A 57,671-nucleotide genomic window follows, 5' to 3' on the forward strand; every position below is an offset into this window, starting at 1 on the left:
GGCATCGTCGGCGCGCTACTCGGCGGCTTCCTGGCCTCGGCGCTCTTCCACATCCACCCGATGGACGGGTTCTTCGACCTCTCGACGTGGGTGACCTCGGTCGTCGGCGCGATCGTGGTCCTGGTGATCTACCGGATGGCCACCGGGCGCCGGCACGCCTGACCCGGTCGGGTCCGGACGGGTGATGCGGTCCAGCCACTCCTGCAGCAGGGCGCGTTCGTTCACGGTCAGCACCGTGGCCCGGGACAGCACCGCGCCCAGTGCGACCGCGGCGGTGACCGGGCCGGCCTCGCCCGGTCCGAGCGGGGCGTCGGTGGTGATCGCCGCGATCACCGCTTCCCGTCCGGCGGAGATCAGCGCGGGGTGGCGCTGCTCCGGTGTGCGGGAGAGCAGTTCCAGTGCAACGCCGCGCCCGCCGGCGTGCACCAGTTGGACGGCCAGCTCCTGGTCGACGCGCAGACGGCCGGCAGCGGCGATCTGCTGGACGGCGTCGGCCAGGATCCTGGCGGCGATCTCGGCCGCCTCGACCTGCACCCCGGGGCGCGGCTCGCCGTAGATCAGGGAGTAGAGGGCGGGGTTGTCCAGGGCGAAGGAGATGTTCATCTCCCAGCCGGCGCGCAGGTAGTCCACCGGGTCGCCGTCGGACTCCAGGGCGAGCTTGTCCGGGATGTGCGCGGCGAAGCCCTGCGCGGCCACGGCGTCCAGCAGGCCCTGCTTGTCCCCGAACAGGCGGTAGATCGTCGGGGCCTGCACATGGGCCGCGGCGCCGACCGCCCGGGTGGAGACCGCCTCGCGGCCCTGCTCGTTGAGGAGCGCCAGGGCGGCGGCGATGATGCGTTCGCGACTGTCCGCCGCGGAGGATCGATCTCTGGACATGGCTCAACGCTAACCTGCTGTTCATAACATCGCTAACCGCCGGGGGGTGTGGCAGGCCACACCCCAGCTGGATGGCGGACCGCAGTGACCGGGCGGGCAGCGGTGCGACAGGGTCGTCCGCATGGGAACAAGCTCACGATCCACTACCGCGTCCGCGCTGCTCGCAGCCCTCGCCGCGGCCCTCGTCGCCGCCTTCGTCCTCGTCCCCGGCCCGCTGGCGGCGAACCTGTCGGGCGGCGGTTTCGGCGATCAGCACCACCTCATCGACCGCCTCTCCGAGTCGTTCGTCGGCTACTGGAACTCCGGCGGCCGGGACTTCACGCCGGACCTGGGCCGGATGGTCGGCTACTGGCGCCACTTCCACGAGGTCAAGGCGGTGGCCGCCGCGCTGCTGCTGGCCGCGCTGATCGCGCTCGGCGTCCGGCTCTGGCAGGCGTTCCTGCGAGCCGGACAGACCCTCGGGGCCGGACGCAGGGCGGCTCTCGCGTCCGCCGGGGTCGTCGTCCTGGCGCTGGCGCTGGTCTCCCTGGCGGCGGTCATGGCCAATGTCCAGGGGGCGATAGCGCCCTTCTCCTCCCTGCTGTCGATGCTGCCGATGCACACGTCCCACGGGGCACTCGCCGACACGCTCGACCAGGTCAGGCAGCGCCTGGCCGACTACCCGCACGGCGGTGGCCAGGCCCCGGCCGCGGTCGAGGTGATGGTCGGCGACTTCGGCCGCTACCACGCGGTGATAGCCGTGGCCGCCCCGCTCGTGGCGGTCGCGCTGGCCGGGTGGAGCGTGCTGTCGTGGCGGAGGTTCGCCCGAACGGAGGCGTCGGACCGGCGGGCCAGACGCCTGTTCCGCTCCTTCGGCCTGCTCGCGGCCCTGCTTGCGTTGGGCGCCGTGGTGGTCGCCGTGGCGAACATCGGCACCACGGCCGATCCCGCGCCGGCGCTGCTGGCCTTCTTCCAGGGCGGCTGGTGAGGGGCCGTCGGATGAGGGTCCGTCAGCCGTTGAGGTAGGCGAGGACGGCGAGCACCCGGCGGTGCTGGGATTCGTCCGGCGGTAGGCCGAGCTTGGCGAAGACATTGCCGATGTGCTTCTCCACCGCGCTGTTGGAGAGCACCAGCCGCCGGGCGATGGCCGCGTTGGAGTGGCCCTCGGCCATCAGCCCCAGCAACTGCCGTTCCCGCGCGGTCAGCGCGTCCAGCGGATCGTCACGGCGCTGTCCGGCCAGCAACTGGGCGACGACCTGCGGGTCCAGCACCGTCGCGCCGCGGGCGACCCGGCCCAGGGCGTCCAGGAACTCCTCGACCCTGGCGACCCGGTCCTTCAGCAGGTAGCCGACCGCGCCGGAGCCGTCCGCGAGCAGGTCGGCGGCATAGGAGACCTCCACGTACTGGCTCAGCACCAGCACCGGGGCGCCGGGCAGTCGGCCGCGGGCGGTGATCGCCGCCCGCAGGCCCTCGTCGGTGTGCGTGGGCGGCATCCGGACATCGACCACCGACACGTCAGGGCGGTGCGCGAGCACCGCCTCGACCAGGGCGGGGCCGTCACCGACCGCCGCCAGCACCTGGTGGCCGTCCTCGCTGAGCAGTCGCACCAGTCCCTCGCGCAGCAGCACCGAGTCGTCGGCGACGACGATCCGCAGCGGCTCCCGGGGCGCGGGCGCGGAGGCTGCGCGGGGGGCCGATCCGTCCGAGGTCAGCGACATGGCAGCTCCGCGGTGACGGTGGTCGGGCCGTCCTCGGGACTGTCGACCCGCAGCAGGCCGCCCACCGCCCGCACCCGGTCGGCCAGGCCCTGCAGCCCGTGCCCCTTGGCCAGGGACGCGCCGCCCACCCCGTCGTCGGTCACCCAGACCCGCAGGGTTCCCCCGGCGTGGCGCAGGCCGACCGTGCAGCGGCGGGCGTGGCTGTGCTTGGCCACGTTCGTCAGCGCCTCGGCCACCACGAAGTACCCGGCGGTCTCGACCGCCGGGTCCAGCCGGCCGCCGAGGGGGTCGGCGTCGAGGGCGGCGGGGACGACGCAGCGCGCGGCCAGGGCGGCGAGCGCCTCGCGCAGTCCCCGGTCGGCCAGCAGCGGCGGGGCGATGCCCCGGGACAGGGCCCGGAGCTCGTCCAGCGCCTCCTGGGTCCGGACCACCGCCTCGGCGAGGGCGGCCCGGACGAGTTCCGGCCTGGTGTCGAAGTGGTGCTGGGCGCGGCCCAGTTCCATCGCCAGCCGGACCAACTGCTGTTGCGGCCCGTCGTGCAGATCGCGTTCGAGCCGGCGCAGCGCGGCGGCCTCGGCCGTCACCGCCGCGACGGCCTGCGCCCGGGCGGTGTCGCGCTCCTGTTCAAGCCCGCTGATCCTGCGGTGCAACGCGGACATGTTGGACAGCAGCACCTGCCCGAGACCGGCCTGGGCAGCCACGCACACCCGGGTCACCAGCGGCAGGGTGGCCAGCAGCAGCACGGCGACGGTGAGCGCGAAGGCGAGCCGCCCGGGCGGCGAGGTCAGCCCCAGGCTCAGGGCGACCTGGGACTGGCCGCTGCCCACGTGCAGGGTCATCGGCCGCAGCGCCCCGGGCGGGATCCGGCTGTTGCGCAGCGGGTAGGTGGCGGTGCCGACCGCGATGAACCACCACAGCCCCGTCAGCAGCGAGGTGACCAGCACGACGGGGAGCACCACAACCGCGTGCGCCAGGTCCAGCCACAGCCCCGGGTCGGCCGCGTCGGCCGTCTCCTTGGACCTCGGCCGCTGGCCCGGGCCCTGCGTCCCGCCGGGCCGGGGCCGTACCGTGCCGATCCGCCACCACTCCAGGTCACCGGGCCACCGCGCCAGCGCGAGAGCCCTGGCCGCGACGGACGACCCGGCCGGCAGCAGCGACGCGGCCGTTCCCAGGCACAGGCCGCCGGCCACCAGGAGCAGGCCGAGCAGGGCGGTGAGCGGCGCGGTGAGCAGGTACAGCGACTCCAGCAGCGTGCGGCGCGCGACGCGGACGGCGGCCCCGGCCCGGGTTGAGGCCGGGGCCGGGGCCGGGGAAGGCCCCTGGCGGTGCGCGCTGAGGGTCACCGGTCCTTGAACTCCTCGATGGCGTCCCGGACCGCCTGCCCCATCGCGTCGCTGCCGGCGTGCCCGGAGTCCTCGATGATGTGCAGCCGCACGTCCGGCCAGCCCTTCGCCAGCTCCCACGCCGTCTGCACCGGGCTGCCCATGTCGTGCCGGCCGTGCACCAGCACCGTCGGGATCCCGGCCAGGGTGTGGGCGTTGCGCAGGATCTGGTCCTCCTCCAGCCACGCGCCGTTGCTGAAGTAGTGGGCGCAGATCCGGACGAACGCGATCTGTGCGTCGACCTCGCGGTCGCTGTACATGCCCGGCACGCCGTTGGGCTCGTCCGAGACGACCGCGTCCTCCCAGGCGAGCCAGTCGGCGGCGGCCTTCTCCCGGACCGCCCGGTCGGGGTTCTCCATCAGCCGCGCATACGCCGCGAGCAGGTCGCCGTCGCGTTCGTCCGCGGGGACGCCGTCGCGGAACCGGTCCCACGCCTCGGGGTAGAACCGCCCGGCACCCCGGTAGAGCCACTCGGTCTCGGCGCGGCGGGTCGTGGTCACGGCCGGGATGACCATCTCGGTGACCCGCTCGGGGTGCTGCTGCGCATAGGCCAGGACCAGCGTCGAGCCCCAGGAGGCGCCGTTCAGCAGCCAGCGCTCGATGCCCAGGTGCTCGCGCAACTGCTCCATGTCGTCGATCAGGTGCTGCGTGGTGTTCAGGCTCATGTCCGCGGCCGGATCGCTGGCGTGCGGGGTGCTGCGCCCGCAGTTGCGCTGGTCGAAGCGGATGACCCGGTAGCGCTCGGGATCCCAGGCCCTGGTCGGCCGTTCCGTGGCACCCGACCCCGGGCCGCCGTGGACGTTCAGGGCAGGTTTGCCTTCGGGGTTGCCGAGCTGTTCGTAGTAGACGCGGTTGCCGTCGCCGGTATCGAGGAATCCACTGTCGTAGGGGCCGGTCGGTGGGTAGAGGTCAACCATAGTCGTGGATCCTACGGGAGCGTTGGTGCCCGGTACCGGGGCGGTTAGGCGGCGGCGCGTTCACTGACCGGTCGGCGGCGGAGGCCCGGCTGCTGGAGGGCCGGCGGCAGGTACGCCTGGTCCAGCGTGCCGACGTCGCTGCCCGGCGGGACGATCGCGTCGATCCGGTCGAGCAGGTCGTCGGAGAGCGTCACGTCGAGACCGGCCAGCAGGTCGTCCAGTTGGCTCATGGTCCGTGCCCCGACGATCGCGCTGGTCACGCCGGGGTGGGCGATGGTGAACGCCAGGGCGAGGTGTGTCAGCGGCAGGGCGGCCTCCCCGGCGAGCGTGATGAACTGCTCGACGGCGTCGAGCCGGCGCTCGTCGTTGAGGTGCTGGAAGAAGCCCGCGCGGCTCAGTTCGTTCGGCCGGCCCTTGCGGACCCGTCCGGTCAGCAGCCCCTGCCCGAGCGGGCCCCAGACCAGCGTGCCCAGCCCGTGGCGCTGGGCGACCGGCAGCACCTCGCGTTCGATGCCCCGGCTGAGCAGCGAGTACGGCGGCTGCTCGGTGCGGAACCGCTCCAGACCGCGCCGCTCGGAGACCCACTGGGCCTCGACGATGTCGGAGGCCGGCAGCGAGGACGTCCCGATCGCCCGGACCTTTCCGCTGCGGACCAGGTCGGAGAGCGCGGAGAGGGTCTCCTCGATGTCCGTGCCGGGGTCCGGCCGGTGGACCTGGTAGAGGTCGATGTGGTCGGTCTGCAGCCGGCGCAGCGAGTTCTCGACCGCGGTCACGATCCAGCGCCGCGAGCCGCCCTGCTGATTCGGGTCCTCGCCCGTCGGGCGGCCCACCTTGGTGGCGAGGACGACATCGTCCCGCCGCCCCTTGAGCGCCCTGCCGACGACCTCCTCGGAGTCCCCGTAGGCGTCGGCGGTGTCGATCAGGTTGATGCCCGCGTCCAGCGCCCGGTGGATGATGCGGGCCGAGTCGTCGGGATCGGGATTGCCGACGGAGGTGGCGAACATCAGTGCGCCGAGCGCATAGGGGCTGACCTTGATGCCGGTCCTGCCGAGGGTGCGGTACTGCATGGGACACCTGCTTCCGGGTCTCTTCTGCTTCCGGGTTTCTTCGCTGCTGCCTCCAGCCTGCGGCGGTGCGGGCCGGGGCGGGAGAGACGTCCTGGTCCTGGAACGGGCTGTCCCTGGCTGGGCGGCGGCGTCCGGGGCATGGTGGAGGGGTGGACAGAACCGAGATGGCCGACTTCCTGCGCCACTGCCGCGCCCGGCTCGCCCCCGCCGACGTGGGGCTGTCGCAGGGCGCGCGGCGCCGCACGCCGGGGCTGCGGCGCGAGGAGGTGGCGCAGCTGGCAGGCATGTCCACCGACCACTACACCCGGCTGGAGCAGGCCAGGGGCTCCCGCCCGTCCCGCCAGATGCTCGCCGCCGTCGCCCGCGCGCTGCGGCTGACCGGCGACGAACGGGACCACCTGTTCCACCTGGCCGGGGAGGAACCGCCGCGCAACCGGCCGACCACCACGCACGTCCGCCCCGGCCTGCTGCTGGTCCTCGACCGGCTGACCGACACCCCCGCCCAGGTGGTCAGCGACAGCGGCGACATCCTCGCCCAGAACCCGATGGCCAAGGCGCTGCACGGGGACGCGTCCGCCCGTCCCGAGGCGGAGCACAACATCGTCTGGCGCTACTTCACCGACCCCGCCGCGCGGGAACTCTTCCCGGCCGAGGACCGCGAGCACGCCGCCCGGGTGGCGGTGGCGGACCTGCGCGCCGCCGCCGCCCGCCACCCCGACGACGCCCGGCTGGCCGGGCTGGTACGGCGGCTCCGGGCCCGCAGCGAGGAGTTCTCGACGCTGTGGGACACCCACGAGGTCGCCGTACGCCGCGCCGCCACCAAGCGCTTCTGCCACCCGGTCGTCGGCCTGCTGGAACTGGACTGCGAGGTCCTGCTGAGCCCCGAGCACGACCAGCGCCTGGTCGTCCACACCGCGCGCCCCGGCAGCGAGTCCCACGAGCGCCTGGAACTCCTCCGCGTGGTCGGCCTCCAGAACCTGACCCACGGCTGAGCAGCCGTCACCAGGCTGCGCCCGACCCGCGGGCGGGTCAGGGGCCGGCGGCCTCCGGCGACAGCAGGTCGGGGAGTTCGTCCATCCAGGCGAGGACGGCGCGTTCGTAGTGGGTGCCGAAGGTGAGGGTGGCGCGCTGGTAGCGGTCCAGGCCGGGGGTTGCGGCGGTGGCCTGGTACTCGGCGAGGCGGCGTCGGTGCTCCTCGCGGTGCGCTGCCACGTAGCTGAGCAGGCGTTCGGTGTCGAGGTGCTCGCCGAAGGCCAGGGTCAGCAGGAGCGGGTAGCGGATCTGCTCGGTGCCGGGCGGTTCGGCGAGCCAGGCCGCGAAGGCCTCGCGGCCGGCTTCGGTGAGCCGGTAGGGGCGACGGGAACGCGCACCCGTGGCGCCGACGTCCACCAGGCCGCGTTCGGCGAGGGCGGCGAGCTCCCGGTAGACCTGACTGCGGGTCAGGCTCCAGAAGTCGCCGATGAACACCTCGGCCGTGCCCATCAGTTCATAACCGCTGGCCGGCCCGGCGTGCAGGAAGCCGAGCAGTGAGGCCGCGGTCGGATTGAGCTCGACGGGCATGGCTTGTTCCCCTTGACAGTCCACAGTGGACGATGGCCTGATAGTCCACAGTGGACGGTGCCATCCGCAACCGACGGTCCACTGTGGCATATCAGGGGGAGGGGCCGACCATGCACACCTGGGTACTCGTCGTCCATGTCGTCGCCGGCAGCTCGGGACTGCTGCTGGGTCCGGTGGCGATGCTCGCGCGCAAGGGCCCGGGGCTGCATCCCCGGGTCGGCCGGGCCTATCAGGGGGCCACCGCCGCGCTGTGCCTCAGCGCCTTCGGGCTGGTGGCGTACAAGCCCGCGCTGTGGTGGCTGGGCGTCATCGGCACTGCCACCTGGGGCGCCGCGCTGGGCGGTTGGTGGGTACGGCGGCGGGGCTTCGACGGCTGGTTGGCCTGGCACATCGGGCTGATGTGCGGCTCGTACGTCTCCTTCGTCACCGCCTTCCTGGTCGTCAACCTGGGCTTCGGCTCCGTGCTCGCCTGGATCCTGCCCACGCTGGTCGGCACCCCGCTGATCGGCCGCACCATCGCCGGGGCGGTACGCCGCCCGGCGGTGCGGGCCGACGCGGCGTCAGAGGCCGAGGTGGCGGCGGGGGTGGGTACGGGGGCGTAGGGCGACCGCTCGGTGCCGTATCCCTGCCTCCGGCGTCCGGTTAGGGTGCCGGCATGCCTGCGATCGTGGTCGAAACCCCGGAGCCTGTGCTGATGGAGCCCAAGGGGCCGGTGATCACCGCGATCGCCTGCACCGTCGGCGCGGTGCTGACACTGGCCGGGGTGGTCGGCGCCGGGTTCTGCGTGGTGCGCGCGGTGACCGGTGCGGGCGGGACCCGGGGCGGGTGGGTGTGGGTGGCCGTCGGGCTGGCCCTGGTCCTGCTGATCGTCGCCTGGACCGGGTTCTCCACGATCGTCAACGCCCGCGACGAGCGGGCGGCCACGCTGCAACTGGAGGCCGTCGGCGTCGATACGACCGCCCTGGTCCTGTCCGTGGCCTCGGCCCGGGCCTCCGCCGACGACCACCCCCAGGTCCGGCTGCTGCTGCGGGTCACCGGACCGGGCTTCGAGACCTTCGAGTCCAGCCATGAGGTGTCCGCCTTCGAGTTCGGCCGCTCCGCGCAGGGCACGCGACTGCCGGTCCGCGTCAACCCGAACACCCGCGCGTTCGTGCTGCGCCGGGCCCCCGCGCCGTAGCACCGGCCGACCTGCCGACACCGTCAGGAAAAGGGCGGTGGGTCTTACGTTTCCCGACGCTGCCGGGGGACGATGGGCGGCATGGACGAGGAGGTTGTCGCGCAGGCCCGGCAGTGCATGGCGGAGCTCGGTGCCGAGGGTGTGGTCGCCGTCGCGCTGGGCTGGGTGGACAACGCCGGGATCGGCCGGGTCAAGGCCGTTCCGCTGCGGCGGCTGGCCGAGGCGGTGCAGGACGGTGTGGGCATGTCGCCGGTGTTCGACGTGTTCCTGGTCGACGACTCCACCACCACCAGCCGCCTGCTCGGCGGCCCCGGCGGCGACCTGCGGCTGTTCCCCGACCTGGAGCGCGCCGTGCCGCTGGCCGCCCAGCCGGGCTGGGCCTGGGCCCCGGCCGACCGCTACCGGCAGGACGGCACGCCGCACCCCGCCTGCCAGCGGCAGTTCGCCCGGCGGATGGTGGACGCGGCCGAGGCGGGCGGGCTGACGTTCCGGGCGGCGTACGAGGTCGAGTGGGTGGTGCAGCGGCCGGACGGCAGCAGCCCCACCGACGGCCCGGCCTACGGCCTGCACCGCCTCACCGACCTCTCCGACTACCTGCGTGACGTCCTCCTGGCCCTGGAGGCACAGCAGTTGACGGTGCAGCAGATCCATCCGGAGTACGCCGTCGGGCAGTTCGAGGTGTCCATCGCCGCCGAGGACCCGGTGGGCGCGGCCGACAGCACGGTCCTGGTCCGGCAGACCGTCCGCGGGGTCTCGGACCAGCACGGGCTGCGTGCCTCCTTCGCCCCGTCCGTCGAGGCCGGCAGCGTGGGCAACGGCGCCCATCTGCACCTCAGTCCCTGGCGCGGCGGGGTCAACCTGCTGGCGGGCGGCGACGGCCGCCATGGGCTCGGCCGGGAGGGCGAGGCCTTCCTGGCCGGTGTGCTGCGCGAGCTCCCAGCCCTGCTGGTCCTGGGGGCGCCCGGGGTGGCCAGCTATCTGCGGCTGGTGCCCTCGCACTGGGCCGGCGCCTACCACTGCTGGGGCCTGGAGAACCGCGAGGCGGCCCTGCGGCTGATCGCGGGCCCGAACCGGGCCGCCAATGTCGAGGTCAAGTGCTTCGACGGGGCGGCGAACCCCTACCTCGCGATCGGCGGCGTCATCGCCGCAGGACTCGCCGGGATCGACGAGGGGTTGACTCTGCCCGAGGAGGTCGAGGGCGACCCCGCGTTCGCGGCGGCGCCGCCGCCACGGCTTCCGGAGTCCCTTACTGACGCCCTATCAGCTTATACACAGTCAGATCTACTCCGTGACCGGCTCGGTGAGACGCTGTTCGAGGCGATCAGAGCGGTGCGTCAGGCCGAGGTCGAACTCTTCGCGGGGAAGAGCCCGCAGGAGATCACCGCCGCCACCCGCTGGCGCTACTGAACGGCGGGGGAGTCACGGATGCGGTTGATCGACCACCATTGCCACAGCGTGGTCCGCGACGACCTCACGGATGCGGGCTTCGCCTCGCTGCTCACCGAGTCCGACCGGGCGCCGGTCCCTGGCAGCAGCCCGTGGGACAGCGCGCTCGGCCTCGCCGTCCGCCGCTGGTGTCCGCCGGTCCTCGGCCTGGACCCGTACGTCCCGGCCGCTGAATACCTGGCCCGGCGACGGGAGTTGGGTCCGGCGGAGGCCACCCGGCGACTGCTGCGTGCTGCCGGACTCGACGCCTGCTTCGTCGACACCGGCCTGGAGACGGCGGGCGGCGCGACCGGCGGCGCGGCGCTGCTCTCGCTGGACGAGCTGGCCGAGGCGGCCGGGGCCGAGGTCCGCGAGGTGGTCCGGCTGGAGTACGTGGCCGAACGGGCCTCCGTCGGCAGCGGGGCGGACCGCTGGGCCGACGACGTCCTGGCGGCGCTGACCGGGGCGGTTCGGGCGCGCGGCGCCGTCGCCGTCAAGTCCGTCCTGGCCTACCGGCACGGCCTGGACATCGACCCCGCCCGGCCGGGCCCGGCCGAGGTGGCGCGGGCCGCGGGGGAGTACCTGGCCGGGCCCGCAACCCGGCTCGAGCACCCGGTGCTGCTGCGCCACCTGCTCTGGACGGCGGTCGACCTCGGCCTGCCGATCCAGCTCCACACCGGCTTCGGCGACCCGGACCTGACGCTGCACCGGGCGAACCCCTCGCTGCTGACGGAGTTCATCCGCGCCGCCGAGCCGTTCGGCGTCCCGCTGGTGCTGCTGCACTGCTGGCCGTACCACCGCGAGGCGGCGTGGCTGGCGCAGGCCTTCCCCCAGGTCTACTGCGACGTCGGGCTGACCCTCTCCTACACCGGCCAGGGGGCCCGGAGGGTGCTCGCCGAGACGCTGGAACTGGCCCCGTTCGGCAAGGTGCTGTTCTCCACGGACGCCTACGGCCTGCCCGAGCTCTACACGGTGGGCGCCGCCGCCTTCCGTGACGCGGTCGGCGCCTGGGCCGCGGACCTGCGCGCCACCGGCTGCCCGGCGGCGGAGACGGACCGGATCGCCGCGCTGCCGGCCGCGGACAACGCCGCCCGTCTCTACGCCCGCCCGGCGCCGCCCGGGGGCGTCTGAGGGCCTCTTCCGCGTGCGGGAGTCGCACGGGACACTCGTAGCGCGTCCGACGGGGCGTTTACCACGGCGGAAGGACCTGGCATGTCCGATTCCACCCTCACCACAGCCACTGACCGGCCGCAGGAGCGGGGACTGCGGCCGACCCTGAATGTTTGGCAAGCCGTGGGCCTGTCCACGGCGCTGATGGCGCCGAGCATGGCGGTCAACATCAACCCGCAGGCCGCGGTACCCAGTGTCGGCCGGGCGGTGCCGCTGACCTTCCTGATCGCCGCTGTCGGCGTGCTGTTAGTGGCGTACGTCTTCGTCCGGCTCTGCCAGTACTACCAGCACGCCGGATCGGTGTACGCCTTCGTCGGGGCCACCCTCGGCCCACGGGCCGGCGTCGTCGCGGGCTGGGGCCTGGTCGGCACCTACCTGTTCTACGGGGTCACCACCTCCTCGGTGGTCGGCATCTTCGGGATGTCCTTCCTGGAGCGCACCGGGCTCTGGTCGCACCCGCCCACCGACGCGCCGTTCATCCTGACCGGCGTGGTGCTGCTGCTCGCCTGTTGGCTCACCGTCGCCTCGGTCCGGCGCGGCACCAATGTGCTGCTCACCGTGGAGGGCGCGACCGCCGCGCTGATCCTGGCGGTGACCGCGGTGGTGCTGGTCCGGCTGCTGGTGGGCAACGCCCCGGCCGGGCACCGCTTCACCATGTCGGTGTTCTCCGTGCCGCCGGGCACCGCGCCCTCCGCGCTGTTCCTCGGCGTGGTCTTCGGCTTCCTGTCCTTCGCGGGCTTCGAGGCGGCGTCCACCCTCGGCGAGGAGTCGGTCAACCCCAAGCGGGACATCCCGCGCGCGGTCCTCGGCACCACCCTGTTCGGCGGCGCGTTCTTCGTGGTGGTCACCGCGGTGGAGATGATGGGCTTCGGCACCGGCAAGGCGGGTGTGGGCGCCTTCGGCTCCTCGTCCTCGCTGATCGGGGACCTGGGCGCCGGCTACATCGGCTCCTGGGTCGGCGACACGGTCACCCTGGGCGCCACCGTCAGCGCCTTCGGCTGCTGCCTGGCCTGCACCGTGGGCTCCGCGCGGCTGCTGTTCGCGATGAGCAGGGACGGCTTCGGCGAACGCGGCCTTGGCCGGGTCTCCCGGCTGGGCACCCCGGCCCGGGCGGCGGTGCTGGTCAGCACGGCCATGGCGGTCGTCCTCGGGCTCTGCATCGTGGCCTTCTCCGCCGTGCCCGAGGACACCTTCGTCTGGGGCGGCACCATCGGCACGCTGATCCTGCTGGTCGCGTACGCGCTGACCACCATTGGGGCGATCCGGCTGATCTTCGTCCAGCGGCGGATGCCTGTGCCGATGTGGCAGATCGTCATCCCGCTGGCCGCGCTGGCGCTGCTCGGCTACACCCTGTACCGCAATGTGGTGCCCTACCCGCCGTCGGGGCCCGGGCACTGGTTCCCGGTCGTCGCGGGCGGCTGGCTGCTGGCCGCGGTGGTCGCGGTGCTGGCCCTGCCGCGCACGGCGCGCCGGCTGGGCGAGCGGCTCAGCGAGATCGCCCCGGCCGAGGGACCGGGCAGGACACCGGAGCAGGCTAGGGGCTGACGCCCCAGGTGATGCGGTAGCTGCATTCCCCCGAGCAGGTCAGCACGCTGGTCGCGTCGTCGTTGACGTAGGAGTAGGCGAACGGCTCGGCCTTCTTGAAGACGGCGGCCGAGTCGATCGGCCAGGTCGAGGGGATGCAGGCGGAGCGGGCCGCGTAGGCGCCGGTGCAGCAGGACTGGTCGGTGCCGAGAACCAGGCAGGCGCTCAGGCAGGCGACCACCGTGCCGCCCACCACCCGCTGCATCGCCTTGGGGCAGCTCTTGTTGGCGTCATGGGTGCAGCCGGCCTTCGAGCAGCCGTCGGCGCTGATCGGGTCGGGGCCGCTGCCGCCGGAGTTGTTGATCCACATCGGCAGGTTGTTGCCCTCGACCAGGCTGACGTCGTAGAAGTCCATGCCGTTCCAGGCGTTGAGGTTGAACTCGGCCAGCGTGGAAGGGAACTGGCCCCAGGTCCGGCCGCACTGGAAGTGGCCGGCGCAGTCGCCGCTGGTGCAGTGCCCGTTGCCCGCGGCGTTGAAGGTGCAGCCGGTGCGGGCCCACACCCGCACGTCCCAGTGGTCGGGAATGGCGAAGCTGAGGCTGGCCCCGGGGGCGAGCTTCCAGCCGGTGGCCTCGACCGGGTGGGTCGGGTCCGCCGCGATCGCGGGCCAGATGGTCTGGCTCAGCCGGTTGACCAGGGTCAGCATCCGCTTGCCCTTGCCCGCGACGGGCTTGGCCGCGGCGGACGCCTTGGTGGCCGGGGGCGTGGTCGGACGGCTCGCGGAGGCGCTGGGCGTGGCGGTGGCGCTCCCGCTCGCTGTGGCGCGCGCACTGCCGCTCGCGGTGGCGCTGCCCGGTGCCGCGGCGGCTGACCCCGGGCCGGAGGCCACGCTGGTGACGGTCCGTTCCGCCACCGTGGCCCCCTCGCCGCCGCCGCCCTCCTGCGCACGCACCAGCAGGACGGTGGCGATCACGGCGAGGCAGGCGAGCACCGCCACCAGGGTGCCCCGGCCGCGTGCGTTCCGGCCGGCGTGCTTCGAAGTCCGCATCGCGGTATCTCCCGGTCCAACGCTCCCGGCCGGACAGCCGACAGCTCCATGCACAGGAGACGGGCTCCGAGCAGCCGCATCACAGAAATTGCGGGGGAGTGACCGAAGTCCCGACCAGGTCGCCGGTCAGGGGAGGAGTTCGACGTAGCCGTTGGTGCCGTGTACGCGGATGCGTTGGCCGTCGGGGATCAGGCGGGTGGCGTGTTCCACGCCCACGACGGCCGGTAGGCCGTACTCGCGGGCGATGACCGCGCCGTGGGTCATCAGGCCGCCGACCTCGGTCACCAGGCCGGTGATTCCGACGAACAGGGGCGACCAGCTGGGGTCCGTGTGGACCGTGACCAGGATGTCGCCCGCCTCGAGATCGGCCTTCGCCATGTCGAGGATGACGCGGGCCCTGCCCTCGACGGTCCCGGCGGAGACCGGCAGGCCGACCAGGGCACCGACCGGCGCGTCGTCGCGCCGGTACGCCCCGGAGAGGGCCTCGCCGTCCGAGGTGAGCACCCGGGGCGGGGTGAGCGCCTGGTAGGACCGGAACGCCTCCTTGCGCTGCTGGATCAACTCGCGGTCCACCCGCCCTGTGCGCACGACGTCGTGGAACTCCTGGAAGGTGAGGAAGAAGACGTCCTCCCGCTCGTCGACCACGTTCGCCCGCACCAGGCGTTCGGCCTCCTCCAGCAGCGCCTGCTTGTAGACGAAGTAGCGGCTGACGATGCCGTACTTCGGGTACTCGCGGTAGCCGATGAAGGTGCGGACCCGGTCGATCATCCGCTTGGCCTCGTCGGCCTTGCGCTCCCCGTCCGGCAGGGCCCGCAGGCGTGCCAGCACCTCCTGCTCCTTCTGCTGCGCCTGCTGCCGCCCGTGCGCGAAGCGACGCTCGGCCGCGCCCGGCTCGAAGATCCGGACGTTGTCGAGGATCAGCGGCACCAGCGTGGCGGGGCGCTCGCGCCAGCGCGGCCTGGTGATGTCGATCTCGCCGACGCAGCGCATGCCGTACCGGTCGAGGTAGGCCTCGATCGCGTCGCGTGCCTCCGCCCCGCCCGTGAGCTTCGCCAGCCCGTCCAGGAAGGCCACGTCCTCGAGGTCCTCGGCGTCATCGACGCGCTGCAGGAACGCGACCAGTTCCGGGTGCGGGCGGACCACGTCCGCGACGTCGAGCAGGGCCAGCCCCATCTCGGAGGTGACGTTGCCGGGGGCGGACAGGGTGAGCGTGTCGGCGGCGTTCTTCTCGCCCAGCCACTCCTGCAGCGTGTCGTTGAGCCACCAGGTGGCTTCCATCCCGGCCATGATCACCTGGATGTTCAGCGGTTCACCGAGCACCCGCTTGTGCTCCTCGAAGGCCTCCAGCAGGAAGTCGAACAGCGCCGGTCCGGTCTTCGTCCGGATGTCGCGGCGCAGGGCGGCGACGGACGCCCGGCTGCGCTCGATCAGCCCGGTGACGATGGCCGGATCGGTCTCGATCGGCGCGGGCGCGCCGCTGGCCGGTGGCCCGCCCGGAGCCGCAGCCGGTGCCGGGTCCGGGAGGGACGGGACGAAGTCGCCGCGGTCGAGGACGGTCTCCAGCGCGTCCCTGATCAGCGGATCACCCTTCCCCATCAGCTCCAGGAGGGCGGCCCGGCTCGCGGGCGGCCCCAGCCGGGCCGTGATGTCGACGAACAGCCTGCCGCCGGCCTCGTGCATCGGCACCATGGCCGTCAGCTGCCACATGGAGTAGCCCAGCGGCTTCATGGGATCGGTCATCATCTGCTGATGACCGACCGAGACATAGACGTGATTGCCCTGGTCATCGGCTCGGGGGAGGGGGAACAACGTGGTGATCGGCCGGCTCTGGACGATCTGGAAGCCGTCCTCGGCCAGGCACCATTCGATGTCCTGCGGGCGGCCGAAGTGCGCCTCGATCCGCCGTCCGAGCTGCACCAGCCGCAGCACCTGAGGATCCGTCAGCGCCGGCTGCTCCTGCCGCTGCGGATCGATGGCCACTTCCTGCGTCCCGCCGCCCGGCAGGCCCTGGACGGCACGTTGCTTGGCGGCGATCGTCCTGGCGACGACCTCGCCGTCGCGCACCGCGAAGACGTCCGGGTTGACCAGGCCGGAGACCATGGCCTCGCCGAGGCCGAAGCCGGCGTCCACGGTGGAGACCCTGCGGTTGCCGCTGACGGGGTCGGCGGTGAACAGGATCCCGGCCGCCTGCGGGAAGACCATCTGCTGCACGACCACGGCCATGTGGACCGTGCGGTGGTCGATGCCGTTCCGCTGACGGTAGGTCACGGCCCGCTCGGTGAACAGCGAGGCCCAGCAGCGCCTGACGTCCCGAAGGATCGCCGCCGGGCCCACGACGTTCAGGTAGGTGTCCTGCTGACCGGCGAAGGAGGCCGTCGGCAGGTCCTCCGCCGTGGCGCTGGACCGGACGGCACAGGCGGTCTGCTCGCCGCCGAACCGGGCCAGCGCGCGGGTGATCGCCGCCGCGAGGTCGTCCGGGACGGCGATCCCCTCGATGGTGCGGCGGATCTCCGCGCTGAGCGTGCTGATCGCCTCCCGGTCGTCCGGGGCCAGCCGGGACAGCTCATCGAGCCGATCGTCGATCGACGGCGCCTGCGCCATGACTCGGCGGAAGGCGTCCGTGGTCACGCAGAAGCCGACCGGCACGCGGACGCCGTCGATCCGCGACAGCGCGCCCAGCTGCGCGCCCTTGCCGCCGACGAGGGCGATCTGCGTCCCGTCCACCTCGTGAAGGTCCCACACATACGGTTCGATCATGGTGATACCTCCCAGGCAGCCGTGCTCCGTCGCCCTGTACCGGCCGATCGAATCACAGCCGCGGTCCCGGACGCGCGCACGCCGTGCCCTCATTTCCGCAGGTAGTGGCCTTGGGCGACGATTCTGCGGCATACCGGGGGCCTTGCCGCAAGCCCCCCGGTGCGCTATAAGTTGAGAGTGGCAAGGAGAGTGTTCTCCTTGCCTTTGCCATATCCTCCGCCGCGGACAACGTACGATCAGCTGATGTCAGACATTACGCAGATCACGCCCGGATGGCTCGGCTCCGAGGAACTGGAGCTGGCGCGCGCCCGGATGCCGATCCTGTACGTCGAGGCCGTGCCGGTGCGGGTCGACGACAGCGGGGAAGTGACCCATGTCGGACTCCTGCTGCGGATCGGCTCGGACGGGGCGGTCAGCCGGGCCCTGGTCTCGGGCCGGGTGCTGCACCACGAGCGGGTCCGGGACGCGCTGCTGCGGCACCTGGAGAAGGACCTCGGCCCGGTGGCCCTGCCCCGGGTCCCGGCGTCCCTGCAGCCCTTCACCGTGGCGGAGTACTTCCCGACGCAGGGGGTCACCCCGTTCCACGACCCGCGTCAGCACGCGGTGTCGCTGGCCTACATCGTCCCGGTGAGCGGTGACTGCCGGCCGCGCCAGGACGCGCTCGACCTGGTCTGGTTCAGCCCGGAGGAAGCCTCGTCCGCGCTGGTCCAGCAGGACATGCCGGGCGGCCAGGGGGTCCTGCTCAGGCAGGCCCTGGCCCACGCCGGCTGTCTCACCTGATCCGACGTCACCGCAGGCCGGGAGTGATGTCCATGTGCACGCGGTAGTCGACGATCAGGCCGTTGCGCTGCTCGATGACGGTGACGAAGGGCATGGACAGGGTGCTGCCGTCCGGCTTCTCGACCTGGATGGTGAACCGGCAGAACAGCTGTGCGCCGACCTTGGCGACCTGGTCCACCTGGTGGTGCACGGGCCACACCAGGTGGACCGCGGACGCGGTGGCCCGGGCGATGGCCGAGCGCCCGGTGATCGGTTCCTGGTTGGCGAACCGGTACACCGCCGTCTCGGCGAAGTAGGAGGCGAACCGTTCCGCGTCCCCGGCGTCGGCCGCGGCGCACATCGCGTGCACCATCGCCTCGTCGGGGTCGCGGGACGGCGCGGTCATGCGTCGGCCCTGGGGGCGAGCGAGAGGCCGTGACGCTTCATCACCTCGACGATCTTCGCCATGTCCCGCGGGCCGGGCGGCAGCTGGCTCAGCTCCCGGTAGTACCGCTCCAGGCCGGGCGGGGAGACCACGGCGATGATCCGGGCCTCCTGGTCGGACCGGTTGTAGAACACATGGGGCACCTTGCGCGGCAGGAGCATCGAGGCCCCGGGAGTGAGCGTGCGGGCGACGCCGTCGAGCTCGACCACGATCTCGCCCGCGCTGCAGGTGAACAGTTCGTCCTGGAACTCGTGGATGTGCGTGGGCGGCCCGCCGAGCCCGGCCGGCACGATGTACTCGAAGAGCGAGTAGGCGCCGTCGGTGTCCTCGCCGGTCAGCCGGAGCATGATGCCCAGGCCGATGGCCCCGAGGTTCTCGCCGCAACCGGGGAGCTTCAGCACGGGGTCCGGCGAGTCCTGCGGGTCCTCCGTGCTGTGGGCGTGGGTGGTCTCAGTGGTGTCCATCATTGCCTCCTTGGTGGCGCGACCGCTCGGGTCGCGGGGTCGCCTCACGGGGCCGCCGCGGGCTCCTGGCCTGCGGCGAGGTCGAGGGCGATGTCGATGAGCATGTCCTCCTGGCCGCCGACCAGGCCGCGTTCGCCGGCGCGCAGGAGCAGGGTACGAGCGTCCGTGCCGTACTGCCGGGCCGCGGCCTCCGCGTGGCGCAGGAAGCTGGAGTAGACGCCCGCGTAGCCGAGGGTCAGCGTCTCGCGGTCCACCCGGACCGGCCGGTCCTGCAGCGGGCGGACCAGGTCGTCGGCCGCGTCCTGGAGCGCGGACAGGTGACAGCCGTGCCCCCAGCCGTCGAGGGTGGCGGCGGCGATGAACGCCTCGACGGGGCAGTTGCCGGCCCCGGCGCCGTGGCCGGCCAACGAGGCGTCGATCCGGACGGCGCCCTCCTCGGCGGCGGTCAGCGAGTTGGCCACCGACAGCGAGAGGTTCTCGTGGGCGTGGATGCCGATCTGGGTGGCGGGATCGAGCACCTCGCGATAGGCGCGCACCCGGTCGCGGACCCCACGCATCGTCAGATGGCCGCCGGAGTCGGTGACATAGACGCAGTGCGCGCCGTAGGACTCCATCAGTCGGGCCTGCTGGGCGAGTTCGGCGGCGGGGGCCAGATGGCTCATCATCAGGAATCCGGAGACGTCCATACCGAGTTCGCGCGCGGTGGCGATGTGCTGGGCGGCGATGTCGGCCTCGGTGCAGTGTGTCGCCACCCGCACGGACCGCACGCCGAGGGCGTAGGCGTTCCGCAGCTCCTTGACCGTGCCGACACCCGGCAGCAGCAGGGTGGTCAGCCGGGCGCGGGTGACCACGGCCGCGACGGCCTCGATCCACTCCGGGTCGGTGTTGCTGCCGGGCCCGTAGGTCAGGCTGGTACCGGCCAGGCCGTCGCCGTGGGCGACTTCGATCGCGTCGACACCGGCGGCGTCCAGCGCCGCGGCGATCCGGGCGGCCTGCTCCGGGGAGATGTGATGCCGGGTGGCGTGCATACCGTCGCGGAGGGTGACGTCCTGGATGTACAGCCGCCGGTTCACCGTGCCTCCGTTCATCGCGCTGCCGTTCATCGTGCCTCCAGGGCGCGGGCCGCGAGCTGCTCGCCGACGCGCAGGGCCGCGCTGGTCATGATGTCGAGGTTGCCCGCGTAGGACGGCAGGTAGTGGCCGGCCCCCTCGACCTCCAGCAGCACGGTGACCTGGTGGGTGACCGCGCGGTCGCCGACCAGGGTGTGCGGGTGGTCGGCGACCGGGGTGATCTGGACCTGCCGCTTCAGCCGGTAGCCGGGCACATAGCCGGCGACCTGCGCGACCATCCGTTCCACCGAGGCCGCGATGTCCGCGCGCCGCCGCGGGCTCGCCGCGTCGACCAGGCAGAACACCGTGTCCCGCATGATCAGTGCGGGTTCGGCGGGATTGAGGATGATCACGGCTTTGCCTCTGGCCGCGCCGCCGACCGACTCGATCGCCCGCGCGGTGGTCTCGGTGAACTCGTCGATATTGGCGCGGGTGCCGGGGCCTGCGGATTTCGACGCGATGGAGGCGACGATCTCGGCGTACTGCACCGGCGCGACCTCGGCGACGGCGGCGACCACGGGAATGGTGGCCTGGCCGCCGCAGGTGACCATGTTCAGGTTGGGCGCGTCGAGGTGGAGGTCGAGGTTGACGGCCGGCACGACATACGGGCCGAGGGCCGCGGGGGTGAGGTCGATCAGCCTGGTGCCGTAGCCGGCCAGGCGGCCGGCGTTGGCCCGGTGCGCCTTCGCGGAGGTGGCGTCGAAGACGATCTCGATGTCCTCGAAACCGGGCAGCACGATCAGCCCCTCGACCCCGGCGGCGGTGGTCGCCACACCGAGCCGTTCGGCCCGGGCCAGGCCGTCGGAGGCGGGGTCGATGCCGACCATGGCGGCGATCTCCAGCTGGTCGCTGTGCCGCAGCATTTTGATCATCAGATCGGTGCCGATATTGCCGGAGCCGATCACCGCGGCCCTCACCCGGCCCGGTCCGGACGTCCTGCTCGACGAGGTGTTCACGCTTCGCCCCCGGTGAAGCGGGCGCTGACCGTGCCGACCCCGCTGATCTCGGCGTGGAAGTGGTCGCCGGGGCCGACCGGGACCATCGGGCCCAGGGCACCGGACAGCACGATGTCCCCGGCCCGCAGCGGGCTGCCGTGGTCGCGTGCGGTGCCGGCGAGCCAGGCGAGGGCGTTGAGCGGGTCGCCCATGCAGGCGGCGCCGCTGCCCTCGGAGACCAGTTCCCACCCCCGGCGCAGGGTCATCCGGCAGAGCGGCAGATCGAGCGCGCGGTCGAGGCGCCGGCGTTCGGCGCCGAGGGTGAACAGGCCGCTGGAGGCGTTGTCGGCGACGGTGTCGGTGATGCCGATGTCCCAGTCGGTGATGCGGCTGTCCACGATCTCCAGGGCCGGGGCGATGTGGGCGGTGGCCGCGGCGGCCTCGGCCGGGCCGATCGTGGAGCCGGTCAGATCCCGCCCCAGGATGAACGCGATCTCGGCCTCGATCTTCGGCTGGAGCGTGCGGGTGATGTCGACGGCGACACCGGGCGGACAGTCCATGCTGTCCAGCAGGACGCCGAAGTCGGGTTGGTCGACGCCCAGTTGGGCCTGGACCGCGGGGTTCGTCAGCCCGACCTTGCGTCCCACGACCCGGGCGCCGGCGGCGACCTGACGGGCGGTCCACGCGGACTGCACGGCATAGGCGGCGTCCACGTCCCCCGGGGGCAGCAGCGTGCGCACGGGTGCGCAGGGACGGTGCTCGGCGCGGGCGGCGGTCAGGCGGGTCAGGGCCAGCATCGCGCCGACCGGGAGGGGTGTCGTCCTGGTCTCCATGGTCAGTGCACCTCGAAGGTGGTGCCGATGCCCATGCCGGTGATCCATTCGGGTACCGGCTCATAGCTGGTCCAGACGAGCGGGCGGTCCACGGCCGCCATCCCGGCGAGCCAGGTGCGGATCTCGTGGCCGCCGCTGCCGGCGTGCTCCTCCAGCCCCTTGTCGCCCAGGGCGGTGATCGCGTCGAGGTCCAGGGCGCCGAGCCGTTCCAGGAACCAGTGGTCCCAGTCGCTGTTGACCCGGGCGTCCGGGTGGCCGCCCATGGCCAGCACCCGGGGTTCGCGGGCGGCGGCGAAGGCGCGGGTGTCCTTGCGCCCGTGGATGACCGAGGCACGCCGGTCCGGGGCGACGGTCGCGTCGCGGGGGTCGTTGGAGGGCAGCCAGTGCGACAGGCCGCCGCTGGCGACGAGCAGGACCCGTCCGGAGAAGGCGGCGCCGCGGATCGCCGCGCCGAGGGCCCGTCCCAGGTCCACGCAGCGCCGAAGGCTCGGCAGCGGCGGGGCCGCGGTGTTGACGACGATCGGCACGAGCGGGATGCCGGTCCCGGCGCCCACCATCTCGTAGCTCTGCACCACACCGTGGTCGACGGTGAGCGCGTAGGAGAGCGACAGGTCGAAGCCCGCCTCGGCGAGCCCGTCCCGGATCGCCCAGGCCAGCGCCGCCGCGACCGGCAGCGGGCCGGAGCGGCTGGCGAAGTCGCCGAAGCCCTCGGCCTGTTCGACGCCCAGCACGAACGGGGGCATCGCGTCGTAGAAGTTGGCGTGGAAGTGGTCGGGGCCGAGGACGACCAGCGCGTCCGGAGCCAGCCGGGCGACGGCCTCGGCCACCCGGGCGGCGTCGGCGAGGAAACGGCCGCCGGGCTGGGCGGGGCCGGTCGGCGGCAGCATCGTCGCGAACGGGGAGTGGGACATGCCGACCAGGCCGATGATCTCGCTCATGGCGCCTCCCCGTCCTCTGCCGTGTCGTCCTCGCCGAGCAGGAAGGCGCGGTGCACGCGCAGGAACTCCTCGGGCTTCTCCCACTGCGGCCAGTGGCCCGCGTCCGTGATCACGTGCAGTCGCGCGGAGGGCAGCCAGTCCCGCAGCAGTTCGGCCTCGTCGAGGCCGCCGGTGGGGTCGTGGTCGGTCCACAGCAGCAGGGTCGGCGCGGTGATCCTGCCGACCCAGGACGGGTCCCAGGCGAAGTCCTTGCGGATCTCGGGGTCCTGCAGCACCAGGGTGTTGGTGATGGCCTGCAGGAACCCGGGGCGGCTGTAGACCGCGCGGCGCAGGTTCACCAGCTCGTCGGTGACCATCTCGGTGTGGTGGAACAGGAATGCGACGCGCCGCCGCACCGTCGCATCGTCGGGGTTCCGGACGGCGGCCAGCGTGCTCTCGCGCAGCCGCAGCATCACCTCGGGCTTGTTGGCGATGTTCCCGGGGGTGTTGAGCACCAGTCGGCGCACCCGGTCGGGGTGGTGGGCGGCGGTCCAGGCGGCGACCCAGCCGCCGAGCGATTCGCCGGAGAGGTGGGCGGCCCCGATACCGAGGGCGTCCAGCAGGCCCAGCAGGTGGTCGGAGAGCACATCGACGGTGTACGGGCGGTCCGGCAGGTCGGACCAGCCGTGGCCGACCATGTCGTAGGCGGTGACCCGGAAGTGCTCGGCCAGCCCGGCGAGGTCGCGGGCGTAGGCCTCCAGGTGGCCGCCGGTGCCGTGCAGCAGGACCAGGTCGGGGCCCGAACGGCCGGCCCGCAGCACCCGGGTGCGCACCCCGGCGACGTCGAGGTGGCGCAGTTCGTGGTCGGTGTCGGCGAGTTCGCCCCAGATGCCGATGTGTGCGGGCAGGTCGTTCATGTCCGGTCCTCCTCGAATGCCGCGCGGGCCTCGCGGACGGTGACCTGGCCCGCGCTCTGCCGCCGGCCGAGGCCCAGCAGGCCGAGCAGCCGGGAGTTCTCGATGGTCAGGAACTCGACCGGGGCGTCGGCGCTGTCGTTGTAGTGCCGGTGCCAGGTCCACGGCGGGGTGTAGACGAAGTCGCCGGTGGACCAACTGGCGCTCTCGTCCTCGATCTCGCTGTGGCCCCGGCCGGAGATGACGTAGTGGACCGTCTCGTGGTGGTGCCGGTGCAGGTCGGAGCTCTGGCCCGGCGGGATGGACTGCCGGAAGATCTCGAAGGTGGCGGTCGGCAGCAGCCCGGCGATGGACAGGTCCGTCGGGTTGGGCACCTGTCCGGCCGGGAGCGGTGCGAGTTCGTCGGCGTGCACCACCAGCGGCCGTGCGGTGCCCGGCCGGACCGTGTCGCTGAGCGAGCCGAGGAAGCCGGCCATGCTGAAATCGGGTCCCTGAGGGGCAGTCATCAGACCGTCTCCGTTCTTCCGCCGTCGACCGTGAGCACGGTTCCGTTGACATAACTGGCTTCCGCGGAGGCCAGGAAGGCCACCGCCGCGCCGATCTCCTGCGGAGCCGCGGCCCGTCCGGCCGGGATGCCGGCGGCGTCCTCGGCGTCGACCTCACCGACGCCGGTTCCGGTGCTGCGGGCGCGGGCCTCCAGGATCTGCCGGCGCCGCTCGGTCGCGGTGGCTCCCGGCGCCACACAGTTGACGGTCACACCCTGCCCGGCGAACTCGCGGGCCAGCAGTTTCGCTGCGGCGGTCGCTGCCGAGCGCAGCACCACGGAGAGGGCGAGGTCGGGCTGCGGCTGGCGGACGGCGGTGGAGGTGATGAACACCACCCGCCCGAAGCCGCGCGCGGCCATCCGCGGCAGAGCGGCCCGGGCCAGCGCCAACGGGCCGAGCAGCAGCAGGTCGAGCCCGTCGTGCCACTGCTTGTCGTCGACCTCCAGGACGCGTCCGGGCAGCGGGCCCGCGGCGTTGAGCACCAGGATGTCGAGGCTTCCGTGCCGGGCCTCGACCCCGTCGACCGCGGCCGCCGCGGCGGCGGGCTCGCCCATGTCGCCGACCAGCGCCTCTACCGTGCCGCCGAAGCCTGTCGAACCGAGGTCCGCCCCGGCGGAACCCGTCCGCAGTCGGGCCGCCGCGCCGGCCAGGGCGTCCTGGCGGCGCCCGGTGATGACGACCCGGTGCCCGGCCCGCAGCAGCCGCTCGGCGCTCGCGTATCCGATGCCGGAACCGCCGCCGCCGACCAGGGCGGTGCGGGTGGGGGAGCTGGTGGGATTGATGGCGGTCTCCTGATCTCCGGATTCGCGGTGTGCTGGGCAGGTGCGTCGGACAGGCGGGCCGGGCTCCGGGACGGTGTGCTGGATACCGGTACCGAGGGGGTTTAGTCTGACCCCATGAATCGCCGGAGCCAACGATGAGTCCCGCTCAGTGGGACACGACCTCGGATCAGGCCGGCGGCCTGGAACGGGCGGCGGCGATCCTCGGCGCCTTCGACCCGGCACACCGCGAACTGACCCTCGCCGCCCTGGTCGCGCGGTGCGGGCTGCCGCGCTCGACCACCCACCGCACCGCCGAGCGGATGATCCGGGTGGGCTGGCTGGACAAGCCGAAGGACCGCTACCGGATCGGCAACCGGCTGTTCGAGATCTCCAGCCTGGCCCCCATCCGGCACGAACTGCGCGAGGCGGTGCTGCCGTTCCTGCAGGACCTGCACACCGCGGCGAAGACAACCGTCCAACTCGGCGTGCTGGACGGGGCGCAGATCCTGGTGGTGGAGAAGATCACCGGGCACCGACCGATGCCGATGCTCTCGCAGCCCGGCGGCACCATCCCCGCGTACTGCTCGGCGCTGGGCCGGGCCATCCTCGCCTACAGCGACACCGGGACGATCGACGCGGTCCTGGACGGGCCCCTGGCGCCCAGGACGCCACGCACGCTGACCAGCAAGGTGGCGATCGTGCGGGAGCTGACCGCGATCCCGCCGCGCGGCTGGGCGATCGACCGCGAGGAGGGCAACATCGGGGTGAGCTGCGTCGCGGCCCCGATCTTCGGCCCGCTCGGCGAGATCGCGGCGGCGCTGTCGGTCACCGGGCCCAGCCAGCTGGTCCGGGCCGACCGGATCGGGCCGGCCGTGCGGCTGGCCGCTGCCGCCGCCTCCCGGGCCTACACCACCCGGCGCTGAGGCCGGCGCCGGCCGGCTGTCCCAGTGAGCGGGACGGTTGATTGCCCTTCCCCGGCCCGGCCGCCGAGACTGTCGGCACCGACCCGCCGACCACCCGCCGGCGCGGCAAGGCGAAGGAGACAATGGTGACTCTGAGCGACGGCTGTACGGTGCCCTCGTCTGCTGCCGGGGCGACTGCTTCGAAGGGCCGCAGCCGTCGGCCGGAGCCGGGGAGGCAGCGGTGAAGATCGCGATCATCGGCGCCGGCGTCGCCGGTCTGACCAGCGCGAAGGTGCTCACCCAGGCCGGCCACCAGGTACGGGTCTACGACAAGGCACCCGATGTCGGCGGTGTCTGGAGCCGCACCCGCCGCTATCCCGGCGTCACCACGCAGAGCCCGAAGGCGCAGTACTCCCTCTCGGACTTCCCGATGCCCGCGCACTACCCCGAATGGCCCGACGGCGCGCAGATCCAGGCGTACTTCGCCGCCTACGCCGAGCACTTCGGCCTGGACCGGGTGCTGCGCCTGGGCACCGAGGTGACCGCCGCCCGCCCGGACGGGTCCGGGGGATGGCTGGTCGAGTCCCGGCCGACCGGCACGGACGCGGGCACGGGCACGAGCACCGGCACGGGCACGGCGGAGGCGGAGACCTTCGACCGCCTGGTGGTGGCCAACGGGATCTTCTGCGAACCCGCCGTCCCGGCGTATCCGGGCCTGGACGAGTTCACCGCCGCCGGGGGCCGGCTCTGCGCCGGGACGGAGTTCCACGAGGTCGAGGACGCACGCGACCGCCGGGTCCTGGTCGTCGGCTACGGCAAGTCGGCCTGCGACGTGGCCGTCGCCATCGGCCAGGTCGCCGCGAGCACCGATGTGATTGCCCGTCAGATGCTGTGGAAGGTCCCCCGTAAGATCAACGGGATCGTCAACTTCAAGCTGCTGCTGCTCACCCGGTTGGGCGAGGCCCTGTTCCGCTATCTGCGGCCGGGCGGGGTGGAGAGGTTCCTGCACGGGCCCGGCAAGGGGCTGCGCGGCAAGATGATCAACTCGATCGGCACGGTGTCGATCCGGCAGTTCGGCCTCGACAAGCTCGGCCTGGTGCCCGAGGGACAGATGGAGGACATCGTCCGCGGCGCCATCGGGCTGGCCACCGAGGGCTTCTTCGAGGGCGTCGCCGACGGCACCCTCACCGTGCACCGCGACCGCACCGTCGTCCGCCTGTTCGCCGCGGACGGTCGGCCGTCCGCGGAGCTGAGCGACGGCAGCACCCTGCCTGCCGACCTGGTCGTCTGCGCCACCGGCTTCACCCAGGAGGTGCCGTTCCTGCCGGAGGAAGTGCGCGAGCGGGTGACGGACGAGCGCGGCAACTACCTGCTGTACCGGCAGATCCGCCCGGTCGACGTGCCCGGCCTGTACTTCAACGGCTACAACTCCTCCTTCTTCAGCCCGTTGAACGCCGAGATGGCGGCCGTCTGGATCGCGGGCGACCTGGGCGGACTGGTCCCGCTGCCCGCGCCGGAGGCCATGCGGGAGGCGGTGGTGGAACAACTGGCCTTCATGGACGAGGCCCTGGACCGGCACCACAGCCGCGGCGCGAAGATCATCCCGTACTCGCTGCACAACGCCGACGAAGTGCTCGGCGACCTGGGCCTGAACATCAGCACCCCGGTCCGCGCCTGGCACTGGCTCGGCCCGGTCAACCCGGCGGCCTACCGGCGGGTCACCCCCGAACTGCTCAAGCGCCTCCGCGCGCAGCAGGCAGCAGTGCCGCCGAAGCCGGACCACGCGCCGCTCACGCCCACCCGGGCGGCCCGGTAGTAGGGGCTGACCTGGCTCAACCCCGGCCCCGGCTCAATCCCGGCCCCGGCGCAGGCGGTGGACGAGCGCGGGGGTGAGCAGCAGCAGGGTCGCGGTCTCGGCCAGGATGCTGATCAGTGACTGCGGGGAGGGCTCCAGGCCGCGTTCGGTGAAGCCGAAGACACCGACGGTGCGGGAGGCGGCGAATCCGGCCAGGGCCCCGGCCGCCGCGCCCGCGGCGGCGAACCGCATCAGCGCGGGGGCGCCGAGCAGCAGCAGGGCGGCGAGTGCGAACGACGCGGCGGCCTGGAGCAGGAACAGCACGCCCACGATGTGAATGAAGTGGTAGCCGGTGACATAGAGCTGGGCGTGGATGTATCCGCTGACGGCCAGGGTGGCAGCGACGGCCGCGCGCAGCGCCAGGTCGATCGGGGTCCTGCGGTTCATACCAGCCTCTGGTCGGTCAGGGCCAGGGCGGCGGTGCCCTGGCGGTAGGTGACGGTGCGGATGCCGAGGGCGGACTTGAGCCGCCCTGCGGGCAGGGTCTGCGGGGTGGGCGCGGGGCCGTGGCCGGGGGCGGGGAGCGGGTAGGCGGTGGTGGTGGCCGAGTGGAAGGTGATGTTGCCCTCGGTCTTGCTGAACAGCTGGTGCACATGGCCGTTGAGGCAGGTGACCGAGCTGAAGCGCTTGAACAGGGCCAGCACCTGGAGCGCGTCGTCGGTGCTCCAGCCCCACTGCGGGTACATGGCGAACAGGGGGATGTGGCTGAAGAGCACGATCGGGGTGTCGGAGTTCAGGCCGGCGACGTCGTTGCGGACGAAGTCGATCTGGTCCTGGCCCAGGTGGCCGAGCTTCTCCAGGCTCAGGGTGTTGACCAGGGCGATGAAGTGCACGCCGTGGGTGTCGAAGGAGTACCAGCCGTCGCCGGTGGTGCCGGCGCCGAACCGCTGCCGGTAGGCCTTCCCGGCGTCGCCGACCGAGTCGTGCTCGCCCGGGACGGTGAACACCCGTCCGGCCCGTACCCCGCCGAGCATCTGCTGGACCTGGTCGAACTGGGCCGGGGTGGACAGGTGGGTCAGGTCGCCGGTGTGCATGACGAAGTCCGGGCGGAACCCCAGGGTGTTGATCTGGTCCAGGGCCTCGGAGAAGGAGCCGGTCACATCGGTGTTGGCGGGGCCCTGGAAGCCGATGTGGCTGTCGGAGACCTGCACGAACCGCAGAGCGTTGGCGTCGGCCGTGGCGGACGCGGCGGCGGCGCCGTCCCGGTCGTGGGCGATGTGGCTGACCACCTCGCCCCCGGCCACGGTCAGGACCACGGCGGAGCCGAACCAACCGGCGTGCCGCAGCAGTTGACGCCGGCTCATCCCGTGCTCCGAGGCGGCTTCCGACTGGGTGGTCTCGGGCAGGGGGCTTTCGTCGCGGGAGTCGCTCACTTGGTCACCGTCACGGTCGCGGTCATGAAGGGGTGGATGGTGCACAGGTACGCGTAGGTGCCCGGGGTGGTGAACCGGTAGGAGTAGCTCTGGCCGGTGGCCAGCGCCGGGGAGTTCAGCGGCCCGCCGGAACCCTGGCTGGTGACGGTGTGGGCGTCGCCGTCCTGGTTGGTCCAGGTGACGGTGGTGCCCGCCTTGACGACCAGTGCGGCGGGGGCGAAGGCGAAGCCCTTGATGGCCACGGTGTCGCCGTTCACCGGCACGGCCGCAGCGGCGGAGCCGCCGGGTGCGGACGCGCCCATGCTCATGCCCGGCATGGCCGAGCCGGTCGCCAGCGGGCCGGTGGCGGTGGAGCCGGGAGTCCCGGCCAGCGACTGCCCGGCGCCCGGGGAGAGCGCGGTGCTCGCCGCCGCGGGGTGGGAGGGGCTGCCGCAGGCCGCCAGCAGCACGCTCGTACTCAGCGCCGCCAGGCCCAGCGAGGCGAGGCGGAGCAGGTGCGGTCGTCGTTGGTGCGCACGCAGGTTCATGGGTCTCGTTTCTGACGGTCCGAGCGGGACGGCACCGGAGCTGGGCCCGGTGCGTCTCACGCAACTCACCAAGGGATAGGCCGGCGGTTACACGGCCCGCACGGTCGGGGCAGCGGTGTAACCCGGAGTGCTATCTCCCTCTGACTGGACCGGGCCTGCGCGCTGGGCAGACATGGGGCAGAAAGGGGCGCTCTACGATGAACCATGACCGAGTGGGTGCGGGCGCGGAGGCCCGCGCCAGGGAGGCGTGCGGTGTCCGCTGCCCTTCCCGATGAGAACCCGGGCCGCGCGTCGGACGCACCGGGGGCGTCGGAGCGGTCGCGCGACCGCAAGCCCCCGACCGTCCTGCCGACGGCCGCCTACGCGGACTGGGACGCGATCTACGCCGACAACGTCGGGCGGATCTACCGGCTGATGTTCGCCAAGGTCGGCAACCGCCCCGACGCGGAGGACCTGACCTCCCAGGTCTTCCTGGACGCGATGGGGCCGTTGCGGGCGACCGCGAGCATCGGGGAGGTCCGCTCCTACCTCCTGGCGACCGCCCGCACCGTCCTCGCCCGGCACTGGCGCAACACCCTGGGCCACCAGGTCACCGAGATCGACGTGGACCAGGTCGACCTGGAGGAGCCACCCGGGCCCGCGCACAGCCAGGACCCGGGCCGGACCCCGCGACGGGTCGGTGCGATCCTGTCCGGGCTGTCCGAACGGCACCGCATGATCCTCACGCTGCGGTTCCTGCGCGGCTACTCCCTCAAGGAGACAGCCGCCGAACTCGGGGTGACCCTCGCCAACGCCAAAGTGATCCAGCACCGCGCCCTGCGCAAAGCGGCAGGACTCGACCAGGAAGGGGAAGCGTCATGAAGCGCCCGATCGACCGCTATGTGGACAGCCTGCTGCGCCGACGCCGCCCCAGGCCCTTCGCTCCCACCGAGGAGGACCTGGCCGTGGCCCGCACCGCCATCGCCCTGGCGGCAGCCGGACCCGAGGCCCAGCACCCGCGTGAGGCCTTCGTCGAGGACCTGCGCCGACGCCTCGCCGCCCGGTCGGCCGAGGAGGCCCGGTCGGCCGAGGAGATTGGGGCCGCCGCCCCGCCGTCCCGCCCGCGCTCCGTGACGACCCGTTGGACCATGGGGCGCCGCCGGTTCCTCGCCGCCACCGCGGTGACCGCCTCGGCCGCCGCCGGCGCCGCCGGTTACGCGCTGAGCCAGCAGGCACCGGCCGTCCCGGCCGAGGCCGAACTCACCCCGACCCGAGGTGCCTGGCAGGCCGTGGCCGCCGTCGGCGATCTGCCCGAGGGAGCGGTGCTGCCGTTCGACCTCGGCACGGTCACCGGGTTCGTGCGGCGGGTGTCGGGACGGGTGCAGGCGGTGTCGGGCATCTGCACCCACCAGGGGTGCCGGCTGCAGCTGACCGCGCCTCAGGACCGGCTGGCCTGCCCCTGCCACGGGGCGACCTTCGCGCTGAACGGAGAACCCCTCACCCATCCGCACAGCAGCCACGCACTGGCGGCCCTGCCGCGGCTGCCCGTGCGCGTCCAGGCGGACAGCGTCCAGATCTATGCCCCCGTCCGCGCCGCGGAGGGCGACGCCGAGGGTGACGAGGGCGCCTGAGGTCGGTCCGGCCGCGGAGCGGTAAGCAAGGGGGACCGGGGTAGTGGCCCGGCGACGGACCGCCAACCACTCCTAGGGAATCGCCATGTTCTCCTCGCTCTCGCGTCGTCGGCTCAAGCGCAGCGCCCGCAGTGTCTTCGGCTGGGAGCGGTTGCGCCCGGAGCAGCTGAAGGCGATGGAGGCGGTCATGCGCCGCCGCGACACCCTGGTGGTCATGCCCACCGGCGCCGGAAAGTCGGCGGTCTACCAGGTGCCGGGGCTGCTGCTGAACGGTCCCACGGTGGTGGTGTCGCCGCTGATCGCGCTGCAACGCGATCAGGTGCAGGGCTTGTTGCGCCGCAAGGACGCCGGGGCCGCGGCGGTGAACTCCACCCAGAGCGTCGGGCAGAACGAGGCGGTGTGGGACCGGATCCGGGCCGGCGACATCGACTTCCTCTTCCTGGCCCCTGAGCAGCTGGCCAAGGACGAGGTGGTGGAGCAGCTCGCCGCCGCCCGCCCCGCGCTGTTCGTGGTGGACGAGGCCCAGTGCGTGTCCTCCTGGGGGCACGACTTCCGCCCCGACTACCTGCGGCTGTCCGGGGTGATCGAACGGGTGGGACGGCCGCCGGTCCTGGCGCTCACGGCCAGCGCGTCGGCGCCGGTCCGGGCCGACATCGTGGAGCAGTTGGGCATGCGGGAGGTCGTGCAGATCGTCACCGGCTTCGACCGGCCCAACATCCACCTGGAGGTGGTGCCGTTCCGGGACGACGCGGCCAAGCGCCGGGCGGTGCTGGAACGGGCCGCGGCCGAGGCGAAGCCGGGTCTGCTGTATGCGGCCACCCGGCGTGAGGCCGAGCAGTACGCGCGGGAACTGGCCGAGCTGGGGCTGGACGCGGCGGCCTACCACGCCGGACTTGCGGTGGCGGAACGGGCCGAGGTCCACGACCGGTTCCTGCAGGGCGAGTTGGACGTGGTCGTGGCGACGTCCGCGTTCGGAATGGGCGTCGACAAACCCGATGTGCGGTTTGTGCTGCACGCCTCGGTGCCCGGCTCGTTGGACGCCTACTACCAGGAGATCGGCCGGGCCGGGCGGGACGGGCAGCCGGCCCGGGCGATTCTGGCCTACCGGCCGCAGGACCTGGGCCTGCAGCGCTTCTTCGCCGCCGGACGCCCCGACCCGGACACCATCGTCCAGGTGGCCGAGGCCCTCGGCGCCCACGACGCCCCCGTCTCCGCGAGCGAACTGCGCGAGGAGGCCGGGCTCACCGCGAGCCGGCTGACGGCCGTCGTCAACCTGCTCGAACAGGTCGACGCCGTGCGCACCACCGAGGACGGCGAACTCCAGGCGGTGGGCGACACCAGCTCGGCGGACGCCGCCGAACAGGCGGTCCGGCTCGGCGACGCCCACCAGCAGCTGGAGCGCTCCCGGGTGGACATGATGCGCGGCTACGCGGAGACCACCGGCTGCCGACGCCGGTTCCTGCTCGGCTACTTCGGCCAGGCCCAGCCGCAGGCCTGCGGGGCCTGCGACCGGTGTGACGCGGTCGAGTTCGCCGACGTCCCCGGTGGCGGCCACGACCGTGGCCTGCTCGACGGCACCGGGACCAGCACCGGGACCGGCACCGGGACCGGCGCTGCCGCGCGGTCCGCCGCGGGGAAGGCTCCGGAGCACCCCTTCGCCCCCGGCGTGCGGGTGCGCCACCAGCACTGGGGCGAAGGGGCCGTGATGAGCGAGGAGGACGGCCGGCTCACGATCCTGTTCGAGACCGTCGGCTACCGGACCCTCTCACTCGCCGTGGTCCGGGCGAACGACCTGCTCGTCCCGGCGTCGGCGCCCTGAGAGCAAGTCCTATACCGCGGGCAGTGGTTGAACGGTCAGGTGGTAGTCCTGCCGGATCCGGGCGTCCTGGTCCAGCAGCAGGAAGACCCGGGCCGCCCAGGCCACGTCGCCGACCTGCGGGCCCTTGGCGTGGATCAGCTGGATGGTGAGGATGACGACGTCGTCATGGACGCTGACCCGGTCGTCGTTGCTGACACGGTAGTCGCCGGAGGCGACGAACAGCCCGTGCGCCTCCGCGACGCGGTCCACCAGGCCGGTGCGGCCTCGGAACTGGGTGCCTTCGACGAACTCGACGCCGTCCGCGGCCCACAGCTCGGCGACGGCCTGCTCGCGGGCGGTGGCGTCCGACTCGTTCCAGACGGCGGTGTAGCGCTGCACGATCCGGCGCACGTCGGTGGTGACGGTCTGCGGCATGCTGGGTCAACTCCCTTGTCCTGTCGTGGTGATGGTTCGACCGGGATCCGGCCGTGGGTACCAGGCTCCGGGCAGCCCCGGCGGGAGGGTCAAGGGGGACCGGGCCGCTGGACTCTCCCCCCGGGGGAGGGACGAGAATCGCGGGGTGACGAGCTACCTGTCGATCGGCGTCTTCTCCCGGGCCACCCATATGTCCGTGAAGACCCTGCGCCACTACCACGAGATCGCCTTGCTGGAACCGGCCGAGGTCGACCCCGGGACCGGGTACCGGCGCTACTCGGCCGAGCAGATCCCCACAGCACAGGTGGTGCGCCGCTTCCGGGATCTGGGGATGCCGCTGGAGGAGATCAGGAGCGTCCTGGCCGCCGGGAACATCGAGGACCGAACCCGGCGCATCAGCGCGCACCTCAGCCGACTGGAAGCGGAACTGGGCCGCACCCGGCGCGCGGTTGCGGAACTTCGGGACCTGCTGACACCGCCCGCGTCCGGAGCAGCGGCCGGGATCCAGCTGCGCGGCATCCCCGCGGTGCAGGCCGCGGCGGTCAGCGCGACCGTGGGTGTGGAGGAGGTGGGAGCCTGGTTCCAGGGCGCGCTGGGCGAGTTGTTCGCGACGGTGGCGAGCCAGGGCCTGCGCGAGACCGGCGTCGCCGGAGGCGTGTACGCGGACGAGTTGTTCACCCTGCACCGGGGGCGGGCCACCGTCTTCCTGCCCTGCGACGGCCCCGTCCGGGCGGTCGGCCGGGTCGAGCCGCTGCTCGTCCCGGCGGCGGAGGTCGCCGTGATCGAGCACTGCGGACCGCCCTCCCAGGTCGACCGCGCCTACGGGGCGCTGGCCGCCCACGTCTCCCGCCACGCCCTCGCCGTCGACGGTCCGATGCGGGAGTACTACCTGGTCAACCAGCGGCAGACGCCGGACAGCACGCAGTGGCGAACCGAGGTCTGCTGGCCGGTCTTCCGCACGGCTGCCGCTGGCGCTGGTGCCGCCGCTGCCGGCTAGGGACGTGCGTCGGTCCAGTCGGTCTCGAAGTACCTGACGTGTTCGTCTTCTCCGGTCGGCCGCATGCCGACTGCCAGCATGACGTGCTGGGAGGCGATGTTGTCGTGGTCGGCGTCGCCTTTCACGCTGGTGACGCCACGTTCCCGCGCGAACAGCAGCAGCCCGCGGAGGGCCTCGGACGCGTATCCCTTGCCCTGCGCCGACGGGACGAGGCCGTAGCCGATCGTGACGCTGCCGTTCTCGTCCGCGGGTCCGTGGAAGCTCAGGCTGCCGATGACCTGACCGTCCTCGCGGCGATAGATCTCGTAGTGGCCGAACGGCCGGGGATCACCGGTGCTCGCGCAGGTGCCCAGGAAGCGCCTGGCAGCGGACAGGTCCCCGTCGGTGGGGTATCCGGGCGCCCACCGGTCACCGCCGTCGGTTGCGCCCGCCACCATGTCCTCGGCCTCGCCGACCGTCATCGGACGAAGCACCAGCCGCGCTGTCTCAAGATCACCCATAGCAGGCAGGACTATCACGCAGGACGACCGAACCGCACATGGATTAGCCGACCGGCCGGTACCCGCCTCGTCTCCGCGGGGTATCCGCAGGGCAACCGCAGGAATCGATCACGGCCCGGAGCCGTCGGCGACACTCGGGTTGGTCGTGTCGAAGTAGACCGCGTCCGAGCTCGGATCGAGGTAGAACGTGCCGGGGTCACCGCGCCGAGCCCGAGCACCGTCCGGCGTCCGAGCCCCGCCATGCCGCCAACAAGCCCTCCCCTGGGCTCTCGCACTGGGCTGATGGCAGCGGTCGGGCTCACCGAGCCCATCTAGGCGGGCAGATCGGCCTCGGCCAGGTCGCGGAGTGCGGTGTAGGCGTTCTGGATGAAGGTGTCGTTGCAGGCCGGCGTGGTGTTGGCGAGGGCGGCGAGGCCGGTACGGGTCTGTGGGCAGAAACCGATGAAGGCGGTGAAGCCGCGAGTGCCGCCGGAGTGGAAGAAGAGGTCCCGTCCGGGGGCGGTGCGGAGGCTCCAGACCAGGCAGGTCCGGTCTCCGGTGCGGGGTAGCACCAGACGCGGGCGCTGGACGTCGGCCAGCGCCTCCGCGAGCGGCACGCTGCCGCCGGCGACGGCGGTGGGGTCGAGGAGGGCCAGCAAGTAGCGCAGCAGGTCGCCCGCGGTGGAGCGCAGCGCTCCCGCGCCGGGCAGTGCCGGGATGGACCACGGCGGCCGGGCCCGACCGTGCCAGTATCCGGTGGCCTGCGCGCGGCCCGGGTCGCAGGTGGTGCCGGTCAGCGCGAGCGGTTCCAGGACGCGGGCCGTGAGCAGTTCGGCGTACTCGGCCCCCGCGGCCCCGGCCAGCAGGCGGCCCAGCAGGCCCACCCCGAGGTTGGAGTAGTGCACCCGGCTCCCGGGGCGGGCCCGGACCGTGGTGGACGCCAGGGAGTCGAGCAACTGCCGCTCGCCGTAGGCCCCGTAGGGGTTGCTGGACCAGGACCGTACGGCGGTGCGCAGCATGCCGCGCGGCAGCCGGGGGAGTCCTGAGGTGTGCGTGGCCAGGTGCAGCAGGGTGATCGGTTCACCGCTGCGGTGCACGGGCGCGGTGCCGGGCGGGAGGTGGCGGGCGATCGGGTCGTTCAGACCGACCTCGCCCCGGGCCACGGCCTCGGCCAGGAGCAGCGCGGTGAAGGTCTTGGTGACGGAGCCGACCTCGAACCGGGTGTCCGGGTCCACCGGCCGTCCGCCGGTGCGGTCGGTGCTGCCCTCGCACAGCAGCGCCTGCTCACCGCCGCGCACCCCCGCGAGCGCCACGGCGGTGGCGCCCGGGGCGTTGCCCAGCAGCGGGGCGAGGCGGTCGGTGAGGTCGCCGGGGTGGGGGGCCGCGCCGCGGTGGGAGGTCACGCCGCAGTGGGAGGTCATGCTGCGGACCAGCTGCCGCCCAGGGCGCGGGAGAGGGTGAGCGTGCTGGCGACGACGGCGACGACCGCGGTGTGCTCATGGTCCTTGAAGGCCTGCCGGGGGTCCTCCGTCACCGGCTCCGCGTCCCTGGGCAGCAGCCCGCTGGGGTGCTGGACCTGGGCGAGCCGGTCCCAGATCCGCGGGTCGCAGACCGGTTCGGGCAGGCAGGCGTCGACGATCAGCAGTTCGCCCAGCAGGTCCCACTGCGCGACCTCCTGCCAGACGTCCGCCCACACCGGCAGCCAGGTCTGCAGGTAGGCGGCCAGCGGTTCGGGCAGGCCGTCGGGACGGGCGGCCCAGTCGGTCAGGTGGAACACGGTGTGGGTCATGTTGTAGCCGGTCATCCAGTCGATCATCCAGGGCTCGGGGGACGCCCCGAGCCAGGTGTCGGCGGCCAGCGCGGCCCAGTCCCCGGTGTGGCCGGAGCCGATGACCCGATGGGCGTTGGCGACACCCAGACGCCGGTTGGGCATCATCTCGACCGCGCGGGTCGAGACCAGGCCGCCCAGGTGCTCGGCGATCCGGTCCAGCCCGGGATGCCGGTGGCCACCCCTGACGAAGTGGGCGTAGGTCTCCACCGGGTCGGTGACCATGGGGTGGCGCAGCTGCCGCTCGAACAGGAAGTCCCCGTGGCGCAGCTGCGCCCAGGCCTGGTCCAGCAGGTCCCGTGACGTCCGCAGTTCGGCCGGGCCGCCGACGCCTTCGCGCAGGACCAGGGAGGTGGCCAGGGCCGTCTCCCCCAGGGGCTTGTAGGCGTTGTCGGGGTCGGCGAAGTCCACGGTGGTGTCGGGCAGCGCGCCGAAGTGCGCGCTGTCCCGCAGCCAGGACAGCGCCTGCGTCCCGATCCGCTGCGCGGTGCCCAGGACGGCGCCGTTCACAGCCCCGCCCCCTGAGCCAGCCGCTCGCCGATCCGCAGGTCGAGGGCGGTGCGGGCGCTGGGACCGCCGAACAGCCGGATGTGCCGCAGCACGGGGGCCAGCTCGACTGGCGAAGCCGTCCCGCGGGAGTGGCCCAGGGCGAGCCAGCGCGCGGTCCGGGCCGCGGTGCGGTAGTCGCGGCGCAGCATCGAGCGCACGGTGGCACGGGCCAGGGCCCGGGCATGGCGCTGTGCGGCCTCGTGCACGGGGCTCTCCAGCCCCGGCAGGGCCAGCGGCGAGACTTGTGCCATCCACCCGGACCATTCCTGCCAGTGGAAGTCGTCCTCGGGGACCGGGTGTCGCTCCGGCATCGGCGCGGCAGCATCGGACACGAGTACGGACGCGGATGCGCAGCGGGCCAGGAACTCGGCCGCTGCCCAGTCGCGCCAGGCCACGGCGGACGCGGGCGAGGCGGGCGAGGCGGGCGACGCGGCGGCCGGCTCGTCGGCCCCGGCGTCGGCCCCGGCCCCGGCGTCGCGGTCGCGGTCGGCCCGGCCGGGCTCGGGCGGGGGGAAGAGCTGGAATGCCTGGGCCAGGGCCACGGCTTCCTCCAGTTCGGCGCGCAGCGGGGCCCCGGCCAGCTGGTACGGGGCGAAGAGGTCCGCGCCGATCACGCGGGCCGCTGCCAGGTCGGGTTTCGAGGCTCCCAGCGGGTCGGGCCGCGGCGCGTCCGTGCCCTCGACCGCATCCAGCACGGCGAGGGCACGGACCGCCATCCGCTCGGCGGCCTGGGAAATCTCTTCCTCAGGGGTGGCGTCGTAGACGGACATCGGCGATTCAGACTCCGATCCCGACGGGCGCGGTCAGTGCCACGCGGTCGGTCACCGGCCCTTCGGCGGCTTCGGCGACAGCAGCAGGCCCAGCAGCAGCAGGCCCCCGCCGATGTCCTCCGGCGCGTAGAGCGGGGCGTCGCTGACCGGCGCCTCCGTCTCCACCATCAGCGCCGTCATCGCGCTGTGCTCCGCCGGGGTCACGCACGTTCCCTCGACGGGGTGGATCGTTTCCTGAGTAAGCATCATGCCTCCTCGAACAACAGACTCACCGCCAGTACCGACGGTGTTCCCACAGCTACCGATAATAGAACGAGTACGAACGATCTGCATCAGGTGCAGCCCGATCCCCGGCCGACGGGCGTGTTTCCCGCCACGGCAGGAGCAGGGCGCTGGTCATGCACAGCACACCGGCGACCAGCAGCGCGCCGCGGACGCCCACCGCGGAGGCGAGGAGGCCGCCGACGACCATGAAGATCGCCTGGGAGGTCTTCGAGCCCACGGACCAGGCGGTTGCCACGCGGGACATGAACGCGTCCGGGGTGGCCTCCATGCGGTAGGTGGCGAAGGACGGGTTGAAGACGCCGGCTGCCAGGAGCAGGCCGAAATCCACGGCCACGATGGTGGACACGCCCGCCGCGCCGGTGGGCGCCAGCGGCAGCAGGACGATCCAGGGGGCGCGGGCGACCCCGGACAGCAGCAGGACCCGGCGCAGTCCGTAACGTCGGGTCAGCGGCGGGGTCAGGCGTGATCCGAGTACGCCGCCCAGACACGGCAGGCCCAGGGCGAGCCCGTACTGCCAGGGCGTGAGGCCGAGGTCGCGCAGCATCAGGACGGCCATCAGCGGTGAGGTCATCATGACGGAACCGCCGAAGAGCATGGCGTTGCAGAACAGCGGGCGCAGTCCCGGATGCCGCGCGAGGTACTGCCAGCCGGCGGCGATGTCGCGGCCCAGGTGGGGTGCGGCGGCGGGTGCGGGCGGTGCGGGTTCGGGCTTCCGGATGCGACGGACGGCAAGGGCGGAGCCGAGGAAGGAAGCGGCGTCGACGGCCATCGTGGCGGTGGACCCCAGCAGGCCGACCAGCAGCCCGCCGACAGGTGGTCCGGCGCTGATGCTGACCCAGTTGGTGGTCTCGAAAAGGCTGTTGGCGCGAATGCGGTGCTCGGGCAGGACGAGCGCCTTGAGGTGCGCGCCGCCTGCCGCGTTGAAGGCGATGGACGCCGCGGTCTGCAGGAGGCCGACGGCGCACAGTTGGGGGAAGGTGAGGGCACCCAGGGCCGCCGCGAGCGGGACGCTCGCCAGGACGGCGCAGCGGGTCAGATCGGTGGCGATCATCACGGGCCGCTTGTACTGGTGCTCGATGCGGACGCCGAGCGGCAGGGCGATCACCGCGCTGGCGACGGCCGACATGGCCGCGAGTAGGGAGACCTGGAACGCCGAGGAGTGCAGCACCAGAAGGGCGACCAGCGGCAGCGCTCCCATGCCGACGGCGCTGCCCGCGGCGCTCACCGTGTAGGCGCCCCACAGGCGCCGGAAGTCCGGTCCGAGCGTGCCCTGTGGTGGCAATGGGGGCTCCCTGGGTGGGTCATCCGGTGGATGATGGGAATCCACCTGGGAGAGTTCGGAGACGAGCGACTGTGACGATACGACGTCCGAGTTCTTTGTGGTTGCGTTCCCGGAGGCCGGTGCCGGAGGCGGGCAGTCGGTTGGTGTGCTTTCCGCATGCCGGGGGGCCGGCTGGGTACTATCTGTCGCTGCTGGCGCCGTTGTCGCCGGGGGTGGAGGTGTCGGCGGTCCAGTATCCGGGGCGTCAGGACCGGTTGGGGGAGCGGCCGGTGGAGGATCTGCACTGGCTCGCGGATCTGATCGCCGCGGAGCTCGACGGCGTCGCGGACCGTCCTTGTGCGTTCTTCGGACACAGTTACGGGGCCGTCGTGGCCTATGAGGTGGCCTTGCGGCTGGCGGGGTCGTCCGGTCCCGGGTCCGGGCCTGCGGCTCTCTACGTGTCCGGCAGCGTTGCTCCCTCCCGGCCCCGGCCGCTCGCCTCGCTGCCGAACGGGGACGCCGCGCTGCTCGCGGAGCTGCGGGAGCTCAGTGGGACCGAGTCGGCGGTGTTGGAGGACCCGGAGCTGATGGAACTGCTGCTGCCCGCGCTGCGCGCCGACTATCACGCCCGGCGCGGCTACCTCCCCAGGCCCGGCCCCGTGCTGGACATTCCGATTTCCGCGCTGGTGGGGGACGGCGATCCCAAGGTCACCGTCGCCGAGGCCGACGCCTGGCGCGAGCACACCACGGCCGGCTTCGACCTCACGGTGTTCCCCGGCGGCCACTTCTACCTGGTTGAACAACAGCCGGACCTGCTAAGGCTGTTGGCGGTTCGGCAGGCCTCCCTGGTCTCCACGCGGCAGGCCGGCTGACCGCCCAGGGAGGCATGCCCAGGTCAGCACCTTTTGCGGCGGTTCTCCTGCGGACGCCGGTTTGTATTGGATACTCTGGGTAGACGAACCAGTGCAGTCCGTTGATCACTGCCTCGGCCTGGCGGGGGCTTGCCAGGTGGTGACCTCCGGTGAAGACTGTGAAATGGTTCGTGGTCGTGGGGGTTCGATTTGTCGTGTCTGCATTGCCTGTTGGGGAGATTCTGCGCGCCGGTGGCGCCGGAGATTACTGGGGGATTGTTGGGTCGGGCCAGTTCCTATGATTCGTACAATGCTGACCGGATGCTGATGACAAAAGCGTTGTGACCTGGCCTTAAGTTGTCATGATCTTGCCAAGGCATGCCCCTGTCTGTTTCTCGAGGAGAAAAGTGACCAGCAAGCAGCTCAAGGGCCCGGTGGTTCTGTTAGAGGACATGCCCGACCGCTGGCAGCGCTTACGCCAGGCGGGTCCGGTGCGCTACGAGGAGAGCCAGGGCGTATGGCAGGTCCTGGACTACGCGAACGTCGCCGCCGTGCTCGCCGATCCGGCCACCTACTCCTCCGACCTCTCCTCCCTGGCACCCACGCAGGAGGACTTCGAGACCTTCCGGCAGGGAAACTTCGTCGGCATGGACCCGCCGGAGCACCGCAGGCTCCGCGCGCTGGTGAGCCAGGCGTTCACCCCGCGGGTGGTGCAGGGGCTGGCTCCGCGGATCGAGGCCCTGTGCGCCCAACTGCTGGACGCCGTCGCGGACCGCGACCGGTTCGACCTGGTCGACGCGTTGGCCTATCCGCTGCCCATCATCGTCATTGCCGAACTGCTCGGCGTGCCGCCCGAGGAGCACCGGCTGTTCCAGGAGTGGGCGAGCGTCCTGTTCGGCGGTGACCTGCTCGGCGAGTCCCCCGACATGGCCGACCTGGAACGAGCGCTGGAGGCCATCGCCCCCACCATCCGTGAGATGAACGGCTATGTGCTGGGGCACATCCGCAACCGGCGCGCCCATCCGGGGGACGACCTCACCAGTCAGCTGATCGCCGCCGAGGTGGACGGGGTCCGCCTGGAGGACCAGCAGATCGTCGGATTCGTGGCCCTGCTGCTGGTCGCCGGCCATGTCACCACCACCGCGCTGCTGGGCAACGCCGTGGTGACCTTCGACCGGTACAGCGGCACGGACGCCGCGCTGCGCGCCGACCCCGACCGGCTCCCGCTCGCGATCGAGGAGGTGCTGCGCTGGCTGCCCCCCTTCCCGGAGCTGGGGCGCCGGGTCACCCGACCGGTGGTCCTGGGTGGTCATGAACTCCCGGCCGACACCTTGGTGATGGTCCATCTCGGCGCCGCCAACCGGGATCCGGCGCGCTTCGAGGCGCCCGAGGTCTTCGATGTGACCCGCCATCCCAACCCGCATCTGACCTTCGGCCACGGCATCCACTTCTGTTTCGGCGCGCCGCTGGCCCGGTTGGAGGCCCGGATCGCCCTGCGGATGCTGCAGGAACGGTTCCGTAGCGTGGCGGTCCCCTCCTACGAGGACGTCACCTACCAGAATCCGGCCGCGATCGTCGCCGTGCGGCAGCTGCCCGTCGAGGTCGTCAGGCCGTAGTCGGCGTCCTGGCCGTAGTCGTCTTCGTCGTCACTCAACGGGAGTCGCTTCCTCATGCCTTACCCCACTCACGCCTCGGTCGCCGAGCGTACGCCGTCGGGCTTACGCCAGGTACGCCATGAACTGCAGCACCGGCTGGAGACCCTGGCACGCCTGCACCGGGTGCCCGGCGCCCAACTCGTCCTGGACACCGGCTCGGAGGTCGTCGCGCTGCACACCGGCGTGGCCGACGTCGCCACCGGGGCCCCGTTCACCGCGGACACCGCCGTCCCGCTGGGGTCGCTCACCAAGCCCTACACGGCGGCGCTGGTGCTGCTGCTCGCCGACGACGGGGACCTCGACCCGGACGAGCCTGTCGCGCGCATCCTCCCCGAGTTACGGGGCCTGCCGGAGGTGACGGTCCGCCAGTTGCTGAGCCACACCGGCGGGTTGCCCACCGGTCCCGACTCCGACACCGCCGCGAGGACGACCGCGGCGCACTACCTGTCCTCCGTCTGCACCGCCCGGGACGCGCTGTTCCCGCCGGGAACCGACTTCTCGTACTCCAACGCCGGCTATGTCGCCGCCGGTCGGCTGGTGGCGGAGGTGACCGGGATGAGCTGGCACGAGGCGGTGCAGGCCCTGCTGCTCGAAGCCCTCGGCACCGTGCCCGCGTTCCTCGGCGCGGGCGCCCCGCCCCGCCAGGTCGCCGCCGGGCACGCGCTCAATACCGCGACCGGGCGGGTGCGTCCGGTCCGGCAGAACCTGGCGCCGCTGGAGGCACCGGCCGGAGCCCTGCTGGCGAGCGCCGCGGACCTGTGCGCGCTGGGCAGGGCCCTGGTCGGCAGAAGCGCGGTCCTGCCGTCCGCCGTCGCGGCGGAGATGCGCCGCCCGGAACGGGCCGCCGGTCCCAACGCGCTGGCGGACGGGTGGGGGCCGGGACTCGCCCTCTACCGGCAGGACGACCGGCAGGACGACCGACTGTGGTGCGGCCACGACGGCAACGCCCAGGGCACCTCCTGCCATCTGCGGGCCGACCCCGCCAGCGGCGTGGTGGTCGCCTTCACGGGCAACGCCGGGGCCGCCACCGCGCTGTGGCGCGACCTGGCCGAGGACCTGGCCCGCACCGCCGGGGTGCGGGTGCCGACCGCGACCGCGGCGGGGTACCGGGGCGAGCCGGTGCCCCTGCCGGAGTGCGCGGGCGACTACGTCAACGGCAGTACCCAGTACCGCGTCGCGCTGGAGCGGGACGGCTCGCCGACGCTGTCCGTGGACGGCGATGTGCCGATACCGCTGCTCTGCTACCCCGACCTGTCGTGCGACCTGGTCGACACGGACACCGGACGCCGTGAGTCCGGCGGGCGCTTCCACCGCGACCGGGCCACCGGTGTGGTCGACCGGGTGCAGATATCCGGGCGCACAGCACGCCGCAGCTGTCCCGCCTGATCCCGCCGGGCCCGTCGCGCCCCCCGCCGCTCCAGGGCCGAGCCGGCAACACCCCTGCCGCACCGCACCCGTGGGCGAGCGCTGCCCGCTCACCGCCGCTCGCGCCGCCTCCCTCCCCACCCGGAAGGACCTGTCCCATGGCAGACCTCACCGCCACGCCTGTGCTCGCGCCCGCGCCCGCCGCGCAGGACCACCCGTCGCTCAGTGAGTTGTTCGCCGGGTGGGTGGCCCGTACTCCGGACGCGCCCGCGCTGACCGACGGCAGACGCAGCTGGAGCTACCGGGAACTGGCAGTGCGGGTGGACCGTCTGGCCGGCCATCTGGTCCGGCGCGGGGCCGGGCCGGACCGGACGGTGGCCCTGGCCCTGCCCCGCTCGATGGAACTCGTCGCGGCGGAGCTGGCCGTCGCCAGGGCCGGCGCCGCGTTCCTGCCCGTGGACCCCGCCTATCCGGCCGAGCGGCGGGCGTTGATGCTGACCGACGCGGCGCCCGCGGTGGTCCTCGACGACCTGGTCCAGGTGGGAGACGTACTGGAGGAAGGCCAGGCCGAGGCCGACTTTCCGGCGGTCGGCGCCGACCACACGGCGTATGTGATCTACACCTCGGGCTCCACCGGGACACCGAAGGGCGTGGCGGTCACCCATCGCGGCATCGGCGGCTTCACCGCCGCCGCCATCGAGCGCTATGCGGTGCGCCCCGGTGACCGGGTGCTGCAGTTCTCCTCGCCCAGCTTCGATGCCTCGGTCCTGGAGCTGTTCATCTCGGTGCTGTCCGGCGCCACCCTGGTGGTCCCCCCGGACGGCCCCTGGTTGGGCGAGGAACTCGCCGTAGTGCTGGAGCAGCACCGCATCACCCATACGCTCATCCCGCCAGCCGCTCTGGCCACCCTCCCCGCCCCGGCCGCGGGCGGCGCTGCGCACCCGCGCACGCTGATCGTCGGGGCCGAGGCCTGCCCGGCCGCCCTGGTCGACCGCTGGGCGCCGGGCCGACGCATGATCAACTCCTATGGCCCCACCGAGGCCACCATCGTCGCCACCTGGACCGGACCGCTGGCGGCCGGCACCGGGACCCCGACGATCGGCAGCGCGCTGCCGCACACCCGGGTCCATGTCCTCGATGCGGCGATGAAGCCCCTGGCGCCCGGGACCGACGGTGAGCTCTACATCGGCGGCGACGGGGTGGCCCGCGGCTACCTGTCCCGTCCGGGCCTGACCGCCGCGCGCTTCGTCGCGGACCCCTTCGGCCCTCCCGGGGGCCGGCTCTACCGCACCGGCGACCGGGCGCGCTGGACCGCGGACGGGGAAGTGGAGTTCCTCGGGCGGCTGGACCGGCAGGTGAAGGTGCGCGGCTTCCGGATCGAACCGGGGGAGATCGAGGCAGCGCTACGGAAGCAGACCGACGTGGCCGAGGCCGTCGTGGTGGTGCGGGAGGACCAGCCGGGCCGGGAACGCCTCGTCGGTTATGTCACGCCCGCCGACCCGGGACGGGCACCGGACCCGGCGGCGCTGCGCACGGCGCTCGCCGCCACCCTGCCGGCCCACATGGTGCCGTCCGTCGTCGTCGTCCTGGACGAACTGCCGCTCACCGCGCAGAACAAGATCGACCGTCAGGCGCTGCCCGCCCCCGCCCGCCCGGCCGCGGACGGCCGGGGGGCGCCGCGCACCCCGCAGGAGCGGGCACTGACCGCCATCTGGGCGGAGGTCCTGGGCGCGGAGGCGGTCGGGACGACGGACGACTTCTTCGAGCTGGGCGGTGACTCGATCCTCGCCGCCAGGATCCTGGCCCGGGTGCGCGAGGAGCTGGGCCGGAGCCCGCTCACGCTCCGGGACGTCTTCACCGCGCGCTCCGTCGCCGCCCTGGCCCTGCTGCTGGACGACCCGGACACCGCCGGTACCGAGCCGCCGGTGCCGATCCCGCCGGCCCCGCGCGGCGTGCCGCTGCCGCTGTCCCACGCCCAGCGCCGGCTGTGGTTCCTGGACGACCTCGCCGACGGCGGCACCGAGTACAACACCGGCGTCGCGCTGCGGCTGAGCGGCGCGGCAGACCCGGAGGCCCTGCGCCGGGCGCTGCGGCGGCTGACCGCCCGGCACGACTCGCTGCGCACCACCTTCGCCACGGTCGACGGGCAGGGCGTGCAGCTGATCGCGCCGGAGGCCGAGCTGCCGCTGCGCACGGTCGACCTCGGTGGCCTGCCGTCGAGGCAACGGGCCGACTCCGCCGAGGCACTGCTGACCCAGGAGCTGAGCTGCCCCTACGACCTGACGGAGGGTCCGCTCGCCCGGGCGCTGCTGGTCCGGCTCGGCGCCGACGAGCACCTGCTGCTGTTGGGCCAGCACCACATCGTCACCGACGGCTGGTCGGTCGGTGTGCTCACCCGTGAACTGGCCGCGCTCTACCACGCGGAGGTCTCCGGCGAGCCGGACGGACTGCCCGCCCCCAAGCTCCAGTACCCCGACTTCGCGGCGTGGGAGCAGCGGCAGCAGGCGGACGAGGACGAAAGTGGAGCCGACCTCGCCTACTGGAAACGGCATCTGACGGGTCTTCAGCAGCTGAGGCTGCCCACGGACCGGCCCCGGCCCGCGCTGCGGACCACCTCCGGCGCGGCGCACCGGCACCACCTCGCGCCGGACCTGGTGGCCCGGCTGCGGAACCTGGCCACCGGGCGCGGCACCACGCTGTTCACCCTGCTGGCCGGGGCGTCCGCGCTGCTGTTCTCGCGCTACTCCGGGCAGCGGGACGTGGTCTTCGGCACGGTCACCAACGGGCGGGACCGCCGGGAGCTGGAGGCGGTGACCGGATTCTTCGTCAACACCGTGGTGCTGCGCGGCGAGGTGGACGAGGCGGCGACCGTGGACCGCTTCGTCGACAGCATGCGGGCGACCGTGCTGGACGCGTTCGTCCACGCGGGGGTGCCGTTCGACCGGTTGGTCGAGGAACTGGCGCCGCCGCGTGACCCCGGCCGCACCCCGCTGGTGCAGGTGCTCGTGGTGCAGCAGACCGCCGCCGCCGCGCTGCCGCGTGCGGGCGGGCTGCGGTTCGAGGAGCATCCGCTGCCCCGTCCGGCCGCGCGCTTCGACCTGGTCCTGGAGTTCGCGCCGGACAGCGCCGGCGGCTGCACCCTGACGGTCGAGTACAACAGGGACCTGTTCGAGGCCCGGACGGTGGCCCGGATGTCCCGTCACCTGCACCGGCTGCTGGAGGGGATGGCGGACGGCCCGCAGCGCACCCTGGCCGAGCTGCCGATGCTCTCGGACGAGGAACTGCACGCGCCGCTCGACTCCTGGAAGCCGCCCGTCCCCGGCGGCCTCGGGCAGCAGGCCGCCACGGGCGGGCTGCGGATCGACCTGGGTGAGGTGGAGCAGGCGCTGGGCCGTTGCGAGGGTGTGGCGGAGGCAGCCGCCGCCGTGTTCGGGAGCGACGGCGACCGGCGGCTGATCGGTTATGCCGTGCCCCTCCCGGGCGGCCGGGTGGCATCCGAGGCGGTGCGTCGGACGCTGGGGCTGACGTTGCCCGACTACCTGGTCCCCTCGGTCGTCGTGGAGCTGTCCGAGCTGCCCCGCCGCCCCGACGGCGGGCTCGACCGGGACCGGCTGCCCGATCCGGGGCCGGTGCCGCGCGCCGTGCGCCAGGTGGCGCCGCGCACCCCCACCGAGCGGGTGGTCAGCGGGATCTGGGCGGACGTGCTGCAGGTGGAACGGGTCGGCGCGGACGACAACTTCTTCGAGCTCGGCGGCGATTCCATCCTGAGCATCCAGGTGGTGGCCCGTGCCCGGCAGGCGGGTCTGCGGCTGACCTCCCGGGACGTCTACCAGCACCAGACCGTCGCCGCCCTGGCCCGGTGCGCGGACAGCGCCGCGCTTCCGCAGGCCCCCGCGCCCGCCGCGGCGGGCGCCACCGGACGGAGCCTGCTGACGCCCATTCAGCGCTGGTGGTTCGACAGCGCGGCCGGGCGGGCCGGCCACTTCGCCCAGGCGCTGTCCCTACACCTGCCCGACGACCTGGACCCGGTGGCGCTGGAGCACGCGCTGAACGACGTGGTCGCCCACCACGACGCCCTGCGCTCCGGATTCCGCTCCGCGCGCGGCGCGGTGGACCTGGCCGACGCCGCCGACGTGCTGTGGCACATCGACGAGCGGGCGCTGCGGGTCGTGCTGGTCCACCACACCGGTCCGGACTCCGGCTCCCCGCACTTCGGCCCGTTCGACCTGCACCACGGGCCGCTGCTGCGGGCTGTGCTGCACGAGCGCGGACCCGGGCGGTCGCCGGTGCTGCACCTGGCCGTGCACCACCTGGTGGTGGACGGGATCTCCTGGCGGCTGCTGCTGGAGGACCTCGACCGGGCCTACCGCGCCCGGCGCGACGGCGGCGGGGACGGCAGCACGGGCGCGCTGCCGGCGAAGTCCGCGCCGCTGCGGGACTGGGCCCGGCGGCTCGCCGCACTCGCCGCCGAGGGCGGCTTCGACGAGGAGCGGGACTACTGGGCGCGGGCGGTCCCCGACTGCGAGGACCCGCTCCCGGTCGAGCTGCCGGGCAGCAACACCTATGCCTCGGCCCAGTCGGTGACCGTGCGGCTCAGCGCCGCGGACACCGCCGTGCTGCTGCGCACCCTGCCCGACACCTACCGCACCCAGGTCAACGACGTGCTGCTGAGCGCCCTCGGCCGGGCGCTGTGCGGGTCGGGCGGGCAGCCGCGGGTGCTGGTGGACGTGGAGGGGCACGGCCGGGAGGAGCTGTTCCCCGACCTCGACCTCAGCCGGACCCTCGGCTGGTTCACCACCCGGCACCCCGTCGCGCTCGCCGTGCCGGCGCAGGCGGACTGGGACGCCGTCCTCAAGCAGGTCAAGGAGCAGTTGCGGGCAGTTCCCCGGCACGGGCTCGGCTACGAGGCGCTGCGCTACCTGGGCCGCCCGGACGCGGCTCCTCCGCTCTCGACTCCGCTCTCGACCGCGCAGGTCAGCTTCAACTACCTGGGGCGGATGGACTTCCCGGACCGCCCGGACGGCCTGTTCCGCGGCGTGTTCCGGCCGCTGGCCCTGGACGCCGAGCCGCTGGCCGAGCGCCCGCATCCGCTGGAGGTGGTCGGTCGGCTGGACGACGACGCCCTGGAGTTCAGCTGGTTCTACTCCGACCAGCTGCACCGGCGGGCCAGTGTCGAGGCGCTGGCCGGGCGGTTCGCCGAGGCGCTGGCCGACCTCGCCCGGTACGCGGCCCGGCCGGCATCCGGCGGGCGCACACCGTCCGACTTCCCGCTGGCCCGGCTGGACCAGGCCGCCGTGGACCGGATCACCGGAGACGACCCCGGCTCGGTGGAGGACGTGCTGCCGCTGACGCCGACTCAGGCCGGGATGCTGTTCCACGGCCTGTCCCAGGAGGACAGCGGCGTCTACTTCCAGCAGCTGACCTTCGTCCTGGACGGCATACCGGCCCCGGACGCCCTGGCGGCGGCCTGGCAGCGGGTCACCGACCGCAGTGCGGTACTCCGCGGCCGTGTGGTCTGGCAGGACGTGCCGGAGCCGCTGATGGTGGTTCAGCGCCACGCGCCGGTTCCGGTCACCCGGCTGGACTGGCGCGAGCTGCCCGAGGAGGAGCGCCGCAGCCGGCTGACGGATCTGCTGGACCGTGACCGTGTGCGGGGTCTCGACCTGGCGGGCGCCCCGCTGCAGCGGCTGGCGCTGGTCCGGGTCTCCGACACCGCGGTTCGGGTGGTGTGGTCCTTCCACCACTTGGTCCTGGACGGCTGGAGCCTGTTCCAGGTGCTGTCCGACGTCTTCGCCTCCCACGCCGCACTGTCGGTGCCGGACCGCCGCCCCTTCCGCGACTACGTGGCCTGGCTGGGGGAGCGCGACTGGACGGAGGCCGAGCAGCACTGGCAGGACCGCCTCAGCGGACTGACCGAGGCCACCCCGCTGCCCTGGGACCGTGAGCCGCGCGAGGCGCACCGCGCGGAGTCCACCCAGGCCGTGCGGGTCACCCTGCCCGCGGCCACCACGCGGGCGCTGGGAGACCTGGCGGCGACCTCGGGCCTCACCCTGAACACCCTGGTCCAGGGCGCGTGGGCGCTGCTGCTCGGTCGTCAGGCGGGCTGTGACGAGGTGGTGTTCGGCACCACCGTGTCCGGACGCCCGGCCGAACTGCCCGGATCCGAGGCCATGACCGGCCTGTTCATCACCACCCTGCCCACCCGGACCACGGTGGCGGCGGCCGGCAGCCTGCTCGACTGGCTGCGGCTGCTGCAGCGCGAGCAGAGCGAGGACCGGCGCTTCGACTTCGTCCCGCTCACCCGGATGCGCGCGTTCACCGGTCTGCCGGAGCGGGTGGCCCTGTTCGACAGCATCGTCGTCTTCGAGAACTACCCGGTCGACAACAACCTCGCCGCCGCCCACGGCCTGACCCTCAGCGGCCTGGACGGCATCGAGACCACCAACTACCCGCTGAGCCTGGTCGCCTATCCGGGGCCGGAGCTGGCGCTAAGCCTCTGCTACGACCCGGAGCTGTTCGACGGCGGCACGGTGCGGCGGATGGCGGAGTACCTCACCGTCCTGCTGGCCGGCATGCCCGACGGCCGCCAGGACCCGCCCGGGCAGCTGCCGTTGCTGACGGACGAGCGCCGCAGGCAGCTGCTGGAGGACTGGAACGACACCGCCGTCGAGCTCCCCGAGCGCAGTGTCGCGGAGCTGTTCGCGGAGCAGGTGCGCCGGACGCCGGAGGCGGTCGCCCTGGAGGCGGGCGAGGAACGTGTCAGTTACCGGGAGCTGGACGCGCGGGCCGCCGTCCTGGCCGAACGGCTGGCCGGGCTCGGGATACGGGCGGAGCGGCCGGTCGGGGTGCTGATGGACCGTTCGGTGGAGCTGATCGTCGCTCAGCTGGCCCTGGTGCGCCTCGGCGGGGTGTATGTGCCGCTGGACGGCCGGGCGCCGCGCGAGCGGTTGCGCGGGATGCTGGCCGAGGTCGGCGCCGAACTGGTGCTCACCGACGCGCGGTGGGTGGAGACTGCCCGCGAGCTGCGTCCCGGCGGGGGTGTCCTGCGGCTCGACGACATCGGCGGCGAGCCTGCGGTGCGGTCGGGAACGGCCCCGGTGGTCCACCCGGACAACCTGCAGTATCTGATGTTCACCTCGGGCTCCACCGGCACGCCCAAGGCCGTGGCGGTGCGCCAGCGGGATGTCGCCGCGCTGGCCCTGGACCGGGCCTTCGCCGGCCACGACCGGGTGCTGGTGCACTCCCCGCACGCCTTCGACGCGTCCACCTACGAGGTGTGGGTGCCGCTGCTGCGCGGCGGTACGGCCGTGCTGGCCCCGCCGGTGGACCTGGACGCGGCCCTGGTCCGACGGGCCGTCACCGAGCAGGGTGTGCGCTGCCTGTGGCTGACCGTCGGCCTTTTCCGCCTGCTCGCCCAGGAGGATCCCGGCTGCCTGCGCGGTGCCCGCGAGGTGTGGACCGGCGGTGAGGCCGTGCCGGGCGCGGTGGTCCGGCGGGTCCTGGACGCCTGCCCTGGGCTGACCGTGGTCGACGGCTACGGCCCGACCGAGACCACCACCTTCGCCACCCGGCGGGTCTTCAAGGCTGGCGACCTGCTGCCCGCCGTCCTGCCCATCGGACGGCCGCTGGACAACACCCGGGTGTACGTCCTGGACGGCTCGCTCCGGCCGCAACCGCCGGGTATCACCGGTGAGTTGTACATAGCCGGGGCCGGCCTGGCCCGGGGCTACGCCGGACGGCCCGGCGAGACCGCCGCCCGCTACCTCGCCGACCCGTTCGGAGCGCCGGGCACTCGGATGTACCGCACCGGCGACACGGTGCGCTGGAGCGAGGACGGGGAACTGCTCTTCGTGGGCCGCGCGGACGACCAGATCAAGATCCGGGGCTTCCGGATCGAGCCCGCCGAGATCGAGGCACGGCTCACCGCCCACCCCGACATCGCCGAGGCGGTGGTGTCGCTGTACCAGGAGGACGGGCGCAAGCGCCTGGCCGCGCACCTGGTTCCGGCGGACGGCGCCGAGGTGCCGTCGGCCACCGCGCTGCGTGCCCAGCTGGCCGCCCACCTGCCCGACTACATGCTGCCCGCCGCGTTCGTCACGGTGCCGGAACTGCCGCTGACGGCCAACGGCAAGGTGGACCGGCGGCGGCTGCCCGTCCCGGACTGGTCGGCGTCCGGGGACAGCGCCTACCGCGCCCCGGGCACCGAGGCCGAACGCCTGCTCGCCGCCATCTGGGCGGAGCTGCTGGGCACGGACCGGGTCGGGATCGACGACAACTTCTTCATGCTGGGCGGCGACTCGATCCTGAGCATCCAGGTGGTCTCCCGGGCCCGCGCGGCGGGGCTGGCGCTGACCCCGCGCGACGTGTTCGGCCGCCCCACCGTCGCCGCGCTGGCCGCCGCCAGCGGGAGGGCGGGGTCGGTCGCGGGCACCGGGCCGGTGGGCGGCGAGGTCGGTCTGACCCCCATTCAGCACTGGTTCCTGGACCCCCGGCCGGCACACGCCGGGTTCTTCAACCAGTCGGTCATCGTGGAGGCGCCCGGAGCCGTCGACCCCGACCTGCTGCGCCGCGCCCTCACCGCCCTGTGGGAGCACCACGACGCCCTGCGGTCCCGGTTCGGCACCGGGGACGACGGCGTCTGGCACCAGTACTGCGCCCCCGCCGGCGAGACCGCGCCCGACCTGCTGGAGGTCTGCGACCTCGGCGGCCTGGACCGGGCGGCGGCCGAGCGGGCCGAGGCCGAAGAGACGGAAGCGGCGCAGGCCGGGTTCCGGCTGGACGCCCTGCCGCTGCTCGCCGCGCGCCTGTTCACCAGCGGCGCCGACCGGCCCGCCCGGCTGCTGCTCGCCGTGCACCACCTGGTGGTCGACGGGGTCTCCTGGCGGGTGCTGCTGGAGGACCTGGAGACCGCCTACCGGCAGGCTGCCGCCGGTCGGCCGCTGCGGCTGCCCGCCCGCACCACCTCCGTCCAGGAGTGGACCCGGCAGCTGCGCGCCCGTACGGAAGCGGGTGGTTTCGCGGACCAGCGCGCCCATTGGGAGGCGGTGGCCCGGCACTGCGCCGAACCGCTGCCGGTGGACGGCGACGGGGCGAATACCGCCGCCGACGTGCGCGCCGTGACGGTCCGTCTGGACCGCGAGCGCACGGACGAGCTGCTGCGCAAGGTGCCCGGTGCCTACCGCACCCGGATCGACGATGTGCTGCTCGCCGCCCTCGGGCGGGTGCTCGCCGAGTGGACCGGGCGGCGCACCGTCGCCATCGGCCTGGAGGGGCACGGCCGCGAGGACCAGCTGTTCGAGGACGTCGACCTGTCCCGGACCGTGGGCTGGTTCACCAGCCTGTTCCCGGTCGCCCTGGAGCTCCCGCGAGGGGACTGGGGCACGGTACTGAAGTCCGTGAAGGAGCAGCTCAGGGCGGTGCCGGAGCGGGGGCTCGGCTACGGCGCGCTGCGCCACCTGGCCGGGGGCGACGGGCTGGTCGGCGACGCGGGTCCGGGGATCAGCTTCAACTACCTGGGCCGGTTCGACTGGTCCGACGACGGCGCCGCCCTGGTCCGCGCGGTTCCCGGCGGCCTCGGCGGCGCGGAGGCGCCCGAGACCGCGCGTCCGTATCTGCTGGACGTGGTGGCCCGGGTCGAGGACGACCAGCTGGAGATCAGCTGGCACTACAGCGCGGGACGGCACCACGAACGGACCGTCAGCGGCCTCGCGGCGGACATGCTGCGCGCCCTGGAGGAGATCGTCGCCCACTGCGCCCTCCCGGACGCGGGCGGGCGCACCCCGTCCGACTTCCCGCTGGCCCGGCTGGACCAGGCGGCCGTGGACCGGGTGGTCGGGGACGGGCGCGCCGTCGCGGACGTCTACCCGCTGACCCCGATGCAGGCGGGCATGCTCTTCCACAGCCTGCTCGACCCGGGGGCCAGGACCTATCTCAACCAGGTGCAGCTGGTGCTGACCGGGGTCACCGACCCGCAGGCCCTGGCCGAGGCCTGGCAGCGCACGGCGGACGCCAACCCGGTCCTGCGCACCCGGCTGACCTGGCAGGACACCGCCGAGCCGGTGCAACTGGTGCAGCGGTCGGCCACTGTGCCGATCACCCAGCTCGACTGGACCGGCCCGGCGGCCGACCGGGGCGAGCAGGCTATGGCCCGGCTGCTCGCCGAGGACCGGGCGGCCGGTATCGACCTGGGCGCGGCGCCGTTGATGCGGCTCACGCTGATCCGGCTGTCGCCGACCCGGGTGCGGATGGTGTGGACCTTCCACCACGTGCTGCTCGACGGCTGGAGCGCGGCCCAGGTGTTCGACGAGGTGTGCGAGCGCTATGCCGCGCTGACCTCGGGACGCCGCCCGCGGCTGACCGAGCGCGTTCCCTTCGCTGACTACCTGGGCTGGCTGGCCGCTCAGGACACCGGGCGGGCCGAGGAGTACTGGCGGGCGACGCTGGCCGGGTTCGCCGCCCCCACCGAGCTGCCCCGGGACCGGCGCCCCGCCGAGGCCCACCGCACCGCGTCCTCCGAGTCGGTGCGGGTGACCCTCGACACCGGCCTGTCGGCGCGGCTGCAGCAGACCGCCCAGCAGGCCGGACTGACCGTCAACACCGTGCTGCAGGGCGCCTGGGCGCTGCTGCTGTCCCGCTACGGCGGCGGTGACGACGTGGTGTTCGGCACCATCGTCTCCGGCCGGCCCGCCGAGCTCCCGGGGGTGACCACCATGGTCGGCCTGTTCATCAACACGCTGCCGACCCGGGTGCGGATCGACGGACGCCGCCGGGTGCGGGAGTGGCTGGGCGAGCTGCAGGCCGCGCAGTCGGAGGCCAGGCGCCATGACTTCGTGTCGCTGGCGCAACTGCAGACCTGGAGCGAGGTGCCCGGCGGGACCGGCCTGTTCGACAGCATCGTGGTCTTCGAGAACTACCCCTTCGACGCGGACGCGGTATCCCGGCACGGCCTGGGCCTGGAGCAGGAACGTGATCTGGAGCCGACCAACTACCCGCTCAGCGTGGTGGTGGCGCCCGGTGACACCCTGTCGGTCAACCTCGACTACGACCCGGCCGCCTTCGACTCCAGCACGGTCCAGGGGCTCGGGGAGAGCCTGCGGACGCTGCTGGCGGAGCTGGCGACCGGCCTTGACCGGCCCCTGGACGACCTCCCGCTGACGGATCCGGCCGGGGGCCGCGCGGTGCTGGAACGCTTCGGCGGAGCGGTGGTCGAGGCGCCGGACCGCACCCTGCCCGAGGAGTTCGCGCGGCAGGCGGCCCGCACGCCCGAGGCCCTGGCCGTCCTGGCCGGGTCGGAGCGGCTCAGCTACCGGGAGCTGGACGAGCGCAGCAACCGGCTGGCCCGGCTGCTGATCGCCGCGGGCGCCGGCCCGGAGCGCTTTGTCGCGCTGGCGCTGCCGCGCACCGCCGACCTGGTGGTGGCACTGCTGGCGGTGCTCAAGAGCGGCGCCGGCTATCTGCCGGTGGATCCCGGATACCCGGCCGAGCGGATCGCCTTCCTCTTCGACGACGTGCGCCCGGACGCGGTGGTGACCAGTACGGAGAGCGCCGGGCGGCTGCCGGACGGGTTGTTCGCCCGGATCCTGCTGGACGGCCCCGGCTGCGCCGAGCAGTTGGCCTCGGCCTCCGCCGCCGCCCTGGGCGACGGGGAGCGGCGCGGTGTGCTGCTGCCGGAGCACCCGGCCTATGTCATCCACACCTCGGGTTCGACCGGGCGTCCCAAGGGCGTGGTGGTCGCGCACGGCTCGGTGCTGGCGCTGACCGACTGGGCGGCCGGGGAGTTCAGCGGGCGGGAGCTGGCCCATGTGGTGGCCTCCACCTCGCTGAACTTCGACGTGTCGGTGTTCGAGATCTTCTCGCCGCTGCTGTCCGGCGGCTGTGTGGAGGTGGTCCGCGACCTGCTGGCCCTGGCCGAGCGTCCGGAACCGTGGCGCGCGGGGCTGCTCAGCGCGGTGCCCTCGGCCCTGGGCCGACTGCTGGCGGAGGACGCGGTGCGGGTCGGCGCGGACACGGTGGTCCTGGCCGGTGAGGGGCTCCCGGCCAGGACTGTCCGTCAGGTGCGGGCGGCGGTGCCCGGGAGCCGGGTGCTGAACATCTACGGCCCCACCGAGGCCACCGTCTACGCCACCGCCTTCCGCTGCGACCCCGCCGACCCGGACCGGGACCCGCCGATCGGCAGGCCGGTCGGCGGCGCCCGGGCCTACGTCCTGGACGACCGGCTGCGGCCGGTGCCGGTGGGCGCGCCGGGGGAGCTGTTCCTGGCCGGCACCGGGGTGGCGCGCGGCTATCTGCGCCGTCCCGGCCTGACCGCCTCCCGGTTCCTGCCCGATCCGTTCGGCCCGGCCGGGCGGCGGATGTACCGCACCGGCGACCTGGTGCGCTGGACGGCCGACGGCGACCTGGTCTACCTGGGCCGCACGGACGACCAGGTCAAGGTGCGCGGATTCCGGATCGAACTGGGCGAGGTCGAAGCCGCGCTGGCCCGTCACCCGGGGGTGTCGGCGAGCGCGGCCCGGGTGGTGGAGCAGGACGGCCACCGGCGCCTGGTGGGCTACGCCGTGCCCCGCGACCAGCGCTTCCCGGACCCGGTCGAATGGCGGGCCTTCCTGGCCCGCACGCTGCCGGACCACCTGGTCCCCGCGGTGGTGCTGCCGCTGGAGCGGCTGCCGCTGGGCGCCACCGGCAAGCTGGACCGGCGCGCCCTGCCCGCACCGGTGTGGGCCGCCCCTGCCTCGGGCGGGGACCGGCCGCCGCGCAGCGACGCGGAGCGGACACTCGCCGCGATCTGGTCCGAGGTGCTCGGAGTGCCCGAGGTGGGCGCGGACGACAACTACTTCGCGCTCGGCGGCGACTCGATCCTGGGCATCCAGATCGTCTCGGCCGCGCGCCGGGCAGGGCTGACCTTGACCCCCCGTCATCTGTTCACCCATCAGACCCTGGCCGAACTCGCCCTCGCCGCCGAGCAGGCGCCGGTCGTGAGGGTCGCGGCCGAGCAGGGCGCGGTGCTGGGCGAGGTCCCGCTCACGCCCGTGCAGCACTGGCTGTTCGACACCCTCACCGGGGACCCGGCCCGGCTGACCCAGGCGGTCACCCACCAGCTCGCCGCGGACACCGACGAGGCGCTGCTGCGGGCGGCCCTGGCCGCCGTGCTGGAGCAGCACGACGCGCTGCGGCTGCGGTTCGAACCGGCCGGCGGCGGCCCGTGGCGCCAGTACGGCACCGCTCCCGGCGAGGTACCGGACCTGCGGGTGCACCAGCTGCCGGGGCAGGACGCGGCTGCGCTGCGGGAGCTGGCCGAGGGCCTGGCGGACGGGTTCGACCTGGCTGCCGGGCCGCTGCTGCGCGCCGCGCTGTGCTGGTTCGGCGACGGCCGGCCCCCGGTGCTGCTGCTGACGGCGCATCACCTGGTGGTGGACGCCGTCTCCTGGCGGCTGCTGCTGGAGGATCTGGACACGGCCTACCTGGCCCTGCGCGCGGGGGAGAAGCCCGACCTCGGGCCGAAGAGCACCTCGTTCCGGGCCTGGGCCCAGGGGCTTGCCTCCTACACGGCGGCCGGTGGCTTCGATGACGAGCTGGCCCACTGGCGCGGCCTCGAAAGCGACAACACCCTGCCGACCGACGGCAGCGGTGCCAACACCGGCGCGGTGGAGGAGACGCTGACCGTCGCCCTGGACGTCGAGGAGACACGACGGCTGCTGCAGGAGGTGCCCGAGGTCTACCGCACCCGGGTCAACGACGTCCTGCTGTGCGCGCTGGGGCGGGTGCTGGCCCGTTGGACCGGGCGGGACCGGGTGGCGGTGGCCCTGGAGGGGCACGGCCGCGAGGACCATCTGTTCCAGGACGTCGACCTGGCCAGGACCGTCGGCTGGTTCACCACGATGTACCCGGTCGCGCTGGACGTGGTCAGGGACGCGGACCTGGGCAGCGCGCTGAAGGCGGTCAAGGAGAACCTGCGGGCCGTGTCGCGCGGCGGACTGGGCTACGGCGCCCTGCGGTATCTGCGTGCGGTGGACGGTCCGGCGCTGCCCGCGCTGCCGCAGGTCGGCTTCAACTACCTGGGCCGGCAGGACTGGAGCGGCTCGCTGGCCGGTGGGATGGACCCCGGGGCGACCCGGCCGCACCTGCTGGACGTGCTCGGCCGGGTGAGTGACGGGCGGCTGGTGTTCGACTGGTCGTACTCCCGCGAGCTGCACCGGCGCGAGACCGTCGCCCGGCTGGCGGCCGAGACGGCCGAGGAACTGCGGGCGATCGTCCGGCACTGCGCCGAGCCGGGCGCCGGGGGCCGCACCCCGTCCGACTTCCCGCTTGCGCCGCTGGACCAGGCGGGCGTCGACCGCCTGGTGGGGGACGGACGGGAGGTGGCGGAGGTCTATCCGCTGACGCCCACCCAGACCGGTCTGGTGCTGCACGGACTGGACGAGGCCGCCCACGGCCTCTACGTGGAGCAGATCACCTTCGTCCTGGACGGGGCCCGCGACCTCGGGCTGCTGGCCGCCGCCTGGCAGCAGGTGGTCGACCGCACGCCCGTGCTGCGCACCGCCGTCGCCCTGCACGACGTGCCGGTCCCGCTCCAACTGGTGCGGCGGACGGTTGCGCTGCCGGTCAGCGAGCACGACTGGAGCGCCCTGACGGAGGATCAGCGCGCGGCCGAACTGGAGCGGCTGCTCACCGAGCAGCGGCCGTTGCGGCTTGACCGGGCCCCGCTGCTGCGGCTCGCCCTGGTCCGGCTGGGACCGGACGCGGTGCGGGTGGTGTGGACCTTCCACCATGTGCTGCTGGACGGGTGGAGCGTCTTCCACGTCCTGGCGGACGTGCTGTCCGCCCATGCCGCGCTGGCCCGGGGCGAGCAGCCG

45 protein-coding genes and 1 pseudogene (2 of these 46 running past the window's edge) are annotated in these 57,671 nt (G+C 73.3%); 19 read left to right on the plus strand and 27 right to left on the minus strand.

The window, feature by feature from the left end:
- On the plus strand, positions 1-162 hold the 3' portion of the coding sequence (locus ACEZDG_RS21570; RefSeq protein WP_380512070.1) for a GlsB/YeaQ/YmgE family stress response membrane protein. The gene continues 105 nt to the left of window position 1, outside the view; only the last 162 of its 267 coding nucleotides appear in the window; the start codon falls outside the window, past its left edge; the stop codon is at positions 160-162.
- A 543-nt stretch (positions 163-705) separates the two neighbouring features.
- Here ACEZDG_RS21570 and ACEZDG_RS21575 read toward each other — a convergent pair.
- Positions 706-876 (minus strand): annotated as a pseudogene (locus tag ACEZDG_RS21575) (helix-turn-helix domain-containing protein); the annotation flags it as partial.
- Positions 877-997: 121 nt separating this feature from the next.
- On the opposite strand from ACEZDG_RS21575, the gene ACEZDG_RS21580 reads away from it, so the two are divergent.
- Positions 998-1,843, plus strand: a complete 846-nt coding sequence (locus ACEZDG_RS21580; RefSeq protein ID WP_380512071.1) for a hypothetical protein — start codon at positions 998-1,000, stop codon at positions 1,841-1,843.
- Between the two features lie 22 nt (positions 1,844-1,865).
- Here ACEZDG_RS21580 and ACEZDG_RS21585 read toward each other — a convergent pair whose 3' ends face one another.
- Genes ACEZDG_RS21585 through ACEZDG_RS21600 form a run of 4 tightly spaced genes read right to left on the minus strand, consistent with a single transcriptional unit; the run spans position 1,866 to position 5,939 of the window.
- Complete coding sequence (locus ACEZDG_RS21585) at positions 1,866-2,510, minus strand: LuxR C-terminal-related transcriptional regulator (protein ID WP_380512359.1); 645 nt, start codon at positions 2,508-2,510, stop codon at positions 1,866-1,868.
- A gap of 53 nt (positions 2,511-2,563) precedes the next feature.
- On the minus strand, positions 2,564-3,916 hold the full coding sequence (locus ACEZDG_RS21590) for a sensor histidine kinase (RefSeq protein WP_380512073.1): 1,353 nt from the start codon (positions 3,914-3,916) through the stop codon (positions 2,564-2,566).
- Complete coding sequence (gene pip / locus ACEZDG_RS21595) at positions 3,913-4,872, minus strand: prolyl aminopeptidase (RefSeq protein WP_380512075.1); 960 nt, start codon at positions 4,870-4,872, stop codon at positions 3,913-3,915. Before pip ends, ACEZDG_RS21590 begins: the two co-directional genes overlap by 4 nt.
- A 44-nt stretch (positions 4,873-4,916) precedes the next feature.
- Entirely contained in the window at positions 4,917-5,939 is a 1,023-nt protein-coding gene (locus ACEZDG_RS21600) for an aldo/keto reductase (RefSeq protein ID WP_380512077.1), read from the minus strand.
- 149 nt (positions 5,940-6,088) lie between these two features.
- Between ACEZDG_RS21600 and ACEZDG_RS21605 the strand changes: the two genes are divergently transcribed.
- Positions 6,089-6,931: a helix-turn-helix transcriptional regulator gene (locus ACEZDG_RS21605; protein ID WP_380512079.1), complete on the plus strand. Its 843-nt coding sequence runs from the start codon at positions 6,089-6,091 to the stop codon at positions 6,929-6,931.
- A gap of 37 nt (positions 6,932-6,968) precedes the next feature.
- Here the strand turns inward: ACEZDG_RS21605 and ACEZDG_RS21610 are convergent, their stop codons facing one another.
- Positions 6,969-7,499, minus strand: coding sequence for a PadR family transcriptional regulator (locus ACEZDG_RS21610; RefSeq protein ID WP_380512080.1), 531 nt, complete (start codon positions 7,497-7,499; stop codon positions 6,969-6,971).
- Positions 7,500-7,609: 110 nt separating this feature from the next.
- On the opposite strand from ACEZDG_RS21610, the gene ACEZDG_RS21615 reads away from it, so the two are divergent.
- The 5 genes from ACEZDG_RS21615 to ACEZDG_RS21635 all read left to right on the plus strand — a co-directional run bounded on the left by ACEZDG_RS21615 (position 7,610) and on the right by ACEZDG_RS21635 (position 12,816).
- Positions 7,610-8,101, plus strand: a complete 492-nt coding sequence (locus ACEZDG_RS21615) for a hypothetical protein (protein ID WP_380512081.1) — start codon at positions 7,610-7,612, stop codon at positions 8,099-8,101.
- A gap of 53 nt (positions 8,102-8,154) precedes the next feature.
- The gene (locus ACEZDG_RS21620) at positions 8,155-8,676 is read left to right on the plus strand and encodes a hypothetical protein (RefSeq protein ID WP_380512083.1); all 522 of its coding nucleotides are present in this window, start codon (positions 8,155-8,157) and stop codon (positions 8,674-8,676) included.
- 81 nt (positions 8,677-8,757) lie between these two features.
- On the plus strand, positions 8,758-10,083 hold the full coding sequence (locus tag ACEZDG_RS21625) for a glutamine synthetase family protein (RefSeq protein ID WP_380512085.1): 1,326 nt from the start codon (positions 8,758-8,760) through the stop codon (positions 10,081-10,083).
- An 18-nt stretch (positions 10,084-10,101) separates the two neighbouring features.
- Positions 10,102-11,232 (plus strand): amidohydrolase family protein, encoded by a 1,131-nt coding sequence (locus ACEZDG_RS21630; RefSeq protein WP_380512087.1) that lies wholly within the window; start codon positions 10,102-10,104, stop codon positions 11,230-11,232.
- A gap of 81 nt (positions 11,233-11,313) precedes the next feature.
- On the plus strand, positions 11,314-12,816 hold the full coding sequence (locus ACEZDG_RS21635; RefSeq protein ID WP_380512089.1) for an APC family permease: 1,503 nt from the start codon (positions 11,314-11,316) through the stop codon (positions 12,814-12,816).
- Here ACEZDG_RS21635 and ACEZDG_RS21640 read toward each other — a convergent pair.
- Together ACEZDG_RS21640 and rph are read right to left on the minus strand one after the other, a co-directional pair.
- A complete protein-coding gene (locus tag ACEZDG_RS21640) occupies positions 12,806-13,843 on the minus strand; it encodes a thaumatin family protein (protein ID WP_380512091.1) in 1,038 nt (345 codons plus the stop codon). The genes ACEZDG_RS21635 and ACEZDG_RS21640 overlap by 11 nt on opposite strands.
- Positions 13,844-13,969: 126 nt before the next feature.
- Complete coding sequence (gene rph, locus ACEZDG_RS21645) at positions 13,970-16,600, minus strand: rifamycin-inactivating phosphotransferase (protein ID WP_380512093.1); 2,631 nt, start codon at positions 16,598-16,600, stop codon at positions 13,970-13,972.
- A 243-nt stretch (positions 16,601-16,843) separates the two neighbouring features.
- Here rph and ACEZDG_RS21650 point away from each other — a divergent pair, with 243 nt between their 5' ends.
- Entirely contained in the window at positions 16,844-17,380 is a 537-nt protein-coding gene (locus ACEZDG_RS21650) for an NUDIX hydrolase family protein (protein ID WP_380512094.1), read from the plus strand.
- A 7-nt stretch (positions 17,381-17,387) separates the two neighbouring features.
- Here the strand turns inward: ACEZDG_RS21650 and ACEZDG_RS21655 are convergent, their stop codons facing one another.
- From ACEZDG_RS21655 to ACEZDG_RS21695, 9 genes are all read right to left on the minus strand, one after another.
- Complete coding sequence (locus ACEZDG_RS21655) at positions 17,388-17,765, minus strand: nuclear transport factor 2 family protein (RefSeq protein ID WP_380512096.1); 378 nt, start codon at positions 17,763-17,765, stop codon at positions 17,388-17,390.
- On the minus strand, positions 17,762-18,268 hold the full coding sequence (locus tag ACEZDG_RS21660) for a cupin domain-containing protein (protein ID WP_380512098.1): 507 nt from the start codon (positions 18,266-18,268) through the stop codon (positions 17,762-17,764). The genes ACEZDG_RS21655 and ACEZDG_RS21660 overlap by 4 nt, the downstream gene beginning before the upstream one ends.
- Positions 18,269-18,312: 44 nt before the next feature.
- Positions 18,313-19,371 carry a 4-hydroxy-2-oxovalerate aldolase gene (dmpG, locus tag ACEZDG_RS21665; RefSeq protein WP_380512100.1) on the minus strand — a complete coding sequence of 353 codons (1,059 nt, stop codon included), beginning with the start codon at positions 19,369-19,371 and terminating at the stop codon, positions 18,313-18,315.
- Positions 19,368-20,249, minus strand: coding sequence for an acetaldehyde dehydrogenase (acetylating) (locus tag ACEZDG_RS21670; protein ID WP_380512361.1), 882 nt, complete (start codon positions 20,247-20,249; stop codon positions 19,368-19,370). The genes dmpG and ACEZDG_RS21670 overlap by 4 nt, the downstream gene beginning before the upstream one ends.
- An 80-nt stretch (positions 20,250-20,329) precedes the next feature.
- Positions 20,330-21,145: a 2-keto-4-pentenoate hydratase gene (locus tag ACEZDG_RS21675; protein ID WP_380512102.1), complete on the minus strand. Its 816-nt coding sequence runs from the start codon at positions 21,143-21,145 to the stop codon at positions 20,330-20,332.
- 2 nt (positions 21,146-21,147) lie between these two features.
- Positions 21,148-22,083 (minus strand): DODA-type extradiol aromatic ring-opening family dioxygenase, encoded by a 936-nt coding sequence (locus ACEZDG_RS21680; RefSeq protein WP_380512103.1) that lies wholly within the window; start codon positions 22,081-22,083, stop codon positions 21,148-21,150.
- A complete protein-coding gene (locus ACEZDG_RS21685) occupies positions 22,080-22,979 on the minus strand; it encodes an alpha/beta fold hydrolase (RefSeq protein WP_380512105.1) in 900 nt (299 codons plus the stop codon). The genes ACEZDG_RS21680 and ACEZDG_RS21685 overlap by 4 nt, the downstream gene beginning before the upstream one ends.
- Positions 22,976-23,482 carry a cupin domain-containing protein gene (locus tag ACEZDG_RS21690; protein WP_380512107.1) on the minus strand — a complete coding sequence of 169 codons (507 nt, stop codon included), beginning with the start codon at positions 23,480-23,482 and terminating at the stop codon, positions 22,976-22,978. The genes ACEZDG_RS21685 and ACEZDG_RS21690 overlap by 4 nt, the downstream gene beginning before the upstream one ends.
- On the minus strand, positions 23,482-24,435 hold the full coding sequence (locus tag ACEZDG_RS21695; RefSeq protein ID WP_380512109.1) for an SDR family oxidoreductase: 954 nt from the start codon (positions 24,433-24,435) through the stop codon (positions 23,482-23,484). The genes ACEZDG_RS21690 and ACEZDG_RS21695 overlap by 1 nt, the downstream gene beginning before the upstream one ends.
- Before the next feature lie 2 nt (positions 24,436-24,437).
- Here ACEZDG_RS21695 and ACEZDG_RS21700 point away from each other — a divergent pair, with 2 nt between their 5' ends.
- Positions 24,438-25,205 (plus strand): IclR family transcriptional regulator, encoded by a 768-nt coding sequence (locus tag ACEZDG_RS21700; RefSeq protein WP_380512111.1) that lies wholly within the window; start codon positions 24,438-24,440, stop codon positions 25,203-25,205.
- Between the two features lie 220 nt (positions 25,206-25,425).
- Positions 25,426-27,000: a flavin-containing monooxygenase gene (locus ACEZDG_RS21705; RefSeq protein WP_380512113.1), complete on the plus strand. Its 1,575-nt coding sequence runs from the start codon at positions 25,426-25,428 to the stop codon at positions 26,998-27,000.
- A gap of 33 nt (positions 27,001-27,033) precedes the next feature.
- Here the strand turns inward: ACEZDG_RS21705 and ACEZDG_RS21710 are convergent, their stop codons facing one another.
- The 3 genes from ACEZDG_RS21710 to ACEZDG_RS21720 are packed head-to-tail and all read right to left on the minus strand — an operon-like array spanning position 27,034 to position 28,939.
- The gene (locus ACEZDG_RS21710) at positions 27,034-27,426 is read right to left on the minus strand and encodes a hypothetical protein (protein ID WP_380512115.1); all 393 of its coding nucleotides are present in this window, start codon (positions 27,424-27,426) and stop codon (positions 27,034-27,036) included.
- Positions 27,423-28,412, minus strand: coding sequence for a metallophosphoesterase family protein (locus ACEZDG_RS21715; RefSeq protein ID WP_380512116.1), 990 nt, complete (start codon positions 28,410-28,412; stop codon positions 27,423-27,425). Before ACEZDG_RS21715 ends, ACEZDG_RS21710 begins: the two co-directional genes overlap by 4 nt.
- Complete coding sequence (locus ACEZDG_RS21720) at positions 28,409-28,939, minus strand: cupredoxin domain-containing protein (RefSeq protein WP_380512118.1); 531 nt, start codon at positions 28,937-28,939, stop codon at positions 28,409-28,411. The genes ACEZDG_RS21715 and ACEZDG_RS21720 overlap by 4 nt, the downstream gene beginning before the upstream one ends.
- Positions 28,940-29,191: 252 nt before the next feature.
- On the opposite strand from ACEZDG_RS21720, the gene ACEZDG_RS21725 reads away from it, so the two are divergent.
- The 3 genes from ACEZDG_RS21725 (at position 29,192) to ACEZDG_RS21735 (ending at position 32,368) form a co-directional block, all read left to right on the plus strand.
- Positions 29,192-29,800 carry an RNA polymerase sigma factor gene (locus tag ACEZDG_RS21725; RefSeq protein ID WP_380512120.1) on the plus strand — a complete coding sequence of 203 codons (609 nt, stop codon included), beginning with the start codon at positions 29,192-29,194 and terminating at the stop codon, positions 29,798-29,800.
- Positions 29,797-30,549, plus strand: coding sequence for a Rieske (2Fe-2S) protein (locus ACEZDG_RS21730; RefSeq protein WP_380512122.1), 753 nt, complete (start codon positions 29,797-29,799; stop codon positions 30,547-30,549). The genes ACEZDG_RS21725 and ACEZDG_RS21730 overlap by 4 nt, the downstream gene beginning before the upstream one ends.
- 85 nt (positions 30,550-30,634) lie before the next feature.
- Positions 30,635-32,368 carry a RecQ family ATP-dependent DNA helicase gene (locus ACEZDG_RS21735; RefSeq protein ID WP_380512123.1) on the plus strand — a complete coding sequence of 578 codons (1,734 nt, stop codon included), beginning with the start codon at positions 30,635-30,637 and terminating at the stop codon, positions 32,366-32,368.
- Between the two features lie 9 nt (positions 32,369-32,377).
- Here ACEZDG_RS21735 and ACEZDG_RS21740 read toward each other — a convergent pair whose 3' ends face one another.
- Positions 32,378-32,782 (minus strand): hypothetical protein, encoded by a 405-nt coding sequence (locus ACEZDG_RS21740; RefSeq protein WP_380512125.1) that lies wholly within the window; start codon positions 32,780-32,782, stop codon positions 32,378-32,380.
- A 145-nt stretch (positions 32,783-32,927) separates the two neighbouring features.
- Between ACEZDG_RS21740 and ACEZDG_RS21745 the strand changes: the two genes are divergently transcribed.
- On the plus strand, positions 32,928-33,779 hold the full coding sequence (locus ACEZDG_RS21745) for a MerR family transcriptional regulator (protein WP_380512127.1): 852 nt from the start codon (positions 32,928-32,930) through the stop codon (positions 33,777-33,779).
- Here the strand turns inward: ACEZDG_RS21745 and ACEZDG_RS21750 are convergent.
- From ACEZDG_RS21750 to ACEZDG_RS21775, 6 genes are all read right to left on the minus strand, one after another.
- On the minus strand, positions 33,776-34,279 hold the full coding sequence (locus ACEZDG_RS21750; protein WP_380512129.1) for a GNAT family N-acetyltransferase: 504 nt from the start codon (positions 34,277-34,279) through the stop codon (positions 33,776-33,778). The two genes, ACEZDG_RS21745 and ACEZDG_RS21750, sit on opposite strands and share 4 nt — an antisense overlap.
- Before the next feature lie 311 nt (positions 34,280-34,590).
- Entirely contained in the window at positions 34,591-35,661 is a 1,071-nt protein-coding gene (locus ACEZDG_RS21755) for a serine hydrolase domain-containing protein (protein ID WP_380512130.1), read from the minus strand.
- A 14-nt stretch (positions 35,662-35,675) separates the two neighbouring features.
- Positions 35,676-36,596, minus strand: a complete 921-nt coding sequence (locus tag ACEZDG_RS21760) for a DUF6895 family protein (protein ID WP_380512132.1) — start codon at positions 36,594-36,596, stop codon at positions 35,676-35,678.
- A complete protein-coding gene (locus ACEZDG_RS21765; protein ID WP_380512134.1) occupies positions 36,593-37,405 on the minus strand; it encodes a hypothetical protein in 813 nt (270 codons plus the stop codon). Before ACEZDG_RS21765 ends, ACEZDG_RS21760 begins: the two co-directional genes overlap by 4 nt.
- 51 nt (positions 37,406-37,456) lie before the next feature.
- Entirely contained in the window at positions 37,457-37,609 is a 153-nt protein-coding gene (locus ACEZDG_RS21770; RefSeq protein ID WP_380512136.1) for a hypothetical protein, read from the minus strand.
- A 94-nt stretch (positions 37,610-37,703) separates the two neighbouring features.
- Positions 37,704-38,972 carry an MFS transporter gene (locus tag ACEZDG_RS21775; protein WP_380512138.1) on the minus strand — a complete coding sequence of 423 codons (1,269 nt, stop codon included), beginning with the start codon at positions 38,970-38,972 and terminating at the stop codon, positions 37,704-37,706.
- Here ACEZDG_RS21775 and ACEZDG_RS21780 point away from each other — a divergent pair.
- The 4 genes from ACEZDG_RS21780 to ACEZDG_RS21795 all read left to right on the plus strand — a co-directional run.
- Positions 38,972-39,823, plus strand: coding sequence for a thioesterase II family protein (locus tag ACEZDG_RS21780; RefSeq protein ID WP_380512140.1), 852 nt, complete (start codon positions 38,972-38,974; stop codon positions 39,821-39,823). The genes ACEZDG_RS21775 and ACEZDG_RS21780 overlap by 1 nt on opposite strands.
- Before the next feature lie 386 nt (positions 39,824-40,209).
- Entirely contained in the window at positions 40,210-41,418 is a 1,209-nt protein-coding gene (locus ACEZDG_RS21785) for a cytochrome P450 (RefSeq protein ID WP_380512142.1), read from the plus strand.
- Positions 41,419-41,472: 54 nt separating this feature from the next.
- Entirely contained in the window at positions 41,473-42,843 is a 1,371-nt protein-coding gene (locus tag ACEZDG_RS21790; RefSeq protein WP_380512144.1) for a serine hydrolase domain-containing protein, read from the plus strand.
- Between the two features lie 137 nt (positions 42,844-42,980).
- Positions 42,981-57,671 carry the 5' portion of a non-ribosomal peptide synthase/polyketide synthase gene (locus ACEZDG_RS21795; protein ID WP_380512146.1) on the plus strand. Its footprint extends 2,643 nt past the window's final position, so 14,691 of the gene's 17,334 nt are visible here — the first part of the coding sequence; it begins with the start codon at positions 42,981-42,983; its stop codon lies off the right edge, out of view.

Source organism: Streptacidiphilus alkalitolerans (assembly GCF_042511045.1).
GTDB classification, from domain to species: Bacteria; Actinomycetota; Actinomycetes; order Streptomycetales; family Streptomycetaceae; genus Streptacidiphilus; species Streptacidiphilus alkalitolerans.

Bases quoted from the DNA above. Each gene is read 5' to 3' on its own strand.
- ACEZDG_RS21580 (WP_380512071.1), top strand. From the start codon at position 998: ATGGGAACAAGCTCACGATCCACTACCGCGTCCGCGCTGCTCGCAGCC.
- pip (WP_380512075.1), bottom strand. From the start codon at position 4,872: ATGGTTGACCTCTACCCACCGACCGGCCCCTACGACAGTGGATTCCTC.
- ACEZDG_RS21600 (WP_380512077.1), bottom strand. From the start codon at position 5,939: ATGCAGTACCGCACCCTCGGCAGGACCGGCATCAAGGTCAGCCCCTAT.
- ACEZDG_RS21610 (WP_380512080.1), bottom strand. From the start codon at position 7,499: ATGCCCGTCGAGCTCAATCCGACCGCGGCCTCACTGCTCGGCTTCCTG.
- ACEZDG_RS21615 (WP_380512081.1), top strand. From the start codon at position 7,610: ATGCACACCTGGGTACTCGTCGTCCATGTCGTCGCCGGCAGCTCGGGA.
- ACEZDG_RS21620 (WP_380512083.1), top strand. From the start codon at position 8,155: ATGCCTGCGATCGTGGTCGAAACCCCGGAGCCTGTGCTGATGGAGCCC.
- ACEZDG_RS21625 (WP_380512085.1), top strand. From the start codon at position 8,758: ATGGACGAGGAGGTTGTCGCGCAGGCCCGGCAGTGCATGGCGGAGCTC.
- ACEZDG_RS21630 (WP_380512087.1), top strand. From the start codon at position 10,102: ATGCGGTTGATCGACCACCATTGCCACAGCGTGGTCCGCGACGACCTC.
- ACEZDG_RS21635 (WP_380512089.1), top strand. From the start codon at position 11,314: ATGTCCGATTCCACCCTCACCACAGCCACTGACCGGCCGCAGGAGCGG.
- ACEZDG_RS21640 (WP_380512091.1), bottom strand. From the start codon at position 13,843: ATGCGGACTTCGAAGCACGCCGGCCGGAACGCACGCGGCCGGGGCACC.
- rph (WP_380512093.1), bottom strand. From the start codon at position 16,600: ATGATCGAACCGTATGTGTGGGACCTTCACGAGGTGGACGGGACGCAG.
- ACEZDG_RS21650 (WP_380512094.1), top strand. From the start codon at position 16,844: ATGTCAGACATTACGCAGATCACGCCCGGATGGCTCGGCTCCGAGGAA.
- ACEZDG_RS21655 (WP_380512096.1), bottom strand. From the start codon at position 17,765: ATGACCGCGCCGTCCCGCGACCCCGACGAGGCGATGGTGCACGCGATG.
- ACEZDG_RS21660 (WP_380512098.1), bottom strand. From the start codon at position 18,268: ATGGACACCACTGAGACCACCCACGCCCACAGCACGGAGGACCCGCAG.
- dmpG (WP_380512100.1), bottom strand. From the start codon at position 19,371: ATGAACGGCAGCGCGATGAACGGAGGCACGGTGAACCGGCGGCTGTAC.
- ACEZDG_RS21670 (WP_380512361.1), bottom strand. From the start codon at position 20,249: ATGATCAAAATGCTGCGGCACAGCGACCAGCTGGAGATCGCCGCCATG.
- ACEZDG_RS21675 (WP_380512102.1), bottom strand. From the start codon at position 21,145: ATGGAGACCAGGACGACACCCCTCCCGGTCGGCGCGATGCTGGCCCTG.
- ACEZDG_RS21680 (WP_380512103.1), bottom strand. From the start codon at position 22,083: ATGAGCGAGATCATCGGCCTGGTCGGCATGTCCCACTCCCCGTTCGCG.
- ACEZDG_RS21685 (WP_380512105.1), bottom strand. From the start codon at position 22,979: ATGAACGACCTGCCCGCACACATCGGCATCTGGGGCGAACTCGCCGAC.
- ACEZDG_RS21690 (WP_380512107.1), bottom strand. From the start codon at position 23,482: ATGACTGCCCCTCAGGGACCCGATTTCAGCATGGCCGGCTTCCTCGGC.
- ACEZDG_RS21700 (WP_380512111.1), top strand. From the start codon at position 24,438: ATGAGTCCCGCTCAGTGGGACACGACCTCGGATCAGGCCGGCGGCCTG.
- ACEZDG_RS21710 (WP_380512115.1), bottom strand. From the start codon at position 27,426: ATGAACCGCAGGACCCCGATCGACCTGGCGCTGCGCGCGGCCGTCGCT.
- ACEZDG_RS21720 (WP_380512118.1), bottom strand. From the start codon at position 28,939: ATGAACCTGCGTGCGCACCAACGACGACCGCACCTGCTCCGCCTCGCC.
- ACEZDG_RS21730 (WP_380512122.1), top strand. From the start codon at position 29,797: ATGAAGCGCCCGATCGACCGCTATGTGGACAGCCTGCTGCGCCGACGC.
- ACEZDG_RS21735 (WP_380512123.1), top strand. From the start codon at position 30,635: ATGTTCTCCTCGCTCTCGCGTCGTCGGCTCAAGCGCAGCGCCCGCAGT.
- ACEZDG_RS21740 (WP_380512125.1), bottom strand. From the start codon at position 32,782: ATGCCGCAGACCGTCACCACCGACGTGCGCCGGATCGTGCAGCGCTAC.
- ACEZDG_RS21750 (WP_380512129.1), bottom strand. From the start codon at position 34,279: ATGGGTGATCTTGAGACAGCGCGGCTGGTGCTTCGTCCGATGACGGTC.
- ACEZDG_RS21765 (WP_380512134.1), bottom strand. From the start codon at position 37,405: ATGTCCGTCTACGACGCCACCCCTGAGGAAGAGATTTCCCAGGCCGCC.
- ACEZDG_RS21780 (WP_380512140.1), top strand. From the start codon at position 38,972: ATGGGGGCTCCCTGGGTGGGTCATCCGGTGGATGATGGGAATCCACCT.
- ACEZDG_RS21790 (WP_380512144.1), top strand. From the start codon at position 41,473: ATGCCTTACCCCACTCACGCCTCGGTCGCCGAGCGTACGCCGTCGGGC.